The organism is Frigoribacterium sp. UYMn621 (assembly GCF_040549525.1).
Lineage (GTDB): Bacteria > Actinomycetota > Actinomycetes > Actinomycetales > Microbacteriaceae > Lacisediminihabitans.
Genome location: NZ_JBEPTM010000001.1, coordinates 55,281 through 110,114 on the forward strand (window position 1 = coordinate 55,281; position 54,834 = coordinate 110,114).

The following is a 54,834-nucleotide window of genomic DNA, read 5'->3' on the forward strand; positions in this document are numbered from 1 at the left end:
TTCCCGGCGGCCGACGCCGCAGCGCGCATCGCCGAGTACGACGGCGTGCTGCTCTCTCCGGGGCCGGGCACGCCCGCGGCGGCGGGGGTGTCCATCCCCATCGTGACGGCAGCTCTGTCGTCGGGCCTTCCGCTGCTCGGGGTGTGCCTCGGGCACCAGGCCATCGCCGAGGCCCTCGGCGCCACGGTGACCCACGCCGAGGAGCTCATGCACGGGAAGACCTCGCTGATCACCCATGACGACAGCGACTTCTATCGGCGCGTTCCCCAGCCCTTCCGGGCGACCCGGTACCACTCGCTGGCGGTCGTGGACTCGACGGTGCCCGACGAGCTCGTTGTGACCTCGCGGACCGAGGGCGGCGTGATCATGGGCGCCCGGCACGAATCCGCGCCGATCTTCGGCGTGCAGTTCCACCCCGAGTCGGTGCTCACCGAGGGCGGCTACGCCATGATCGCCAACTGGTTGGCCGTCACCGGTCTCGAGACGGCGCCTGAGACGGCTCGAGGACTGACTCCGCTGGTCAACCTCGGCTGATCACTCACACCGCTCGGGCTTAACCGCTGCAGTAGGTGAGGGTGATCGTCGAGCGTTGCGGCTGGTCGCCGGTGAGGGACTGCGCCTTCACCTTGTTCCCGGTGCAGGTGGAATCGGCCACGGGATTGATGGTGAGTTGAAGCACGCCGAGCTGGGTGTTCGCGTCCCCGATGTCCGCCCCGACCACGGAGGGGATCGTCACGAGGCCGGTGGAGATGAAGAGGTTGACGACGTCACCCTCGCGCGCGGGGCTGCTTGCCGCCGGGTCGCTGCGGATGACGGTGCCGGAGGTGATCGTCGCGGAGTTCTCGGGGGTGTTGGTACCCATCGCGAGTTTCCTGGCCTCGAGCGCCGCCTTCGCCGCCTCGACGGTGAGATTGCTGAGGCTCGGAATGGAGGTGGGGGTCTTGCCCGATGACACCGTGACCAGCACGGTGCCGTCCTTGGAGACCTTTTGGCCCGCATTCGGATCGGTGCTGATGATGTGGCCGCTCTCGACGGTGGAACTCGACTGGTCGAGCTTGGTCGTCTTGAGCCCCGCCTCCTTCAGCTTCGCGGCACCCTGGTCGTAGAGCTGCCCCGTGACATCCGGCACCTTCACCGAGAGGTTGTCCCCGATGGTGGCGGGCGGAAGGTTCACGACCCAGAAGACGACAGCGATGAGGATGACCGCGAGTACGGTGATCCCCACCCAGATCCAGGCGACGGGAGGCCGGTTCTGCGTGCGGGCGCCACGCTCGTCGTTGGGCGCGACCAGCTGTCGAAGTGCGGCCTCAGAGCCGGCTGTCGCGGCAGGGTTCACCCCGAAGAGGGTGGAGTTGAAGTCACTGACCGGCGGCTTGCGGGGCGGAATCCCGCCCGCGCTCGCATCCTCGAGATCCTGGCGGAACTCGGCAGCGGTCTGGAACCGCTGGAACTTGTCTTTCGCGAGGGCGTGGAGCACCACGGAATCGAGGGACGGGGACACCCGCGGGTTGATGGTGCTCGGCGCGACAGCCGCCTCGCTGATGTGCTGGTAGGCCACAGCCGCGGCACGATCCCCCCGGAACGGCGGCCGGCCGGTGAGGAGCTCGAAGAGCACAACACCGGTGGAGTACAGGTCGGTGCGGGCATCCACGGTCTCACCGCGGGCCTGCTCCGGCGAGAAGTACTGCGCGGTACCGAGCACCGCGCTGGTGTCGGCGACGGTGGCGGAGTTGTCGGAGACGGCACGGGCGATGCCGAAGTCCATCACCTTGACCTGGCCGTTCTGGGTCACCATGACGTTGCCGGGCTTGATGTCGCGGTGCACGAGCAGTGCGCGATGGCTGTACTCGAGGGCGGTGAGGATGCCAGAGACGATGCGCACCGCCTCTTTGGGTTCGAGCGGACCGTCTGCCACGATGTCTTTGAGCAGCCGCCCGTCGACGAACTCCATGACGATGTAGGGCACCTGGCTCTCGAGGCCGTTCGGCTCGCGAACGGTCTCCTCTCCGGCATCGAAGACACGCACGATCGTGGGATGCGCCATGCGGGCGGCCTTCTGCGCCTCCTCGCGGAAGAGCACGCGGAAACGCGGATCCGTCGCCAGGGCCGGCTTGAGCAACTTGATGGCGACTCGACGGCCGAGCCGGATGTCCGTGCCGACGTGAACATCCGACATCCCCCCACGGCCAATGAGCGCACCGACCTCATAGCGGCCGGCGAGAAGCCGAGTGCCTTCAGTCACGAATGATCTCCTGGGGATGCGGGGGCAGGACCTTGCCAGTGTAATGCGTGGCGGTTTGGCGCCCGGTGGTTAGGGTGCCGGTGTGGAAGCGATCGAGGTCTCGGTCAGGGTCGGGGAGGAGGGCGAGGTTCCGCCGGAACAGTTGGCCACGTAGGTCATCGTGTTCTTAGTGGTTGGGACGGTTGCTAACGTCCAGGTGAGAGTGGTTGTGGTCGGGTCGACTGTGCTCGGTGAGGTCGACTTGGTAGCTGGCTTATCGATCGTCGACGGTGCGTTGAAAGAGAATGTGTAGTTCAAGAAGGTCGATCCAGTCGGACATCCCGAGTAAGGCGGAATCTGCACCGTCACAGTGTTGTCCGGGTTGACGGCGCTGGCCTTGAGCGGGTCCGGTTGAGAGGGCGCGGCCGGCACCGCCCCGTAGAACCGCACGGTGATCGTGTCGTTCTTACGCACATTGCCGGTGGGGTTCACGAAGTAGGCGGTGCCCACCTTGGAGGCGTCCGGTGCAGGGGTGGCATCCGGCACCATGTTGGCTCCGAGGCCGAGGGCGTCGAGTTCCGCCTGCACGGCGGCGAGCTTCTCCCCGATGAATTTGGTCGGGCCGATGTTGATGATGTCACTCGTCGGTGTCGGGGAGGGTTTCGTGGCGCTGGGTGACGGCGGCGGGGAGGTGATGCTCGGCGACGTGGATGGCGCCGGCGAGGGATTGCCCAGCAGCGTGATCAGTGCCCCGATGAGCACGATGAGCAGGATCGCCACGAGCGCGATCAGCGGCCAGGTCCAGGGGCTGCGCGTCTTGGTGGGCACCGGTGTGGTCGGCGGCCCCGACTCGACGGAGCTGGCCGTGGTGAGCAGTCGCGTCGCCTGGGTCGCGGGGTTCTCGCGCAGGAGGGCGGGGAGCGTGCCCGCCCCAAGGATTCCGGGCACCGCGGATGCCGCAGCCGCGACATCCCCGCGGCGGAGCGCCTGGGCGGCGCGAGCCAGGTGAGCCGCGGATGCGGGACGGTCGGCCGGGTTCTTGGCGATGCAGGCATAGACGAGATTGCGCACGGGCTCCGAGACCGTCACCGGGAGTTCCGGTGGGGCCTCGTTGATCTGCGCCATGGCGATGGCGACCTGAGACTCGCCGGTGAAGGGGCGCTTTCCGGCAAGGGCCTCGTACGCGACGATGCCGAGCGAGTAGATGTCGGTGGTCGGCGATGCCGGGTGGCCGCTGGCCTGTTCCGGTGACAGGTACTGCACAGTGCCCATCACCTGGCCGGTGGCGGTGAGCGGCACCTGGTCGGCGATGCGGGCGATCCCGAAGTCCGTGATCTTGACGCGGCCATCCGGGGTGATCAGCAGGTTGCCCGGCTTGATGTCGCGGTGCACGAGGCCGGCCGAGTGGGCCGCGTGCAGCGCGGATGCCGTCTGGGCAACGATGTCGAGCACGCGGTCGGTGGAGAGCACGCGTTCGCGTTCGAGGATGGTGGACAGGGCTTCGCCCGGCACCAGTTCCATCACGAGGTAGGCGCTGCCCTCCTCCTCGCCGTAGTCGAAGACGTTGGCGATTCCCTCGTGGTTGACGAGGGCGGCGTGCCGGGCCTCGGCGCGGAAGCGCTCGAGGAAGCCGGGATCACCGAGGTATTCGTCCTTGAGGATCTTGATGGCGACGGTGCGCCCGATCACCAGGTCGGTCGCCTGCCAGACCTCGCCCATGCCGCCGATGGCGACCCGGCTGGAGAGTTGGTACCGTCCTCCGAAAGTGAGGCCACTCGTGGGTCTCATTTGCCAAGCACCGCCTCTATTACCTTTTTCGCGATTGGGGCCGCGACTGCATTGCCGAAGCTCGTTCCGTTCTCCACGACGACAGCCACAGCAACTTTCGGGTTGTCTGCGGGCGCGAAGCCGGTGAACCAGAGGGTGTATGGCTTACCGTCGCCGTTTTGAGCTGTACCGGTTTTGCCTGCCACATCGACTCCACTAATTCTTGCATTACTGGCAGCCCCGTTGCTCACGTTGTTGATCATCAGCTGCGTCATGGTGGCACTCGTGGCCGGGGTGATCGGCTGGCTGAAGACCTTCTGCTGGAAGGGCTGGATCGGGGTGAGGTCCGGTGCCGTGATCTCCTTGATCAGGGTCGGCTGCATGAGCGAACCACCGTTGGCGATGGCGGCCGACGTCATGGCCACCTGCAGCGGGGTGACGCGGTCTTCGAACTGACCGAAGGCCGAGAGCTCCACCTGGGCGGTGTTGCCGATGTCATAGATGCTCGGCGTCACGCGCATCGGGATCGAGAGCTTCTGTCCGAAGCCATAGGCGGTGGCGTATTTCTTGAGCACATCGCCACCGAGCGCGGCTCCCAGCTGGGCCATCGGGATGTTGCAGCTGAGACGAAGCGCATCGGCGATCGAGACGGTCGCCCCTCCACCGCAGCTGCCGCCCTCGGCATTGTTGATGTTCGTCGAGGTGCCGGTCAGGGTGAGGGTGTTGGGGTTCGGAAAGGTGTCTTCCGGTTTGTACTTGCCGCTGTCGATCGCCGCGGAGGTCGTGATCAGCTTGAACACGGACCCGGGGTAATACAGGTCACCGGCGATCGCCCGGTTGATGAGCGGTCTCGCGGGGTCTGCGAGCAGGGTCTTGTAGGCACTGATCACATCGGTGGAGTTGTGGGAGGCCAGCACGTTCGGGTCGAAAGCGGCCTTCGAGACCATGGCCAGGATGGCCCCGGTGCGTGGATCGAGCGCGACCACGGATCCGGCGTTGTTGCCGAGGGCATCCCAGGCCGCCTGCTGCACCTTGGGATCGATGGTCAGGGAGACTGAAGCACCCTTGGGGGTCTGGCCGGTGAGGATCGAATTGACCTTGGTGAGGAACTGGTCGTTCGCGGTGCCGCTGAGGTAATTGTTGAGGGCGCCCTCGACGCCGGTGTTGCCCTGGTTGAGGGTGAAGTATCCGGTGACCGCGGAATAGAGCTGCGGATCGCTGTAGACGCGCTGGAACTTGTACTTGTCGGCGACCGGCTTTGACACGGCGATCGCCTGGCCATCGACGAGGATCGGGCCGCGCTCGGCCGAATAACTGTCGTTGAGGGTGCGCACATTACGCGGGTCGGCGTTGAGCGAGTCCACCTGGAACACGGTGATGATCGTGGTGGACGTGAACAACGCCAGGAACATGAGCATCACCGCGATGGTCACGCGTTTGACCTGCCGATTCATCACTCCACCACCAATTGCGGTTGATTGCGCACGCTGTCGGAAAGCCTCAACAGCAGGGCGGCGATGATCCAGTTGGCCACGAGAGATGATCCGCCCGCCGCGAGGAACGGGGTGGTGAGACCGGTGAGCGGGATCACCCGTGTCACTCCTCCGAGGACGATGAACACCTGGAGCGCGATGACGAAGGAGAGGCCGACGCCGAGCAGGCGACCGAAGTCATCCTGTCCGGCAAAGCCGATGCGGAATCCTCGGGAGACGAAGAGGAGGTACAGGGCGAGGATGGCGAACAGGCCCGCCAGCCCGAGCTCCTCACCGAGGCTGGCGATGATGTAGTCGCTTTCGGCGAGGGGCACGATCCCGGGGCTCCCCTGCCCCCAGCCGGTGCCGATCAGGCCGCCGTGGGCGAGACCGAAGATGCCCTGCACGAGCTGGTAGCTTCCGCCCGGCGCATCGTAGATCTTCGGGTTGAAGGCATCCAGCCAGGAGCTGAATCGCCCGCCGACATAAGTGAGCAGCCTGCTGGCGATGAGCGCGCCCCCGACGAACAGCGCGAGACCGAGGATGACCCAGCTGAGCCGTCCTGTCGCAACGTAGATCATCACGAGGAACAGGCCGAAGAACAACAGGGCGGTGCCGAGGTCGCGCTGGAATACCAGAACGGCCATCGCGGCGAGCCAGATCACGAGGATCGGGCCGAGATCGCGCACCCGTGGAAAGCGCATGCCGAGAAACTTGCGCCCGACGAGGGAGAGGCTGTCGCGGGCTGTCACCAGGTAGCCGGCGAAGAAGATGGCCAGGGCTATCTTGGCTAGTTCTCCGGGCTGGAAGTTGAAACTGCCGAAGCGGATCCAGAGCCGGGCGCCGTTGATCGTCTGGCCGATTCCCGGCAGCATCGGCATCAGCAGCAGCACGATCCCGACGAACATGGCGATATAGCGGTAGCGCTGCAGCACCCGGTGATTGCGGATGATGATCAGCACGGCCAGCGCCAACAGCATGGCCAGTGCCGTCCAGGCGATCTGGCGCACGCCGGCCGCCTCCCAGCCGGACTGGTTCTTGCCGATATCCAGCCGGTAGATCTCCGCGATACCGAGCCCGTTGAGCAGGGTGATCACGGGGAGGATGAAGGGATCAGCCTGTGCAGCGACGAATCGCAGCGCCACATGGATGATGAGGGTGATCACGCCGAGGCCCGCCGCCAGTGCGAGAACCGGGCCCCGCAGCACGCCGAGGGTCCCGAGTTCGACCAGGGCGATCGACGAGCCGACGACGGCGAACGCGAAGAGCAGAAGGGCGAGTTCGAGGTTGCGGAGCTTCGCCGGGACGCGCAGCTTCAGGCGGATCGTGTTGGTGAAGGTCGACAGCGCCCCGGTATCCGTCGCCGCGGGCGCGGGCATCCCGATCTGGGTGGTGCCTTCGGCGCTGGTCATGACAGTGCTCTACTTGCTGGCATTTGTCAGTCGTTTGATGATCGCCTTCGCGTCGGCGAGATCGGAGGCGCTGATGGTGTCGACGACAGTCTTTCGGGTGTAGCTCGGCAGGTCGTCGAGCCGCACGCTGGTCTCGGTGTAGATGCTGTGCAGGGTGATCGGCCCGAGATCCTGCTGGATGCCGCGGTAGATGGCCACGGTCTGGCCGTCGGCGCCCACGTAGTACAGCGACTGCGACCAGCGATAGCCGACGAAGAGAGCGCTGGCGAGCAGAGCGACGATCACGATGATCCCCACGAGCCAGGTGATGCGCCGACGGCGGGCGCGTCGACGGTCTTCGAGGATCAGCTCGTCGAGATACTCATCGGATTCCGGTTCGAAGTGACTGTCTTCGTGCGCCTGCGTCGACTTGAGCGGATGCAGCAACAGGGTGGGCAGACGAAGCGGGCGACGCCCCGACTCGCCCTCGAAGGTGAGGGGGGAGGCGGCGGATCCGACGATCATGACCGGTGACGACGCCGATTCGCCGGTCTCGTCGATGTCGACGATCACGACCGTGACATTGTCGGGCGCACCCTGGTCGAGGCTCTCCTTCACCAGGCGGTCCGCGGCGTCCCGCACCACGGCCTGGGCCGTGAGGGTGTGCTCGATCTTGTCGTCGGAGACGTAACTCGAGAGGCCGTCGGAGCAGAGCATCCAGCGGTCCCCGGGCAGCACATCGAACACCGTGGTGTCGATCTCGGGGGTGGCATCCACGTCGCCGAGCACGCGCATGAGCACGGACCGGCGGGGGTGGACGGCAGCCTCTTCCGGCGTGATGCGCCCGCTGTCGACGAGACGCTGCACGAAGGTGTGGTCGGCGGTGATCTGCTTGAGCGTTCCATCCCGCAGGAGATAGATGCGGGAGTCGCCGATGTGAGCGATGGCCACCTGAGAGCCTGATCGCAGGATGGCGCTCACCGTCGTGCCCATTCCGGTGAGTTCCGGATGCTCGAACACGGTCTCGGCGAGCATGCTGTTCGCCGCGCTGAGTGCCGACTGCAGGGCGAACTCCGCATCGGCGGCCGAGGCGTACTGCCGGTCGGCCTCCATCACGCGTTTGAGCGCGATCGCGGAAGCGACGTCACCGCCGGCGTGGCCACCCATACCGTCGGCGACGACGAAGAGATGCGTGCCGGCATAGCCGGAGTCCTGGTTGTTCGCCCGGATCTTTCCGACGTGCGAAACGGCCGTGCTCTTGCCCGATGTGGCCATTCACCTACCGCCGAAGTTCGAAACTGGTCGTGCCGATCCGAACCGGAGTGTTGAGCGGTACCGGTGTGGGAAGTGTGACCCGAGTGCCGTTGAGGAACGTGCCGTTGGTCGAGTCTAGGTCCTGGATCACCCAGTCCTCGCTCCAGAGCATGAGGCGCGCGTGATGCGTGGACGTGTAGTCGTCGCGGATGACGAGACCGCTCTCGCTCGATCGGCCGATGGTCAGAGGCTCCTTCGGCAGGCTGAGCTCGAGGCCCTCCTTCGGACCAGAGGTGATGACCAGCCGGGTGGCGACGAGTGACGAGTTGCCGTTGCTCGCCTGCACGTCGAAGGCCTCGGTGGCATCCGAGGCGGTGCCAGCGCTCCAGGCGGGAGCGGGCGCCACCGGCGGCGCGACGGCGGAAGCGACGAATGGCTGGCTTGCCGCGGAAGCTGCGGAGGCGACATCCGCGGGCAATCGGCGCACCCGCTGTCCGAACAGGTCGGTGCGCAACGCGTAGACGACGGCGAAAACGAAGGCCCAGAGGATGATCAAGAACCCGAATCGCAGAAGAAGAAGGGTCAGCTCACTCATCGCCGACCGCCGACATCGTCGTCGCCGGCACGGAGATCGGAGAACTGGTCAGCCGACGCTGATTGGGCGAGCACCCGGAACACGATACGGGTTCTTCCGATGTTGATGACGGAATCGGGGGCGAGCGGCGCTTTGTGCACCGGCGCGCCGTTGAGCTGCGAGCCGTTGGTGGATCCCAGGTCGTTGACCTCGGCGCGGGTGCCATCCCAGAGGATCTCGACGTGCTTGCGAGAGATGCCGGTGTCATCCACGGTGATGTCGGCGTCATGGCCACGCCCGATGATCGTGCGGCTCTTCACGATGGGGTAGCGCTTGCCCGCGACATCCAGCACCGGCGTCCAAGCGACGGTGCCCTTGACGCTCACCGAGTCGATGCCGAGCACGCCCTGTGTCAGCGTGCTGTCTTCGGCGAGCGTGATGCTGATGCCGCCCGAGAACTGGTAGTGCTGGGCCGCGGCGTGCTGCTGAACGAGTCGGCTGAGTTCGTCGACGAGCGTGGGTCCGATGGCGGTCATCTTGGCGTAGTCGGCGCTGGAGAGGCGAACCGTGAACCGATTCGGCACCAGGATGCGGTCACGCGCGACGACCGCGGCCTTGGTATCGAGCTCGCGGCGGAGCGCGGAGGTGATCTCGACCGGTTGCAGGCCGGACTTGAAGGTCTTGGCAAACGCCCCGTTGACGGCGCGCTCCAAACCCTTCTCGAAGCTGTCCAGCAGGCCCAACGTTCTCCCTCGTCACGGTGCGAGCATGTAGGTCGATGTTAGCCGCACGGCCTGTGCCGCGCCTTCCACCGCCCTGCTCATCCGGCTCGCGCCCGCTGTGGTAATGTCGCTAAGTCTGCGCGAGTGGCGAAATTGGCAGACGCGCACGGTTCAGGTCCGTGTGCCCGTGAGGGCATGGGGGTTCAAGTCCCCCCTCGCGCACAACGCGGCGAAAGGCCATCGGATATCCGGTGGCCTTTCGTCGTTTCCCCGGGTCGTTTGCCGTCGCGCTTCGCGACCGTGGGGCTGTCGAAGCCGGGAGGGTTCGCTCAGCCGTGGTGTCGGATCCGCTCCAGCACGGAGCGGACAACACTGCGGAGGCGAAAGGTCAGGGTATCCGTGCGGCGGGGAAGAGGCTCGCCGTCTCGAAGGAGCGCCCCAAGCTGTTCGTCGACCCTCGCCGTGCGGTGAGCGAGGTCGCTCGCCGTCGTGTCGCGAGTGGGAAGTTGGAGCTGCGCCTCGGCGCGGATGCCGGCCTGCAGCTCTCGCCCTCGCTCGAGTTCGGTATTGAACTCGGCCCCGAACAGAAGCGCGACATTGACGAGGAACAACCAGACGAAGAAGATGATGACCCCGGCAAGAGTTCCGAAGGTGCGGTTGTAGCTGGCGAAGTTCGCCAGGTAGAACGCAAAGCCTCCCGATGCGGCGCCGAGCAGGCTGATGGCGAGAATCGCCCCCGGACTCAGCCAGCGGAATCGTGGCTGGTGGATGTTCGGCGTCGTCGCGTAGAGCACCGTCACGATCGTGATGACCGCTGCGACCAGTACCGGCCATTTCGCGATGTCCCACACTGTGACAGCGGTGTTGCCCACGCCCAGCGCGCCCCCGAGAGCGCGCAGAATCGGTCCGGATGCCGCCACGATGATCGCGATGATCAGGATCAGGATGACGAGCAGAACGGTGACGGCGAGTTGAGCCGGCTTGCGCTTCCAATAGGGGCGCCCCTCGGGCACCTCGTAGATGCGATTCATCGCCCGGCTGAAGGCACTCACATAGGCGGAGGCGGACCACAACGATGCGATGACGCCGGCAATCAGGGCGAAGCTGGCCGTAGAGGTGGTGGCGACGTCGGTGAGAGGCGTGCGCAGCACATCGACGACGGGACCCGGCGCAACCTGGTTGAGCAGGAACAGCAGGCGATCGACAGTGCCCGGTCCGTCTCCGAAGACCCCGATCAGGGAGACGGTCGCCAGAGCCGCGGGGAACACCGAGAGCACAGAGAAGAAAGTGAGCCCCGCGGCCGCATCGATGCCGCCATCCTGCACGAATTCGTGGAGGGTGCGACGCGCCAGATAGGCCCAGGTCTGCTTCCGGAGCTGGGTGGGCCACGACGCTTTCACCGCATCATCCGGGGGCGGCGGATTTGTGGTCATGACTCACGCTATCCCGCGTGAGCGCCGACGGGATATTCGGGCGCTCTCTCTACCCCCGCAAGGCATCTGGCCCAGCTGAGCGACAATTCCGGCGTCCGGTAGGTTTCCAGCATGCGCGGTGATATCCAGTGAGGGTTTCCGGGGCGACCGGCGCCGCGATCGTGATCGCCGCAGCACTCCTTCCGCTCCTCAGCGGATGCTCGGCCGCACCGGCGCCGAAGCTCTCGGTAGCGCTGTTTCAGAACCGCGCCGACTACGCGACCCGCAGCCTGCAGGTCGAGATCACCAATCGCGGAGCAACGGATGTGGTCATCACCGCTGCCACCTTCACCTCCGCCTACTTCGAGGGAACCGGCACCGCCGGGCATCTGCCCTACACCCTTGTCGCCGGCATGACCACGGACTTCCCGGCGACCGTCCCGCCGCCGGTCTGCGAGGGACCGGACACCACGCCGACCGCCACGATCCACGTCACTCCCGAGGGTGGTTCCCCCCTCGTCGTCACGAGCACACCGAAGGTGCCGTTCAACTCCCTCGGCGCCCTGCACGCGCAGGACTGTGGGCAGCAGGCCTTCGAGAAGGTCGCGAGCATCACCCCGGCGCCGCACCTGCGGTTCGAGACTCGGGATGGCTCGGAGCTCGCCCTCCTCGACGTCACCTTCGCCCCGACGGGGTCCCCCGGCACTGTGACACTCGTGTCCACCACCGGCACGACGCTGCTGATCCCCACGGAGGGTGAGGTGCGTCCGCTGGGAATCACCTTCAGTGCGGCGAGTGCCCCGACGGTGCTCACCTTCGACTTCGTGCCGTCCCGGTGCGGAACCCACGTGATCTCCGAAGACAAGATCGGCACGCTCATCCCGTTCCACGCCGTCGCGGGAAAGTTCGAGGACGCCTACTTCCGGGTCGCGGTCTCCCCCGTGGTCAAGGCGGAGTTCTACGACTGGGTGGGCCGCTACTGCGGGCAGTAGCCCTCAGCGCCCACCCTCGAGATTGCGGTTGCGCTGGGCCACTCCGGCGACACCATAGGGATAGTCGTCGGCACGGGGTGCGCTCGCCGCGGTGAGGCTGTCGAGCTGCTCCGGTGAGAGTTTCAGGTCGACGGCGCCCATGTTGTCGGTGAGTTGGGCGACGGTGCGAGCCCCGAGGATCACCGAGGTCACCGCGGGCTGGGCTCCGAGCCACGCGAGCGCGACCTGCGAGGAGCTCGCGCCGTGGGCATCCGCAATCGACTTCACCGTGTCGATGATCGTCCAGGTCTGCTCGCGGGCGTTGCGCTGCTTCCAGGCCTCCATGCCGCGCTCGGGGTTCTCCCCGAGGCGCGTTGCGCCGGTGGGCGCCTGGTCGCGCACGTACTTGCCGCTCAGCCAGCCGCCGCCGAGGGGCGACCACGGCAGCAGTCCGATGCCCGCGTCGAGGGCCGCCGGCACTACCTCGTGTTCGATGTCACGCACCAGAAGGCTGTATTGCGGTTGCAGGGTGACGGGCGGCGCCCAACCATGGGCCTTCGCCACGTGCACGGCCTTGGTCAGCTGCCAGCCGAGGTAGTTGGAGAAGCCGTAGTAGGCGATCTTGCCCTGCCCGATCGCGTCGTTCAGAAATCCGAGGGTCTCCTCGATCGGGGTGAAGGCGTCCCACGCGTGCATCTGGTAGAGGTCGATCTGATCCACGCCCAGACGGCGGAGGGATGCGTCGAGCGCGCGCCCGAGGTGACGGCGGCTGAGTCCGAGGTCGTTGGGCCCGGTCCCCATCGGGAAGCGTCCCTTGGTGGCGATCACCACCTGCTCACGCTCGGTGGGGTGCGAGGCGAGCCAGCTGCCGATGATCTTCTCCGAGGTGCCGGAGCTGTAGACATCCGCGGTGTCGATGAATGTTCCGCCGGACTCGAGGAAGGAATCGAGAATGAGGTGGGATGTTTTCTCGTCGGCCTCCGCGCCGAAGGTCATGGTTCCGAGGGCCTGCGCTGACACGACTGTGCCGCTGTTTCCGAGTGTGCGAAATTCCATACTTTCGACGGTAGTCCCGATCTGGTGGTGCGCTACCCCGTCTGCAGAGCGCGGCCCGATCCCGTAGATTTCTTCTTAGGTTTCGTTAGCCCGATGTGGTGCACGATGTGGTGCACGGGCCGGCCGCGAACACAGATCGAGGAGCACTCATGAGCGAGTACGTCGTCACCAATCCCGCCACCGGAGCACAGGGAGCCGTCTTCCCGCCGGCGACCGATGCCGAGTTGGATGCCGCCCTCGGTTCCGCCGACACGGCGCACCGCACCTGGTCGCGCACGAGCACCCTTGCCGAGCGCACGGCTCTCGTGCAGAGGGTCGCCGAACTCCATGTCGAGCGTCGGGAGGCGCTCGCCGAGATCATCGTGCGCGAGATGGGCAAGCCGCTCGACCAGGCTCTCGGCGAGGTCGATTTCAGCGGAGCGATCTACTCCTACTACGCCGAGAACGGCGAGAAGTTCCTCGCCGACGAGCAGATCGATCTTCTCGACGGTGAGGGCAGCGCGTTCGTGCGCCGGTCATCCCTCGGCGCGCTTCTCGGCATCATGCCGTGGAACTTCCCCTACTACCAGGTGGCCCGCTTCGCCGGCCCGAACCTGGTGCTCGGCAACACCATCCTGCTGAAGCACGCGGGGCAGTGCCCGGAATCGGCGGCCGCCATCGAGCAGATCTTCCACGACGCCGGGTTCCCCGAGGGCGCTTACGTCAACATCTACGCGTCCAATGAGCAGATCGCCGAGCTGATCGCGGATCCGCGCCTCGTCGGGGTCTCCCTCACCGGTTCGGAGCGCGCCGGGGCGGCTGTCGCCGAGGTGGCAGGCCGCAACCTGAAGAAGGTCGTCCTCGAGCTCGGCGGGTCGGACCCGTTCATCCTGCTCAGCACCGACGACATGGATGCAACGGTCGATGCTGCCGTCTCCGGCCGCATCGATAACAACGGTCAGGCCTGCAACGCGGCCAAGCGGTTCGTCGTGCTCGGCGACCTGTACGAGGACTTCCTCGCCCGCTTCACCGCGAAGCTCACCCAGCCCACTCCGTCGGACCCGATGGCGGATGGCACGGTGCTCGGCCCGCTGTCGTCCGCGCTCGCCGCAGACCGCCTCGACGAGCAGGTCGAGCGGGCGATCGCCCAGGGCGCGACCGTCGTCGCTCGGGGCGAGCGCAGCGGCACCTACTTCCCGTCGGTGGTGCTCACCGGCGTCACGGCGCAGATGGACGCCCACCACGAGGAGTTCTTCGGCCCGGTCGCCATCGTCTACAGCGTGCCGGATGAGGCCGCGGCCGTCACTCTGGCGAATGACACCCCGTTCGGGCTCGGTTCGTACCTCTTCTCAACGGACTCCGAGCAGGTGCTGCGCGTCGCCGACCAGATCGAGGCCGGCATGGTCTTCGTCAACGGCGTGGGGCTCGACAGCCCGGAACTGCCCTTCGGAGGCATCAAGCGCAGCGGGTTCGGCCGCGAGCTCGGGCGCTTCGGCATCGAAGAGTTCGTGAACCGCAAGATGATCCGCATCCTCAAGTAGCGACCGAGGAGACGCCACCGGGGCCGCAGCACCTCCCCGGCGAGGGCCGGTCTCGGGTGCGGTCGCGCCCGATCCTAAGGCGAGAAGTGTCGCCAGTGCCCCTCGGATACGACACCGACGGAATCATCGACGACCGTTATCGCGGTCTGGTCATCGATCGCAGAGCACGAGCGACCCATCCCTGCGGCCCATTTTTCCGCCGCTGCCATCGAGTTGCCCGGCAGTTCACCCGTGGTCAGATGCGGGCAGATCGAGAAGTCGACAACCCCCAGGGTGGTGTCGTCTCCGTTTGGTGGTTGCCAGCCGACAAACTCTGTGCCGATGCGTGGAGTCATCACCATGCTGCCGGCGCTGAGCCCCACCCAAACCATCCTGCTCAACGACGGGAGCATCTCGGCCAGCCCCGACTGCCGCATCCAGTGAGACAGGTAGAGGGCGTCACCGCCGGCAACGAGAAGGCCATCCGTCTCGCGAACCAGCGGCTTCCAGCGGCTTTCGTCAAGGCTCGGCGGGGCCGTCAGCTCGAGCACCCCGACGGACTTCCAGCCGAGGTCGACCAGGTGATTCTCGGACCTGCCGGAGATGAACTCCCATGCCGTGACTCCAGGCCCCACCCAGGGGTGACCGTATTGGGCCGTCGGGATGCAGCATCTGCAACGGATCCGGCATTCGCCCCTGTGTTCACCGCGCAGGAGTGCCCGATCTCCGTCAGCCTAGGGTTTCGGGCGCCAGACATCCATGGCGCTCACGACCGGCTGCGGGTCGGGCCGCCCTGGTGATCTCCCGCGGCATCCGACCCGGGGATCGCGGGAGGGACCACGGATGCCCCGGCTCCGAAACAGCACCGCCCCTTTTCCTGCGCCTGGCGGGTTTCTCGGCATAGTGTGAGGACATGAGAGGTGCTCGCCCGGGTGACGCGGAGAACGAGGGATCCCGCGCGACTCTGCTGGCCGCGGCGGACAACGCCAGACTGCGGCGGCGGATGGCCGCACGCCTCACCCTCCTGATGGGTGTCGTTCTCGTTGGTGGTTCGCTTTTGCTCTGGCCTCGAGGCCTGTTCGGGCTCGGGAACACCGAGCCAGAGGGTTCCGTCCTCCTGATCGTGTCAGGGTCGGCACTCCTGCTTCTCGGCATCGGCGGCATCGCGTGGTCCACTCGCAGGCTCTCGCGACTGCAGAGCAGCTACAGCTCGACCGGTAAACCAGACTCGGGATTCGTGTTCCAGCCCGATAGCGGGGTTCCCCAGATCGGTCAGGGGCACGGGGGACCGATGGATGCCAGCGCGGCGCTGTTCGCCAATCCGCACAAGGTCAATAACGGCCGTCGGTAGGCAGCGGAGACACTGGGCGGGACGGTGGCCGAGGTCCCCTTCGGCCTCCCGACGAAACGGGGACATCGGGGAATTCCGCTCGATGTTTACCGTTGTCTTGGAGAGACCTCGCGACGGTGATCGGAAAGCTCCGGTCGCGGTGATCCGCGGGGAACCCAAGGAAAGAAGTCTGCTGATGGAACGCACCAACCTGGACCTCACCGACCGCAACGGAATCATCACGGGCGCAGGCCAAGGAATCGGACGCGCTCTCGCGCTCGAATTCGGTCGACGCGGGGGCCATCTGCTTCTCGTCGGCAGGCAGGAGCAGACGCTCGCAGAAACGGCGCGGATGGTGGCCACCGAGGGCGGAACCGCCGACATCCTGGTCGAAGACCTCACCCGGGAGGGTGCCGTGGATCGCGTCGCGGAGGCGGTCGCGTCGTGGAGCGTCGTCGATCTGCTCGTCAACAATGCGGGGAATGTGCGTGCCGGAAGGCTCGAACTGACCAGTGATGCGGACGTTCATTCGATGATCGACCTGAACCTCACCACCCCGATTCTCCTGACCAAGGCATTGCTTCCCGCACTTCGACGCTCCGGCGCGGACCGTGGCAGCATCCTGCTCAATATCGCCAGCGGCATTGCGCTCGTCGGCATGCCGTTCTACTCCGTCTATGCGGCCACCAAGGCCGGAATCGCGCAGTTCGGCGAATCACTTCGGCGGGAGGTGTTCGGCAGCGGCCTGCATGTCGCCACCGTCTATCCCGGCGCAACCGACACGGCGATGATGACCTCGCAGAGCGCCGGAGCAGAACTCGGCTGGGAGCGTCGCTCCCTCGAGGACGTCATCACGGATGTCATCGCGGCACTGGAGGCCGGCGAGCACGAGATCAACACCGCGCCGGAGAGTCGCCGGGCGATGCAACAGCTCAACCTCACCGATCCCCTGGCCGTCGATGCCTCGATCGCCCCGAACCTCGACGCGCTCGAGCTCGCCGTGCGAGACCACCGCAGCATCTGAACTCGGGTGTAACGAGACGACCCACCCGCGTCAAGGCATACCCGAAATCGTGTTTCGGGATGATGATGAATTGGTGACGCACGAACTGATGACACCCGAAAGTACTCTCAAACGCATCATGTGGACGGGCACCGCGTGGTTCGCCGTCGCGGTCGGTGCGTCGGCCGTGACCCTGGGATTGCTGCTGGGCAGCGGATGGCGCCCCGCGGTGCTGGCCCCAGGTCTGTCGGTGTTGTGGTGGGTCGGGGCCGCGGTCGTCGCACTGTCCATCGGAATGATCGGGTGGTCTGGATGCCCGGTGCTGGAGGTGGATGTTCCGACCGCCGGTCGGAACAAGAGCCGCACCATGCAACTCGGAACCATGATGTTCATCGTCGGTGGGACGGCGGCGATGCTCGCCGTGCTGCTCGGGCCCGCTCGGTAGGCGGGGCGGGGCGGGGCCAGTCGCCGGGGATGGCCATTGACAGAGCACTTGTTTTTTGCAAGTGTTGCCTCACCCCGAAGACGGGACCCAGCGAGGGAGACCATGATGCCCACGATGTTCGTCAACCTGCCGGTGACCGACCTGGAGCGCGCGAAGGCGTTCTACACCGCGATCGGATTCACCATCAACCCGCTCTTCACCGATCACAACGCGGCCTGCGTCGTCGTCGAGGAGGACCACAGCTACATCATGATCCACGTGCGCGAGTACTTCCAGACCTTCACCGACCTCGCGATCGGTGATCCGGCGGTGAGCCCCACGGCATCCGTCGCGATCTTCGTCGACAGCCGGGAGGCAGTCGATACGGCCGTCACGGACGGACTCGCTGCGGGCGGATCGGAACCCCGCCCGGCCTCGGACTACGGCTTCATGTACCAGCGGGGGGTAAACGATCCCGACGGGAATTCCATCGACTTCGGGTGGATGGATCCGGTCGCCGCCGCACAAGGCCCCGAGGCCGCCCTCGGCCAGCAGGGCTGAGGGCATGGCCGCGCGTGACTACGGGCAATACGGCGGCATTACCCAAGCGTTGGAGCTCGTGGGCGAACGCTGGGCGCTGCTCATCGTTCGCGACCTGCTTGTCGGGCCGCGCCGGTATGGCGAGCTCGCTGCGGGGCTCCCGCGCATCCCGAGCAACATCCTCGCGGCGCGACTCAAGGAGCTGCAGGCGGCCGGCATCCTGCGCCGGGTGCCCCACTCCCGAGTCATCGTCTATGAGCTCACGCCGTACGGCCACGAGTTGGAGCCCGTCGTGCTCGCTCTCGGCGCCTGGGGTTACAAGACCCTGGGTGATCCGCGGGAGGAGCAGATCATCACCCCCGATTCGATGACGATGGATCTGCGCACCGCCTTCCGATCCGAGGTGGCGGCGGACCTGCCGTCGACCGCCTACTCGGCGCGACTCGGTGCTGCGGAGTTGCTGATCCGGGTGCGCGGATCCGCCCTCGACGTGAGCCGCGGGGACGGGGTAGCCGACCTCGCCTTCTGCGCCGGACCGGACATCCGTCGGCTCATCTCCGGTGAGCTGAGCCCGCATCGCGCGATCCAGACGGGTGTGGTCGAGGTGCTGCGCGGCCGAGGGGAGCTGCTCGACCGCTTTGCGACCACGTTCCATCTGGCCGCCTGAGCCCGAGGGTCACCGCCTGCCGGTCACACTCGCTGCTGGCCTGAGCGACGCTGCACCCCGGCCAGGACTGCCGGGTCCGCTCGGAAGTCGATGCGCGTGACCTGCCCGCTATCGATGCTGAAGTCGAAGACGACCTTCGGTTCGCCGAGATGGATCCAGGCCGCCGCCGCTCGCTCCGCGACATAGACGGGAAAGGCGGCCTTCGCCGCGCCCGTGAAGAACGTCGCGACCGGCTCTCTCCCCTCGATGTGTTCGGGGGTTCCCAGCGCTATCGCCGCGGGATCGCCGCGCACAATGACGTCCGGGGCGAGGAGCTCGAGCAAGCGGGCGAATTCGCCGTTCCGGGCCGCGGCCAGGAAGGCGTCCACCACCTGCCAGTCGGCGTGCCCGTCCGGGCGCTCCACCGGGGTCGTCGACAGCGACAGCTTGCTGCGCGCCCGGGAGGCCAGCTTGCGGGAGGCCGCCGGAGTCTGCCCCAGGATCTCCGCGATCGTGGCGAAGGGAAATCCGAAATTGTCGTGCAGCACGAAGGCGACGCGCTCGGAGGGAGTCAGCCGATCGAGAAGCACCTGCAGCGCAACCCCGACGGTCTCGGCGAGAGCCATCTGCTCTGACGCGTCGAGTGTGGTCTCGGCGGCCTCGACCAGCGCTTCGGGCCGCGGCACTCGGGCGCGCAGTCGATCCAGACACAGGCGGGTCGTCACCGTCGTCAACCACCCCGCGAGGTTGTCGATGTCGCCGTCGGCCGCATTCATCCGCAGCCACGCGGTCTGCACGACATCCTCCGCTTCGTGGGGATCACCGAGCACCCGCCCGGCGACCCTCAGCAACCGGGGTCGATGGTGCTCGAACTCGTCGGTCTGGTCCACGATGGTCCCCATCCTCATCGGTCTGCGGCAGGGTCGAGGCTCAACCTAGTCCTCTGGCAGGGCGGCGAACGCCTTCTTGGTGCCGGAATACCAGTCCATCGACTGCTTCGGATGCTTCCAGCGATTCTTCATGGCCTCGCGCGCCTGCTCATGGGTGCGGTCGCCATCCATCACCGCCTGCTTGAGATGGCGGTCCTGGTCTGTGATGACCTGGTCGGCGGTCTCTGCGCTCAGCTGATGATCACACGGGCCGCCCAGCTGGCGACAGGTCATGGTTTTCATCGGTGTAGTTCCCATTCGTTCGTTTGCGCGGGGTTGCGGAGTGCAGCCCCTACCTAGATGACGATTCGGGAGGGCGAAGTGTGACCGGAGGGCGGATTCGGGCACGCCGAGTCGCGCGGCCTCTGGTCAGAGGGTCGTGGCAGCCTCCGCGAGCTTCCCCCGGAATCCGGATCGGCCGTAGCCGATGATGAAGTACCCGAGCGGTGACAACAGCCACAACAGGAGCACGCTGAACGTCGCTCTGCGACCGGTCGACCCGGCGCAGGTGGGGCGAGCTAGCATCGCTTCATGCGCAGCATGTCGGCCGAGGGCTCCACCACCGTGGGAGGAGAGCGCGTGCTGATCCTCTCCGCCGGGGTGGGATCGGGGCACAACAGCGCGGCGGCGGCAGTGCAACAGGCGTGCCTCGCACGCGACGATGTCGCCGAAGTGCGGGTGCTCGACGTGCTGCAGGAAAGCAGCGTGCTATATCGCGACCTGTTGGGGAAGGGCTACTTCGTTCTCGTGGAGAACCTGCCGTGGCTGGTCGAGTGGGCCTACGACATCAGCGATCCGCCGTTCCGTCGGCGCGGCCCGATCGACCCCTGGACCCGGGCGAACGCACTTCCGGTGGTCGCTGCTATCAAGAAGTTCCGACCGACCGCGATCGTCAGCACCCACTTCTTGCCGGCCCAGTTGCTGGCCTCGTTGCTGCTCCGCGGCACGATCGATGCGAAGACCGCCATCGTCACGACGGATTACGACTTCCAGGGCCTGTGGCTGACGAGTGCCTTCCATGCGCTCTTCGTCGCGAGGGAGGAGGGGAGGGTGCAGCTCACCTCCCTCGGCCTGCCCCCCGACCGCGTCGCCGTCACCGGCATCCCGATCGCGGCTCAACCGCAACCGGTGCCGGAACGCGACCCCGAGGCATCGCCGATGCTGCTGATCTCCGCTGGTGCGGCCGGCGGCGACTACGCCGTCGCGGTGGTGCGGCAGACACTGCACATCCGTTCCCCGTTCACAGCAACGATCGTGTGTGGACGAAACGATGGGCTGCGGCAGCGCATCGAGCAGCTCGTCGCGCCAGCCGGCGACCGCTACCGCGTGCTCGGATACACGGCGGAGATGCCGCAGCTGTTGAGCCGCGCCGACCTGTTCGTTGGCAAACCGGGCGGGCTGTCGGCATCGGAGTGCATGGCCGCCGGGCTTCCCATGGTGCTCGTGAACCCCATCCCGGGGCAGGAGGTCCGCAACGGGGACTACCTGATGGAGCAGGGGGCAGCGGTGCGCTGCAATTCCACCGCCACCATCGGTTGGAAGATCGATGAGCTGCTGCGAGAGCCGGGGCGGCTCGAGCGGATGCAGGCGGCGGCGCGGCGGATCGGCCGTCCCGACGCGGCCACCGAGGTGCTGAGCGGCCTGCTCTCCGGGCCATCCCGTCCCTTGATCGTGACGCGCGCCGCGCAGAAGACGATCCTCGCCGCGAGCGAGCAGCGTCAGATCGCCAGCGACCTGACGGGACCGACCTCCCTGGTGCGCCTGATCGACCGGGCCACCGACAGCACGGTCTCGCTGATGCAGGCCGAGGAGCTCGTCGACCTGCAGAAGCGGTACGCCGACCCCGCGGGAAACCTGGTGCTTCGGCGCGACGATACCCGAGTGTCGTTCCGATGGGAGGCTCGGCGGTTGCTCCGCAGCGTGCTGCGCCACGACGATTCACTCGCGGTGCGCGTGGAAGGGCTCGCGGCGGTTACTCCCGCCCGTGCCGAGGGCACGCCGGCCGGTTGATGCCGGCGCCGCCCCGGTCATCCGGTCTCGGCGGCGTCCTGAACGGCGGCTCGGCGCAGCGGGCGTGCGCCCTCCCAGCCGCCCGGGCTGTGCTGGGCGGCGAGAACGGCCCAGTCGCCGGGGCGGGCCGACCACCGGTGAGTCTCCGGATCGCGTTGCAGCGTCGGTCCGGCATCCAGCTCGACGCTCACCGTCGTCTCCGCACCCGGCGGCAGCGTGACCTTCTGGAAACCCAGCAACTGAGCGACGGGCCTGCGAAGTGAGACGTCCGCGGCATAGATCTGCACGACGGTCGACCCAGCGCGGTCGCCGGTGTTGGTGACGAGCACCTGCGCCGTTCCTCCCGTGTCGTCGAAGCTGTGGTCGAGAAGCCGATGTTCGATCGTCGTGTAGCCCAAGCCGAAGCCGAGCGGGAAGCCGGCGGCATGACCCTCCTCGTCGAGCAGGCGCTGACCCCACCGGTCGTCATAGACGACGGACTTCGCCGCGCTGTCGAAGGCCGGGAGGTGCGCGAGATCCGTCGGCACGACGAACGGCAGGCGCCCGCCCGGCTCCAGGGTGCCGGTCAGCACACTCGCGAGGGCGTGCCCCCCTTCCATCCCGCCGTACCAGGCGAGGAGGAGCGCCGGCACGCGATCCTGCCAGGTCGCGGTGAGGATCGCACTTCCCCCGATCAGCACGACGATGGTGCGGGGGTTGGCGGCGACGACATCGCGGATGAGGCGGATGTCGTTCGGCCGAAGATCGAGCGAACTGCGATCGCCCCCTCTCACGAAGTGGGACGCCAGGTGCGCGAGACCTATGAAGAGCCGACGGAGGGGGCCTGAGCCGAAGGCCCGACCGAGCACGCCCACATCCACGCCGCCGGTGACGACGGACTCTCCCTCGTCGTGCTGGTCGAGACCGACGACGAGGACGACCGTCTCCGCAGCCGCGGCCACCGCTGCGGCGGAGAGTGAGTCCGTGCCGGAGTCGGTGGTGATCTTCACCCCCGGAAGCGCCTCCCGCAGGCCCCGCAGCGGGGAGACCGTCGTGGGAGGGCGCACGCGGGACGAGCCATGATCGCCGAGGTTCGCCTCTGCTGCCAGTCGGCCGATCACGGCGAGATTGCGGATGCCGGGATCCAGGGGCAGCAGTGGTGCCGTTCCCGCCGCCTCGTTCTTGAGCAGCACGATCGACTCCGCGGCGACCCGGTAGGCGAGGTCCCGGTGGGCCGGGGAGGCGATGAGGGCGGCACTGGGCTCCGCCATCTCGCGGGTCGCGGCATGCAACACCGTGGTGCGCAGGATGCGGCGTGCGGACTGCTGGACGGTCGCGCGGGACAGGGCACCCGATCGCAGCGCCACCGGAAGGGCACGGGCGCGCAGCAGCCGCAATGGCATCTCCACGTCCATCCCCGCTTCCAGGCTGGCGACCGCATCATGGGTGCCGAACACCCAGTCGCTCGTCACGAACCCCGGGAATCCCCACTCGTGCCGTAGGACACCGGTGAGCAGGGCACCGTTGACGTCCATGTATTCGCCCCGCACCCGGTTGTAGGCACTCATCACCGAGTCGGCTCCGGCATCCAGCACCGCCTTGAAGTGCGGCAGGTACACCTCGTGAAGGGCGTGGTCGTCGACCGACACGTCGACCTCGAAGCGCTCGTTCTCCATCGAGTTGAGCGCGAAGTGCTTCACGCACGCCATCACGTTCACGCGGAGACCCCGGGTCATCGCGGATCCCATCCGGCCGGTGAGCACCGGATCCTCTCCGTAACACTCCTGCGCCCGGCCCCACGCGGGGTGACGGAGGAGGTTGACGCACACGGAGGCGGCATAGTTCGCGCCCCGTGCCCGGGTCTCCAGGCCGATCGCGAGGCCGACTCGCTCCTCGAGCTCCGGATCCCAGGTCGCGGCCCGCGCCATTGTCACGGGGAAGGCCGTGGAGGCGCCGATCACAACGCCGCGCGCGCCGTCACTGAAACGGATGCCCGGGATGCCGAGCCGCGGCACCGCACCGGCAACGAACGGTCGGCGGCCGAGCAGCACCGGGATGAAGGGCAACAGCCGGCGCGGGGAGTCCCCGTCGAGCAGCCCGAGCACTTCTCTCACCGTCATCCGGTCGATCAGTCGGTCCGCGGCATCATCCGGGTCGAGCTCGCCCGCCCTCACCGCTCGGACGGCATCGCCGTACGCGGTGCGCTCAGCCCTCACCGGTTCCATCCATCGGTCGCCGACGCTGCACTACTTCCGCGAACTCTCCCGATGCCCCGCGACCATCCCATGATTCGATTCTTCACCCTGCGACCGAGCTCCACACACACGGCGACAAGGGCATTGCGTTGCGCGCGCTCGTGGTGCCGGGCTCGCGGGTGCGCTAATCGAGGCAGAACTCGTTGCCCTCCGGGTCGCGCATCGTGATGAATCCGGATTCCCCCGTCGCGCTGTCCGGCTCCACCCGATAGGCGCGAGTCGCACCGAGCGCTGCGAGGCGATCGGCCTCGATCTCGAGGGTGATCATGCGTTCGTCGCCCTCGAGCCCCGGTGCCGCGCGAATATCGAGGTGTACCCGATTCTTGGCGACCTTTGCCTCGGGAACGCGTTGGAAGAACACCCGGGGGCGGGATCCCTCGGCCGCAACGATCGCCGAGCGCGAGTTCCACTGCTCGGGCGGAACGCCGAATGCGGCGAGGGCCGCCTCCCACGACTCGAACCCGGGCGGCGGCGGTTGCACCTCGTACCCGAGCGCTTCGGCCCAGAAGAGCGCCAACGCGCCGGGATCAGCGCAATCAAAGGTGATCTGCACGTCCTTCATCATCACCCCAGCCTGCCAGAGGGCTCCGACAACCGTCTGGTGAGGGTGCCCGCTCCCGCTCCCTCGAGCCATCCGGCTCGCCTCCCCTTGACATTCAATCGTTTAGTTGAATAATTGACCCTGTGACCCCCACTGTGACTCAGACTTTCGCCGCCATCGGTGATCCGATCAGATCGACGATCGTCGACCGGTTGGCGAGCTCGGATGCGACGGTCGGCGAACTCGTCGCGCTCTTCGAGATCTCCTTCCAGGCCGTCTCGCAGCATCTCGATGTGCTCGAACGCGCCGGCTTGCTCACGCGTCGGCGGGAGGGACGCACACGGAGGGTCCAACTGGTTCTCGAGCCGCTCGAGGAGGCGCTCACGTGGATGGAATCACGACGAGACCGCCTCGAGCAGCGCTATGCGCGCCTCGATGACCTGCTCGACACACTGAGCGATTCGACCGAAACCCCAGAGGAGAGACCATGAACACGCACGACATCCGCCAGCCGGGACTCACTGCCCACTCGCGAATTGGCGAGCAGAGCATCTTTCACCGCCGGGAGTTCGCGGCATCGGCCGAGAAGGTGCAGCGTGCCCACACCGAGGCGGATCTGTTCTCTCGGTGGATGGGGCCCCGCGGCACGACCGTGCGCATCGAGCGTTTCGATGCGACCTCGGGGGGTGCGTTCCGCTACGTCGTGGAGTCCGCATCGGGCAGTTGGGCATTTCGAGGCTCGTACCATCTCGTCACTCCGGGTCTCATCGTGCACACCTGGGAGTATGAGGGCGAGCCCGGCGCAACCCTCGAGACGCTGCGCTTCGTCACGCTCGGAGACGATTCCAGCGCACTGGAGGTGACCTCCACCTACACGTCGAAGGAAGCGTGCGACGCGATGCTCGCGTCTGGAATGGATTCCGGAATGGACGAGGACTTCGAACGCCTGGATGCCGTGCTGGAGCACGCCCCGGCCTGAGGCGTTATCAGCGGAACGCCGGGATCCCGGTGATGTGGTTACCGATCACGAGGGTGTGCACTTCGTCCGTGCCCTCGTAGGTGCGCACGCTCTCGAGGTTGTTGGCATGGCGGAGCGGCGAGTAGTCGAGGGTGATGCCGTTGCCGCCGAGCATGGCACGGGCATCCCGCGCGATCTGGATGGCCTCGCGGCAGTTGTTGAGCTTGCCGATCGAGATCTGGTGCGGCTGCAGCGTTCCGGCATCCTTCAGGCGACCGAGCTGAAGCGCCAGCAGGGTTCCCTTGTTGATCTCGAGGGCCATGTTCACGAGCTTCTCCTGCGTGAGCTGGTAGCCGGCGAGTGGTTTGCCGAACTGGAGCCGCTGCTTCGAGTAGTCGAGAGCGGCGAGGTAGCTGTCGCGGGCCGCGCCCATGACCCCCCAGATGATGCCGTACCGGGCCTCGTTGAGGCACTCGAAGGGACCGCGCAGTCCCTTCGCCTTCGGCAGCATGGCCGAGGCGGGAATGCGCACCTCCGCGAGTTCGATCTCGCACTGGATGGAGGCCCGCATCGACAGTTTCTGGGGGATGACGGTCGCGGTGAACCCGGTCGTGCCGGTGGGAACGAGGAAGCCCCGGATGCCGTCATCCGTCATCGCCCAGATCACGGCGATGTCGGCGATCGAGGCGAGACCGATCCAGCGTTTGGTGCCGTTGATCACCCAGTCGTCCCCGTCGCGCCGGGCGAACGTCGTCATGCTGCCGGGGTCTGAGCCCGCAGTTGGTTCGGTGAGCCCGAAGCATCCGATGGCCGTGCCCGCTGCCAGGCGCGGCAGCCATTCCTGCTTCTGCTCCTCAGAGCCGTGCCTGTGGATCGCTGTCATCGCGAGCGATCCTTGAACGCTCACAAAGGTGCGAAGGCCAGAGTCGCCGGCCTCCAGTTCGAGGGCTGCGATGCCGTACTCGACCGCTGAGCGGCCCGGGCAGCCGTAGCCGCTGAGATGCATGCCCAGCAGGCCGAGCTCCGCGAGGCGCGGGATGATCTCGGTGGGGAACACCGCGGCGTCGTACCAGCCGGCGATGTGTGGCTTGATCTCCGCGTCGACGAAGGCTCGCACCGTGCTGCGCAACTCGAGTTCCGAGTCGCTGAGCAGCGAGTCGACGTCGATGAGGTCGGAGGTCTCGGGCACGGGGGTTCCTTCGGTCGGGGTCATTCGCACGGTACCAGTCGCCCATTCAGGCGACGGGGCAGGTTCCACGGATTCTGCGGCTGCAGCATGAGCGGAAGCTGGATGGATGTCGCGTTCTGCAGGCTCACCGGGCGCACGAACCGGGCGAGACCGGCGGCGCCGACGCTCGTCGCATCCGGGCGGGAGGTCGCGGGCCAGGGTCCGCCGTGCTGTTGCGACCAGGTCGTGGCCACTCCGGTTGGCCAGGCGTTGACGGCCACGCGCCCCACCCGCTGGGCGAGCTGCGCGATGGCGGACACGGCATCCTCATCACCATCTGCGCCGCTGAACACCGAGCCGGCGAGCGAGGGCTGGAGGCGATCGAGGGCGGCGAGGGCGTCGGCTACGGTGTCGTATTCAGCGACGAGGGCGACCGGGCCGAAGCACTCGTCGAGCAGTCGGGAGCCGGGCGCGAGCTCGTCGAGGGATACGGAGATCACTCGCGGAGTGACCTCGTAACCGGCGGGCTGCGGTTCTGGAGTGGTGTGGGGGTCGAGCTCGGCGAGACCGCGGCGGTAGGCGGCGGCGATTCCGGCGGTGAGGAGAGGCGCCGCGGCGACTCGGGCGACGGATGCGGAGATCGATTCGACGAAGCCGTGACCGGCCGGCACGAGGATGAGGCCGGGCTTGGTACAGAACTGCCCGGCGCCCAGTGTGAAGGAGTCGACGAACCCCTGGGCTATCGCGTCGCGGTCGGTGGCAGCCGCGGGAGTGACGAACACCGGGTTGACCGTGCCCATTTCCGCGAAGACGGGGATGCCGCGACGAGCGCCGCGCTCGACGAGCGCCATGCCCGCCTGCTGGCTGCCGGTGAACGCCACCGCGCGAACGAGGGGGGAGTCGACGAGCTGAAGGCCCGAGTCGAAGCCGACCACGACGTCGAAGCTGCCCTCGGGGGCGCCGGCGGCGGCCAGCGCATCCCGCACCATCTGGCCGAGGCGCACACTGAGCCGCGGATGAGCGGGGTGCGCCTTCACCACCACCGGGCAGCCCGCCGCCAGGGCGCTCGCCACATCGTGCCCGAAGATGCCGAAACCGAAGGGGAAGTTGCTTGCGCCGAAGACGCCGACCACGCCGACGGGCACGTTCCCGCGCACGATCGTGGATTCGCCATCGAGCTCGTCGCGGCTCACGGCGAGGTAGCTTCCCTCGCGGGCCACCGAGCCGTAGAACCGGGCGCTCGCGGCCATGCGTGCCAGTTCGCCCTCGAGGCGGGCGAGCCCGAGCCCGGTCTCGGACCGGGCGAGGTCGACGAGTTCAGCGGAGGCCGCGAGCACAGCGGCGGCGGCGGCGGCGAGCCAGCCCTCGCGGGTCGCCGGACTGAGGTTCGCCAGCGCGGGGGCCGCGCCGTTCGCGCGGTGCAGGATGCGGGAGACGTCCTCTGGTGTCGAGTGCGGTACCGCGCCGGTGCGCTCGCCGGTGTGGGGGTCGAAGCTGGCGTCCTCCGCGGTCGCCGCCGGCGTCATGCCGCGGCGCCCTGCTCTTCGATGGCGGCGGTGAGCACCCTCAGGCCGTCCTCGAGCAGTTCGGTGCCGATGACCAGAGGGGGGAGCAGGCGGATGACGTTGCCGAAGGTGCCGCAGACCAGCACGAGCACTCCCGCGGCATGACAGGCGGCGGCGACCGCCTTGGCGACATCCGGGCGGGGCGCGAGGGTGCCGGGGTCGGCGAATTCCACGGCGAGCATCGCACCACGGCCCCGCACTTCGGCCACGACGGGCACGGAGTCGAGGAGTGGTTCGAGGTGGGAACGCGAGATGCTCTCGATGGCAGCCGCGTTGGCGAGGAGCGATCCGTCCGCGAAGGCCTCGAAGACCCCGAGCGCGGCAGCGCAGGCGAGCGGGTTGCCGGCATAGGTGCCGCCGAGGCCGCCGCTGGGCACCGCGTTCAAGAGCTCCGTTCGACCCGTCACTGCCGAGAGCGGAAGACCGCCACCGAGAGCCTTCGCGGTGATGATCAGGTCGGCGACGACGCCCTCGCTCTCACTGGCGAAGAGGGTGCCGGTGCGGCCCATGCCGGCCTGGATCTCGTCCATGACGAAGACGATGCCGTGGGCATCCGCGATCGCCCGCAACCCGGCAAGGAAACCCTCGGCCGGAACGAGGAAGCCGCCCTCGCCCTGGATCGGTTCGATGACCATGGCGGCGAAGGTCTCTGGCCCGTTTTCGGCGAGGATCGCCTCGACGGCGGCGAGCGCTTCGGCTGCGGCGTTCTCGGCACCGCTCGGCCAGCGGAGGGGTGCCGCATTCGGCGCGCGGAAGATCTGCTCGGGAAAGGGCCCGAAGCCCTGCTTGTACGGCTTCTCCTTCGCCGTCATCGCCATGGTGAGAAGGGAGCGACCGTGGTACGCCTCGTCGAAGACCAGCACGTTCGGGCGACCCGTTGAGGTTCGCGCGATCTTGATGGCGTTTTCCACGGCCTCCGCGCCGGTGGAGAACAGGGCGGTGCGCTTGTCGAAGGTTCCGGGCGTGTGCTCATTCAGCCAGCGACAGACCTCGGTGAATCCCTCGTACTCGGTGACCATGAAACAGGTATGGGTGAAGCGATCGAGCTGCGCGGCGACCTGCGCCTGAACGAAGTGGTTCGTCGCTCCGACACTCGTGACGGCGATCCCCGAGGCGAAGTCGATGATGCGGTTGCCGTCGACATCCTGCAGGATGCCGCCCTCGGCGCGGTCGATGAAGACCGGCAGGGCGGTGCCGAACGCACTCGTCACCTGGCCGTCGCGTTGCTCCTGCAACTCCCGGGATCGCGGCCCGGGAATCGAGTGGGCGATGTGACGGGACTGGGGCACGGACGGGAGAGGAGTGGCCATGGGGCCACGATATTCCTGTGAGGAAGACCCGTCATTGGATGAATCGACTAAGTTCCGAACTGATTTAGATAAACTGGCCACGAGTTCGGAGGGTTCGCACATGGTCACACTGGAGCAGTTGTGCGAGCGGCTCGGCGGCGACCTCCGACCCGCCGCCCCCGGGCCGATCGGACGCCAGCAGCTCACGGGCGTGCACATCTCGGAGCTGGCCGATCCCACTCCCTATCTCGAGGGCGGTGAGCTGCTGCTCACCACGGGGATCCCGCTGCATGGCGGTGCCCAGGCGATTCGCGACTACGTTGAGCGGCTCGCCGCAAAGGGTGTCGCCGCTCTCGCCCTCGGCCTGGGAGCGGGCACCGACCGGGTGGATCCCGAGCTCGTCGCGGCCTGCGCAGAGGCATCCTTTGATCTGCTGCTCGTGCCGGAGGCGGTGCCATTCCTGCACATCTCTCGCGGATTCTGGCAGCTGGTCGGCAGGTCTGAGCAGGCGGACCTGGCCTCGCGCCTTGGGCTTCAGACGGCCCTGGCGCGGGCGGCAACCCGGAACGATGCCGTCGAAGGCATCGTCACCGTGCTCGCCAGGGGGCTGGGGGGTTGGGCGGCCTATCTGCCGGCCGACGGCGGCGTCGAGACGATCTGGCCGGCGACGGCCGCCGAGGTCGTGCCGCAACTGCGCGTCGAATCCGCTCGCTTCGATCTCGTCGGCACCTATTCGGCCGCCACTTTTCCGGTGAACGGCACGGATGTCGTCGAGCACTCGATCACCGTCGGTCCGCGCACCGTCGGCTTCCTGGCCGTCGGGGCGGGGCGCGGCCTGCGCAAAGCCGACCGTCAGCTGATTCTCACGTCGTGCATGCTGCTCTCCCTCACCGCCCAGCGCGCGCAGGATTCGTCCCGGGTGGGCGTGGCGCTCGGGCGCAGCGTCGCCACGCTCATCCTCGCCGGCCACGTGGATGCGGCGCGACTTGTCGCCGAGCAGGCCGGGCTCGCACCGATCGGCGAATTCGCGAGACTGCTCGCGGTGCGGTCAGAGGTGCCCCTGGACGCTCGGGAGCTCGATGCGACGATCGGGTCGCTCGGCCTGCCGGAGTCCACGCTGCGTGCGGAGATCGGAGGGCTGGCGATCGTCATTCTTCCGGAGGGTCCGGATCACGAGGCCGGCCCGGTCGCGGCCGGTGTCGCCGCCTCACTCAGCTCGTCACTGCCGCTCAGCTCTGTCGGCGTCAGAGTCACCGCGGTGCTGTCCGCCTGCCGTGCGGCCGCTTTCGGCACGCTGGTCGGTGCCACCGGATCCCCCGAGACACGGGGCGATGCCTGGGTTGAGCTGCTCGCGCGGCAGCCGCGCGGTGACCTGCGCCGCACGGTGCGGAGCTATCTCGCCCACCGGGGGCAGTGGGAGGCCGCGGCGCGCGAGCTCGGCATCCACCGCAATTCCGTGCGTCACCGGATCGCCGTGGCGACGGATCTGCTCGGGGTGGATCTCGCCGATCCCGACGTCGCCGCCACCCTGTGGATCGCCCTTCGCGGTGAGGCGCTCAGCTCACGGGCTCGGTGAGCCAGTCGCGAACCGCGGCATCCTGCTCGCCCAGGAGCGGAGGGGCGGCAGTGCGGTGGGGGAGCGGCGGGGTCCAGGTGATCGGGTGGCGCACCTGCGTCGCGACGGTGGCCCCGGATGCGTCGACGACCTCGATGGTCGGCTCGAGCCCGAGGGACGACGCGAGTTCGAGACCGTCCGCGATCGTGCCGACGCGCCCCGCCGGCACTCCGACCTCGGTCAGACGGCGCTGCCACTCCGCGGCTCCCGTGGTGTGAAGCCGCTCTTCGAGCAGCGGCACCAGCGCTGCGCGATTCGCGACCCGAAGCGCGTTCGTGAGAAAGCGCGGATCCCCGGCCAGCGATGCCGCGCCGAGCACCTCGGCGAGACGGCGGAACTGGCCGTCGTTGCCGCAGGCGACGGCGATGGGGCCATCCCCGCAGTCGAGAGTCTCGTAGGGAGCGATGGACGGATGAGTGTTGCCGAGGCGCACCGGGATCACTCCCGCGCCGAGATAGGCCTGGGCCTGATTGGCCAGTGACCCCTGCAGGCTCGACAGCAGGTTCAGTTCGAGGAGGGCGCCGAGGCCGGTCGACTGGCGGCGAAAGAGTGCCGCGAGGATGCCCGCGACGGCATCCTTCGCCGTCAGGACGTCGACCAGGGCGACCCCGGCCTTCACCGCTTCGCCATCCGCCTCCCCGGTGATGCTCATGAGGCCACCGAGCGCCTGCACCACGAAGTCGTAGCCGAGCAGGTCACGGCCGCCGGTGCTGCCGAAGCCCGTGATCGAGGCGTACACGATCCCCGGGTTCGATTTCCGCACCGTGTGGTAGTCGAGGCCCAGCCTCTCCATTCCGCCGGGTTTGAAGTTCTCGACCACCACGTCGGCGCGGTCGATCAACTCCCGGGCGAGCTCGAGGTCCCGAGAATCGGTGAGCTCGAGACAGACCGACTCCTTGTTGCGATTGACGCTCTCGAAATAGGTGGAGCCGGTGGCGGAGAACGGGGGGCCCCACGACCGGGTGTCATCGCCGACATCCGGTCGCTCCACTTTGATGACCCGGGCACCGAGGTCGGCGAGGGTCATGGTGGCGAGCGGCCCGGCGAGAACGCGCGAGAAGTCGGCGACGAGGATTCCGGCGAGGGGCGCCTCGGGTGTTGGCATGGTCATCGGTGCGAGGTTACTCGCGCCGTGCAACAGCGGCCTCACGGCCGTAGAGGAAGAGAGCCCACAGGCCGAGCGCAAAGGACACAAGAGCGCCTGCTCCCGCATACCAATTCGCGCCGACGACCGCGAAGAAAGCCAGAAAGAGTGTGACCAGGAGTGCGAGCGCACCCAGCACGAGCCAGCGATCCCGGCGGTCGGTGAAGGGGTGCAGGGGCTCGATCGGATCCACCGGGGCGCGCTGCCACACGACGATGAGGAAGGTGGCGAGCGGGCCGATGAACAGCGACACCAGGAACCAGGTGAGCCGCGACCGATTCTTCTGTTCGGCGAGGCCGGCATTCACGAGGGCGAGGACGACCCATCCGCCGTTGACAGTCCATGAGCTTTGGTCCATGAAGCGACACTAGCGCCTGGGTTCCGGCCGCGGGTCAGGGCTTGCGGTTGCCCCCACCGCCATTGCCATTTCCGTTTCCCGCACCGAATCCGTTGCCGGGACCGCTGCCGGTGCCGTTGCCGGTGCCCGTCGTGGGCGGGGACGAGGGAGCGGGGCTCGGCGTCGGTGCGCGATACGTGTAGCTGCGCAGCAGCGTTCCCGTCGGTTCCATGAATGCGCCGCCCTTGCCGTAGACAGCACTCGCATTGAGCGCGGCCAGAATCGGCTTCATCACATAGGTGCGCAGATTGGATGCCAGGATCCCGCCGATCGAGATGCGCCGCATGTTCTGGCTGCCCTCGATGTTGCCGATCCACAGCGCGGTCGTCGTCTGGGTGCTGGAGGCGACCATGTAGCTGTGCAGCGCCTCGGCGGTTCCGGTCTTGCCGAAGAGCGGTGTGCCATCGCGCGGATTCGCGATCGAACCGGTGCCCCCGGGCTGCAACGGACCCTGCAGGTCGTAGGCCGCAGCGGCGGCCACCTCGGGGGTCAGCACCTGGCTACAGCTCTGCGCCTGGCCAGGCAGCTCCGTGCCATCCGGACCCACGATCTTGTCCACGGCGATCGGCTGGCAGAGCTTGCCGCCGCTCGCCACGGTCGCGTAGGCGTTGGCCATCGTGAGCGGCGACGGAGTGTTGGTGCCGAGAATGGATGCCGGCACGTGGGCGAGTTCGGAATTGTCGGCGTTGTGCACGCCCATCGATACCGCCACATCGCGGATGTCGCAGAGGTCGAGTTTCGATGCCATGTTGATGAATGCCGCATTGACCGAGCCCTTCGTGGCGCTCAGTACACTCATCTGGCCCTCGCTCCTGCCGCTGTCGTTCTTCGGTGTGTAGCTCTCGGGAAGATAGGCGTAGCCGCCGTCGCATCTGGCCGGGAACGACTTGGACCGGGCGGGATAGGTCTGGATGTTGGCGTTGACCGTGTCCTGGATGCCGTGCCCGTTCTGCAGCCAGTCGATGAGGGTGAAGAGTTTCCACGTGGATCCGACGGGGAAGCCGGATGATCCGCCGTACTCCTTGTCGGTATTGAAGTTGATCGCGGTGGTCTGGTTCGGGTCGCCTTGACCGGTGTCGTCGAATCCCTTGTTCTGCGCCATGATCAGGATTCGGCCGGTGCCCACCTGCACCGTGGATACCGCGCTTCCCAATCTGAAGCGGGTCTCGCTCGCGGGTGTGCGCAGGGCGAGATCCCTTTCGGCATTCTCCTGTTGGTCGAGGTCGATGGTGGTGTAGACGGCGTTTCCGCCGCGACGCCAGGCTTCGCGTCGGTCGTCGGCGGATTCGCCGAGGCCGGGGAGGTTCTTCACGTTCTTGATCACATAGTCACAGAACGCCTTGGCGGCCGAGGCGTAGGTGCATCCGTTCTTGGGCGAACTGATCTTCACCGTCGTCGCATCCACCGGCGTCGCGATCGCCTCGGCGTACTGCGCCGGGGTGATCATCTTCTCGCTGAGCATGGTGCCGAGGATGACGTCGCGACGGGACGTGTTGCGCTCCCAGTTCGCTTGCGAACCCGGGTTGCGCAGGGGCGGCTGCTGTACGACGGCGATGAGACTGGCGGCCTGAGCGAGAGTGAGGTTCGCGGCGGTCGTGGAGTAGTACTGTTCCGCCGCCGCCTCGATGCCGTAGGTGTTGCCACCGAACCCGGCGATGTTGAGGTAAGCGAGCAGGATCTGGTGCTTCGTGTAGTTCTTCTCGAGGCCGATGGCGAGCTTGGCCTCCTTGAGCTTGCGATCGAGGGTGTTCGCCTGAGCCTTCGCCTTGGCGGCTTCGAGCTTCTTCGGGTCGGTGTAGCTGGCGACCGCATCCTGGATCGCCAGCTGCTTCACGAGCTGCTGCTCGATGCTCGATGCTCCCTGCAGGTCTTTGCCGGTGAGGTTGTTGACCGCGGCCCGCGCGATTCCCGCAACGTCGACGCCGCCGTGCGAATAGAACCGCACGTCTTCGGCTGCGACCAGGGCGTCCTTCGCGAAGGGGGACACCGCATCCCACGCCACTTCCTGGCGATTCTGGTCGTAGACCTGGGCGAAGGGCACCTGTTCCCCGCCGCGGAGACCGTAGAGGATATTGCGCTGGGACTGGTTGCCGATCTTGACGTAATCCGGCAGATTCTCGAACAGGCCGACGGCGTTGTTCGTGACCCGGCTTGTCGCGACGATCGCCGGTGCTGTGAGCGCGACGACGAGCACGGCGGCGAGCGCGCTGAAACCCAGGAGTCCGAGGATCGAGCGCAACAGGCCGGTGGGCTTCGGTTCAGACACGATCGCCCTCTCGATTCTGCGGTCGGGGGGACGTTCACAATACCCCGGCATCCTGAACGAAAGCCGGTCAGCTGAGCGGCTCTCCGATGCCCGCATCGGGGAACCGGCCGCGGGCCGCCCGCGACGCCGAGAGCACCGCGCCGATGCTCGCCGCGATGACGAGGCCGATCGCGAGGAAAGCCACCCCGGTGAAGGTCTGGCCGAGGATCAGGAAACCCGCGGTCGTCGCGATCGCGGGGGAGAGGCTCATCAGGATCGAGAAGGTCGCCGATGGCAGACGGCGCAGTGCCACGAGTTCGAGCGTGTACGGGATGGTCGAGGACAGCAGCGCGACGGCCGCCCCGAGCAGCAGGATGCCCGGCTGGAAGATCACCGGCCCGGCTGTCGCGATGCCGAACGGCACCGTCACGATGGCGCCGACGGTCATCGCGATGGCGAGTCCGTCGAGGCGGGGGAACCGCGCTCCCGTGCGGGCGGAGAGCAGGATGTATGCCGCCCACATGGCGGCCGCGCCGAACGCGAAGGCGACGCCCACCGGATCCAGGTCGCCGAAGCTGCCCCGGCTGAGGATCACGACACCGGCGAAGGCGAGCACCGCCCACAGCCAGCTCGAGGCCCGGCGGCTCATCACCACAGAGAGAACGAGCGGTCCGAGCACCTCGATGGTGATGGTGGCACCGAGGGGCACCCGGGCGAGTGCCTCGTAGAAGAGGGCGTTCATCAGGGCGAGCGCGAGGCCGAAGGCGATGACGGTGAGCCAGTGATTCCGACCGTGACCACGCAGTCGCGGGCGCGCGATGGCGAGCAGCACCATCGCCGAGAACGCGAGCCGCAGAGAGACCATCCCGATCGCTCCCACCGAGGGGAAGAGCAGCACCGCGAATGAGGCCCCGACCTCCTGGCAGATGAGTCCGGCGACCACGAGTCCCACGGCGCCGAAGGGGCGCGCGGCGGCACGGGCGGCGGTGGTGGTCATGCTCCAACGGTAGGGCCGATCAGCGACTTCGGTTCACTGTCAAGCCCTTCCCCGCCACAGCCGAACTGGCACCCAACAGTGTTAGCGTCACCGAATGGCCCGAATAGTCGCCGTCGCCCCCGCGTTGCCGGGCAACGTGTACGCGCAGTCCGCGATCACGGACACGATCGCGCCCATGGTGACATCGGATCCGAAGAAGCAGGCCGTCCTTCGCCGGCTCCACGCCGGCAGCCATGTGGACACGCGTCACCTGGTGATGCCGATCGAGCGCTACCGGGACAGCAGCACCTTCACCCAGACCAACGACATGTTCATCGAGGTCGCGGCCGACCTGGCAGAAGAGGCGCTGCGGAATGCGCTCGCGGCGGCGGGGCTCGAGGCCGCCGACGTCGACTACCTCATGTTCACCTCCGTCACCGGCATCTCCGCCCCCTCGATCGACGCGATCCTCGTCGCCCGTCTCGGCCTCCGCTCCGACCTCAAGCGAGTGCCGATGTACGGGCTCGGCTGCGTGGCCGGGGCGGCAGGCATCGCGCGCGTCACCGACTACCTTGCCGGGCATCCGGACGGTGTCGCGGTGCTCGTCGCCGTCGAACTCTGTTCGCTCACCTTCCAGCGCGATGACGACTCCACGGCCAATCTCGTGGCGACCGGGCTGTTCGGCGACGGAGCGGCAGCGGTCGTCATGGTCGGAGACGATCGAGCGAAGCGGATGCCCGTGACCGGGCCCGACGTGGTGGACACCCGCAGCGCGCTCTACCCCGACACCGAGTCCGTGATCGGATTCACCGCGAGTGAGACCGGCTTCCGCATCATCCTCACCGCCCAGGTGTCCGACGTGATCGAGGCGAACTTCGGCCGGGACGTCACCGGTTTTCTCGGTGACAACGACCTGGACATCGACGACATCGAGACCTGGATCGCCCATCCCGGAGGTCCCCGGGTGCTCGAGCAGTTCCAGTCGTCGCTCGGCCTGCCGGATGGGGTATTCGACAACAGCTGGCGGTCGCTGGCTGCGGTCGGCAACCTCTCTTCCGTCTCCGTGCTGCACATCCTGGCCGAGGAACTCGCCGGCGACCACAGTCCCGGATCCCACGGGGCGCTGTTCGCCCTCGGCCCGGGAGTCAGCGCCGAGCTGGTGCTGCTGCGGTGGCCATCGTGAGTGGGCCGGCATGATCTGGTTCACCGTGCTGATTCTCGCCACCGGTGCCGAACGCATCGTCGAGGTCGTGCTCTCCAACCGGCATGCGGCGTGGGCCTTCGAGCGCGGAGGCCGTGAATACGGCCAGCGACACTACCCCTTCATGGTCGTGCTGCACACTGGCATGCTGCTCGCCTGTCTCGCCGAGGTGTTCTTCGCCGATCGTCCCTTCCTGCCCCTGCTCGGCTGGCCGATGCTGGCGATTGCGCTCGCCTGCCAGGGCCTGCGTTACTGGTGCATCGGCACGCTCGGCCGGCAGTGGAATGCGCGGGTGATCGTGGTTCCGGGGCTCGGGCGGGTCACCGGCGGACCGTACCGATTCCTCACCCACCCCAACTACGTTGTCGTGATTGCCGAGGGGATCGCGCTGCCGCTCGTGCACACCGCCTGGGTGACCGCGCTGGTGTTCACCGTGCTGAACGCGATCCTGCTCTTCGGATTCCGCATCCCCACAGAAGAGCGGGCACTCACGGCACTGGACGCGGTGGCATGACCGTGGATGCGGACGTGCTCGTGGTGGGCGGCGGGCCGGTGGGGCTCGCGACCGCGATCGAGGCACGTCTGCGCGGGCTCACCGTGACTCTCGTCGAACCGCGCGGGGGCGCGATCGACAAGGCCTGCGGAGAGGGTCTGATGCCCGGGGCGCTGCCCGCGCTCGCGCGACTCGGCGTCGATCCGCCGGGGTTCGCGTTGCGGGGCGTGAGCTACCGCAGCGCCACCTCCCGTGGTGCGGAGCGGCGGGTTGATCACCTCTTCTCCTCCGGCGACGGACGCGGCGTGCGTCGCACCGCCCTGCACGGCGCCCTCACCGAGCGGGCGAGGTCCCTCGGGGTGGTCGTGGTGGCAGGCAAGGTGGATGCCCTCGAGCAGGACGCGCACTCGGTGACGGCTGCCGGCATCCGGGCCCGCTATCTCGTGGCGGCGGACGGCCTGCACTCCACGGTGCGGCGGCTCACCGGTCTCGAGCGACCGGTCGCCGCCCGCGGTCGGCGCTACGGCGTGCGCCGTCACTACCACGTGGAGCCACAGTCCGAGCTGATCGAGGTGTACTGGACGCCGACCGTCGAGGCCTACGTCACGCCGGTGGGCGGCGGAGTGGTGGGAATCGCGATGCTCGGTCGCAAGGGCATCGACTTCGATGCCGCCCTGGCCGGCATCCGCCCGCTCGCCGCTCTCGTCGCTGGCGCCGAACCGGCGACCGAGCTTCGCGGAGCTGGGCCGTTCCGACAGAGCACGACACGGAGGTCCCACGGCCGAGTACTCCTCGTGGGTGATGCCTCCGGATACGTCGACGCGATCACGGGAGAGGGCATCCGGGTGGGACTCGCCCAGGCGGAGGTCGCGATCGCGAGCATCGCCCGCGATGATCCGAGGGGCTACGAGCGGGACTGGATGCGGCGCACCCGGGACTTCCGCATGCTCACCGCCGGGTTGGTGGCGGCGGCGAACTCGCCGCTGCGGGGCGCGATCGTTCCCGCGGCATCCGCCCTCCCGCGCGTCTTCGGCGCGGTGGTGGATCGGCTCGCGCGGTAGCAATCGGGGCGGACCCGTCGACGATCGGCTCACCGGCGGGAAACCGGGCGTTCACGGACCATGCGGGCCGGCGCGCCGACCCGGAATGACCGCATTCGCCCGGAATTACGTGGCAGCCCCGCCGGCGGGGCCGTGCGGTGGGCTGCCTTGGTCAGCCGACGTCGACCACGTGGATGGTGACCCCCGCCGCGGCGATGCGCTCCAGTTCATCCGGGTCCGCGGTCGAGTCGGTGACGAGCTCGTGGATCTGTTCCAGCGCAGCCACCTTGGCCAGGGTGACGCGGCCCACTTTGGAGCCGTCGGCGACGACGAGCACCCGCTCGGCGTGCAGCACCATCGCGAGGTTGGTCTTGGCCTCTGTCTCGTCGTGGGTGGTGGCGCCGGCGATCGCGCTGATGCCGTCGGTGCCGAGAATCGCCGTGCCGACGTTGATCGCGTTGAAGGTGTTCTCCGCGAGCGAGCCGACGAGTTCGAAGGAATTGGAGCGGATGAGACCCCCGGTCATCAGTACCTTGAGATTCGGGCGAGAGGCGAACTCCATCGCGGTGGTGAGGGAATTCGTCACGATCGTGAGCTCCGAGCGGTTGGCCAGCGCCTTCGCGACTTCCGCCGTGGTCGATCCCCCGCTCAGGGCGATGGCGTAGCGACCGCTCGGGATGAGCTGAGCGGCCTTGCGCGCGATGAGCTGTTTGGCCTGGCGGAACTGCGAATCCTTCAGCCGAACCGGGAGCTCGGACTGGCTGGCGACCGCGCGGGCACCGCCGTGGGTGCGCGAGAGCAGGCCCTGCGCTTCGAGGTCGGCGAGGTCGCGACGGATGGTGGCGGCCGAGGCGTGGAGCGCATCCGAGAACTCCGCAAGGGAGACGCTCGATCGCTGGGCGAGCAGCTCCAGGATCGACACCATTCGCTGGGAGCGTTTGGACGACGCGGCGCGAGGCACGAGGAATCCCGCTGCGGTGATCGTCATCGTCGACTCCTTCGATTGCGTACTTAGACAAGTCAATCAGTAATTCTGCACAGTTTGACCAAAATAAGGGGCTGACCTTGCGCGATTTGATCATACAAGTCGATGATCGCTCTATGACAACGGTTACCTTCATCGGGGCGGGGAGCGTGGTGTTCACCCGCCAGCTCGTGGCCGATCTTCTCGGCTTCGTCGAACTCCACGACATCTCGATCGTGCTCCACGACGTGGATGCCACCCGCCTCGCGGTGGCAGAGGGCACGGCTCGGCAGGTGAACGAGCGGCTGGGGGCATCGGCGACCATCACCAGCACGCTGGATCGCCGGGCGGCGCTCGAGGGTGCCGACTTCGTGATCAACACGATCCAGGTCGGGGGCATCGACGCCACACGCAAGGACCTCGAGATCCCCGCGCGCTACGGGCTCAACCAGACCATCGGTGACACCACTGGCGTAGGCGGAGTGTTCCGCGCCCTTCGCACCTTTCCGGTGCTCAGCGACCTCACCGCGGACATCCGCCGCTACTGCCCGGATGCCTGGCTGCTCAATTACACCAACCCGATGGCGATGAATATCTGGTGGGCCTCCGTGGTCGCTCCCGAGGTCAAGGCCGTCGGCCTCTGCCACAGCGTCTACTGGACCGTTCACGACCTCGGCGAACTGATCGGCGTTCCCATCGAAGAGACGCACTACCGCGCTGCCGGCGTGAATCATCAGGCCTGGTTGCTCGAATGGACCAGGGATGGCGAGGACCTCTACCCGCTGTTGCGAGAGAAGATCCGGTCGGATCGCGAACTCGACCGGCGTGTGCGCGTCGAGATCTTCCGCCGGCTGGGCTTCTATCCCACCGAGACGAGCGAGCACTCCTCCGAATACCTCCCCTGGTTCCTGCGCTCGCCGCAGCAGATCGAGCGCTATCGCCTGCAGCCGCTGGAATACATCGGCATCAGCGAGGAGAACGTCGCGGAGTTCGAGCAGGCGCAGCGTTCTCTCGCCGACGGCACGCCCCTCGTGCTGGAGCAGAACGCGGCGGAGTACGCGCCGCAGGTGATCCACTCGATGGTCACGGGCACATCGAGGGTGATCCATGCGAACGTCGTCAACACCGGCCTGATCGACAACCTGCCGCAGGGCGCCGTGGTCGAGGTGCCCGCAACGGTGGATGCCTCGGGCCTCAGCCCCCACGCGGTCGGAAGCCTGCCGGTGCAGTGCGCGGCGCTCAACCGCCCCTACCTGTCGGTGGCCGAGCTCACGATCGAGGCCGCGCGCACCGGCGACCCGATGCTCGTGCGTCAGGCCGTGCTGATGGACCCGAACGCCAACTCCACCCTCACCCCCGAGCAGATCTGGGGGTTGTGCAACGACCTGGTGACGGCTCACGGGGACCTCCTACCGGAGCCGCTCCGAGAGATCATCCCCGCGGACGCGCTGTGACTCTGGCACCCACCGCCACTCTCATCGATGCGGCGGTCGCGCGAGGAGGCGCTGTGCCGAGCTTCAACGTGATCTCGCTCGAGCACGCGGAGGCGATCGTCGCGGGGGCCGATCTGGCCGGCGTCGGGGTGCTGCTGCAGCTGAGCGAGAACGCGGTGAAATACCACGGGGGCATGCGGCCGATTTTGGCGGCCTGCCGCGAGCTCGCGACCTCTGCGCGGTCGCCCATCGGCATCCACCTCGATCACTTCGAGGCGGCGCCGCTCATCGACGAAGCGTTCGCCCTCGGGTCGGCCTTCGGCCTCGGATCGCTCATGGTCGATGCGTCGACCGAGCCCTACGAACGCAATGTGACCCTCACGGCATCCGCCTCGGCGCGCGGTCGTTCGGCGGGTCTCTGGATCGAGGCGGAGCTCGGGGAGGTCGGTGGCAAGGACGGCGCCCACGCGCCCGGCGTGCGCACGGATCCGTCGGAGGCGGCACGATTCGTGGAGGCAACGGGCGTCGACGGCCTCGCCGTGGCGGTCGGAAGCTCCCACGCCATGACCGAGCAGACCGCGTCCCTCGACCTCGACCTGATCGCCCGGCTCGCCTCGATCGTGCAGGTGCCGCTGGTGCTGCACGGCTCGTCCGGGGTACCGGATGCCGTGCTGCGCCAGGCCGTCGCCGCGGGCATCCGCAAGGTGAATGTCGGCACCGGGCTGAACCTCGCCTTCACCGCCGAGGTGCGCGCCGTGCTCGATGCCGCGCCCGCGCTGACCGACCCGCGACGCTACCTCGCGCCGGCCAGGGATCGGGTGAGCGACCTCGTGGCGCACCTCTGTGAGGTCATCGCGGGCGGCTGAACTCCCCCGGGAGCAGCGCGTAGGTGCGGGCGTGCGCGATCCGCGCCTGCGACGTCATGTATCCGACCAGGAGAAGCGGCGCCGTCACCCTCGTGATCTCGCTCAGCACGGTCTGGCCGCCGACGAGGGAAGCAGTCGTGGTGGTGACCAGCGAGCACCCGGGAGCGGCCTGCACCGTGCCGACCATCGAGGTGGCCGAGCTGCGGAGCATCCGCGCGGGGAAACGGATCGAGTAACGGAACGGACCGAGACGTGGTCGCTCGTGCACTCGCCACTGCGTCCAGGGGCCCTCCGTGTCCACACCGGCGGCAACTACCACGGCAGACTCGAGATAGGGGTGCAGTCCGCGATGCTGCGTGAGGTCCATCAGAAAGTCGATCACCTCAGCGGGCGCGGCCGCGATGGTTGTCGTCAGCTCGAAGCTCCGCCTTGTCACGAGATCATTATGGTGGTGCCGACCGCTCACTCCCGCGGTCAGCGCCGTCGCTGACCGACGTGCCACTTTGCCGTTACAACCCGAGCACCCGCCGGGCGTTGTCGCGATAGATCGCCTCTAACTGCGCCGGCGCGAGGTGGAGGGCGGAGATCGTCCACCGACCCTGCGGCGGGACCGGCGACTCCGGCGCGTACTCGAAGGACTCGTCATCGGTCTCGAGGAATCGGAAGTGCAGCGCATACTGATCGCCGGTGATGGGGTAGATGTCGGTGCCGAAGAGCACCCGTTCCGGGTAGCGCTCGATCAATTCGCGGAAACGGCGAGGCTGGCGTCCGAGTTCCGCCAGCCGCCCGGCGATGTCGATCGCGAAGTGGGGGGCCGCGGCTAGCAGCGACTCGACACGGTCGAGGTCTTCGGCCGCGCAGCCGCCATGCGCACCGATGTAGCGCGTGCCCGGCGTCGCGATGACGAGCGTTGCGAGCGCGTCGAGGAGGCGGTCGAAGGAGGGATGCCGGCTCGTGTCGCCGAACCACCAGTCCTTCTCCTGCATCAGCTCGTCGAGGCGCTCGTTGTGTTCGTCGAGCGGCTCGAAGAAGGCCTTGGGGTCGGCAACATGGATCAGCACCGGAAGCCCGAGTTCGCCCGCGTGAGCGAGGAGGCGCACCACGCGCTCGTCATCCGGCAGCACGAGGTTGCCGGCGGAATCGCGCACGGTGAGGCCGAGGTTCTTCCAGACCTTGAGCCCGCGCGCGCCGCGTTCCGCGCTGTCGTCGAGGGACTCGCGCAGCATCCGCTCACCGTCCGAGTCGGCGAGGAGCGTCCAGTCGAGCTGGCAGAACGTGAGGAAGCGGTCCGGGTGCGCCCGGTCATAGCGATCGAGGTTGGCGTCGAGTTCGTCGCCCCACATCCCGTCGAGATTGACGATCGTCGCGACGTTGTGGTCGTCCATCACGGTGAGCAGCGCGCCGACGTCCTCGATCATCCATTCGCCGTCGCTCAGCCAGCGTCCCAGGTGATTGTGGATGTCGATGGCGGGAACACGGGCGCGCGGCACCGCCGTCACCCGGGCGGACAGCTGGGATCGCGGTGTCCACGCTCTGAGCGGCAGGTCGGCGAGTGCGGTCCAGTCGGGAGTCTCCATCGCCACATTGTGCCAAGCCCCGTGCCCGAGCACCGCGCGCTGAGGTCAAGCGCTCAGCCAAAGTGAGCGACTGAGTGTTTTTTCTTGTCATATGAACACTTCTGGTCACACCATGGGAGGAATCAGCCGACGACAGCAGAAAACAGGGCAACACATGAGCATCACCACCGAGGAGATCGAGAGCCAGCCGGCCGTCTGGGCCCAGGCCCTGCTCGAGCAGGACCGTTCGGCATTCGGGCTCCCCGGCGAGCGGGTGCTGTTCCTCGGGTGCGGCACCTCCGCCTTCGTCGCGGAATCCCTCGCCTCGCTGCGTGAACGCGCCGGACTCGGTGAGACCGATGCCGCGTATGCCTCGGAGTGGAAGCCCGGTCGTCACTACGACCGCGTCGTCGCGATCACTCGGTCGGGCAACACCAGCGAGGTGCTCAGCGCAATGGCCTGCGTCGATCCCGGCACTCTCCGCAGCGCCATCACGGGGGTGCGGGACGAAGCCGTGCACGATCTCGTCGACAACTCGCTCGTGCTCGACTTCGCCGACGAGAAATCCGTCGTGCAGACCCGCTTCCCCACCTCGACGCTGATCCTCGCCTGCCAGGCCTACGGCTACGACGTCGCCGGGCTCCCGGATGCCGCGGCCGCGGCCCTCGCCGCCCCGCTCCCGTACGACGTGGCCGAGTTCGACCACTTCGTGTATCTCGGCTCCGGCTGGACCTACGGGCTCGCGCAGGAGGCCGCGCTCAAGGTGCGCGAAGCGGCGCAGGCGTGGTCGGAGTCGTATCCGCTGCTCGACTACCGCCACGGGCCGATCGCGGTCGCGCATCCGGGATCGCTGGTCTGGATCTTCGGAGAGGTGCAGCCCGACCTCATCGCCGACATCGCCGCGACCGGGGCGACGGTGCACGCCGACGACCTCGACCCGCTCGTGCAACTGATGCAGGCCCAGCGCCTGGCCGTCGCGCTCGCCGAGAGTCGTGGCCTCAACCCCGATACCCCGCGCCACCTCAGCCGGTCCGTCATCCTCAGCTAGACACGGCTTCGCAACCGCCCGTCGAACACTTTTGAATGGAGATCATCGATGCTCACCAAATTCACCAGATCCACGTCCGGCGCTCGGCGCGCGGTCGCGAGCGGCCTCGCCATCGTCGCGACCGTCGCCCTCCTGGCCGGTTGCGCCGGGGGCTCGTCCGGTTCGGCGACGCTCGACAAGAAGGCGAACGTCTCGCTCACGATGTGGACGGGCCAGGATGCCGGTGCGGAGAAGCTGATCGAGAAGCTCGCCGCCACATTCGAGAAGCTGCACCCGAATGTGTCGCTGACGGTCTCGCCGGGCGCCTCCTCCACCGAGGACCTCTTGCAGAAGCTCTCCGCGAGCTTCGCCGGCGGCAACTACCCCGACCTCTCCTACGCGTTCGGGTCCTGGTCCAGCCAGCTCGAGTCATCGGGTCGCACCCTCGACATCACGAAGAAGGTCGCCGACCCGAGCGTCAAGTGGTCCGAGTTCTCGGAGGCGGCCCAGCAGACCGCGCGGCCGACCGGCGCCAAGACCATCGGATTCCCGGCGGTCGTCGACAACATCTCGTTGCTCTATAACAAGACCGTGTTCGACAACGCCGGAGTGGCCTATCCCACGGACAACTGGACCTGGGACGACTTCCGCGCGGCCGCGAAGAAGATCTCAGACCCGGCGAAGAAGGTCTATGGCTACGGCTATTCCGTGTCGGGAAGTGAAGACACCACCTGGCAGCTCTGGCCGCACCTGTGGCAGAACGGCGGCTCGATCCTGTCCGAAGACGGAACGAAGTCGGCATTCGACAGCGAGGCGGGAAGGAAGTCGCTGACTCTCCTGCGCGACATGGCCGTGGACGACAAGAGCGTCTATCTCGACCAGACGGACACGAAGTACGGCCAGCTCTTCACCAGCAACGCGATCGGAATGATCACTTCCGGCCCCTGGCAGCTCTATGACCTCGGAGTCGCGGGAACCAAGTACGGTGTGACCGTGCTCCCGGGCACCGACGGCAAGCACACCACGGTGTCGGGCCCGGATATCTGGGCGCTGTTCGACCACAAGGACGCCAATCGTGCCTACTGGTCGTACGAGTGGACCAAGTTCCTCACCGACCCGGCCCAGGACGAACTGTTCAACGTGGCCATCGGCAACCTCCCGCTGCGCTCGAGTGAGGTGGACAGCGCGGCCTTCAAGAAGAAGGTCGAAGAGAACCCCGGCCTCGAGGTGATGGCCGCCAACTCGGTGAATGCCACCGTCGCCCGCCCCACCGTCGCCGGATACGTCGGACTCTCCGCGGCACTCGGCGATGCGGTGTCGCAGGTGCTGCAGGGCAAGGGCACCGTCGACAGTGCGCTGAAGACGGCCGCGGCGAAGGCAGACACAGCGCTGAAGGACAAGTGATGACCCCGGTCGCAGTCGAGCCGGAGGTGCGGGCGGAGCGCCGGCGCGCCCCGGCCGCGGCCCCGGCGCAGCGGAGCACGGCCAAGCGCCGACGTCGGCTGCGGGAGGGTCTCGAGGGCTGGGGCTTCGTCGTACCGGCTCTGGTGATCGTGCTCGGACTGTCGATCTTCCCCGCGATCTGGGCGTTCTTCCTCTCGCTGCAGAAGTGGAACGGGTTCAGCCCGGCAGAGAACGTCGGCCTCGGCAACTACCAGCAGATGGTCACCGACAGCGAGCTGCACGACGCCTTCTTTCATACGGTGCTCTATGTGCTCTTGTTCGTGCCCACCTCGATCGGGCTCGGCCTGTTCCTCGCTGTCGCCCTGAACCGTCGCATTCGCTTTATCGGCCTCTACCGAACCGCGATCTTCGTTCCGTTCGTCGCCTCGGCCGCCGTCACGGGCATCCTCACCACCTATCTGTTCAACCCGCAGTTCGGCCTGGTCAACAACGTCCTTCGGGTGCTCGGCCTTCCGCAACAGGGGTGGCTGGAGGATCCGTCACAGGCGATGGTGGTGATCACGATCATGTCGCTCTGGGGCCAGGCGGCGTTCACGACGGTGATCTACCTCGCCGCCCTTCAGGACACTCCGGCGGAGCTCCTCGAGGCGGCCCGGATCGACGGCGCCAATAGGTGGGAGGCGTTCTGGGCGGTGGTGTGGCCTCAGCTCATGCCGGTGACGATCTTCGCCACGATCTGGCAGCTGATCGGCGCCATCCAGCTGTTCGACCTCGTCTACACGACCACAAGGGGCGGCCCGCTCAATGCCACCCAGACCATCGTCTACTACCTCTGGCAGACGGCCTTCCAGAAGCTCCAGTTCGGCTACGGGTCGGCCGTGGCCTACGGGCTCTTCGCGCTCACGCTGATCATCACGATCGGTGTCGTCGTCTACTCCCGCCGATCCAAGACCGAGGGCTTCTGATGACCGCGATCCAGGCCCGGATGCCACCGCGCACCCGTCGACGACGTCGCTTCAGTGGCTGGCACCTGTTCCTCGCGCCGGTCGCGCTGCTGTTCGCGGTCCCCTTCGTGCAGATGTTCCTCACCTCGGTGAGCCCCGCCGCCGAGATCAACAGGTTCCCCCCGCGGTTCTTCCCCTCCACAATCACCTTCGACGGCTACGCGAAGCTGTTCGACCAGTCGCAGATCTTCCTCTGGCTCGGCAACACGGTGATCGTCTCCGCATCGGCGATCGTCTCCCACCTCGTGCTGTGTTCACTCGCCGGCTACGGATTCGCCCGCCTCAAGTTTCCCGGGCGCAATGTCGGCTTTCTGGCCGTGCTGGCGACGATCATGATCCCCACCCAGCTGCTCATGATCCCGACCTACATCGTCTTCTCGCGCATCGGGCTGATCGACACCCTCGGCGCCGCCATCGTGCCGTGGCTCGCGTCTGCGTTCGGCATCTTCCTGATGCGCCAGTTCTTCCTCTCCCTCCCCGCCGAGCTCGAGGAGGCCGCGCTGATCGACGGGTGCACCCGGCTCCAGGTGTTCTTCCGCATCATCCTTCCGCTCGCGCGACCGGCGCTCGCGACCCTCGCGATCTTCACGCTGTTGAGTTCCTGGAACGACCTGGTCTGGCCGTTGATCGCGATCAACGACGCCCACGCCTTCACGCTGCAGCTCGGACTGGCGAATTTCCAGGGAACCCGCCGCACCGATTGGTCGCTGCTGATGGCGGGTAATGTCATCGCCACGCTGCCGCTGATTTTGTTCTTCCTCTTCGCCCAGAAGCAGTTCGTCGCGACGATGACCTTCAGCGGACTGAAAGGATGAGGGCGACGACCGAGGAGGCCACAATGCGTGTTCTCGTGGTGGGTGACGCCAATGTGGACCTCGTGCTGCGCGGCGACGTGGTCCCACGCTTCGGCCAGGCCGAGCAGTTGCTGGACTCCGCCGATCTCACCCTGGGCAGTTCGGCCGGGATCGTGGCGCACGGTCTCGCCCGTCTCGGTGTGCCGACTGCCCTCGCGGCCATCGTCGGCGACGACGAATTCGGTCGGCTGACGCGACGCTGGCTCGTCGACGCGGGGGTGGATGTCTCGCCGGTCGGCGTGCACCCGAAGCTGCCCACCGGGCTCTCGGTGATCCTCTCCGCTCCGACCGACCGGTCGATCCTCACTCTGCTCGGCTCCATTCCCACCCTCACCGGCGATGCCGTGCTCGCCGCGACATCCGGCGTCTCGCACGTGCACTTCGCTTCGTACTTCCTGCTTCCCGGGCTCGCCGCCGAACTGCCGGCGGTGCTGCGCGCACTGCGCGCGCTCGGAGTCACCACGAGCCTCGACACCAACTGGGATCCGGCCGAGGAGTGGGCTGGCCTCGCCGCTGTCCTGCCGCTCATCGACATCCTGCTGCCCAACCTCGAGGAGTTGCGCGCCATCTCCAGCGCGGTCGGGGTGACCGGCGACTGCGACGAAGACCTGGCCCGCGGGCTCTCCGCGCTCGGGCCGCGCGTGGTCGCGAAGGCGGGCCGGGAGGGCGGATGGTCCGTGGCCGCCGATTCCCCGGTGGTGCGGTCTCCCGGTCTGGTGCTCGACGCGGTGGACACCACCGGCGCCGGCGACAGCTTCGACGCGGGGTACCTCGCGGCCGTGGCATCCGGGGTCGCCTCGGAGGCCGAACGGTTGCGCTGGGCGACAGTGGCGGGGTCCCTCTCCACGCGAGCTGCGGGAGGCACGCCGGCGCAGGCGACCATGCCCGAGCTCGCCGCGCACCTCGAATGATCACGTTCGTCGCCCTCAGTCCCTCGGTAGACGTCACCTATCTCGTCGACGAGTTCACGGAGGGCGGCACCTTCCGGCCGACGACGGTGCTGCGGGTCGCGGGCGGCAAGGCGCTGAACGCGGCGCGCGCGGCATTGGTGGTGGGGGCATCCGTGCGCGCGGTTGCGATCCTGGGGGGCACGAGCGGGGACTTCATCCGGAAGCGGCTCGCGGTTGCCGGGGTGCCGCTCGAGGCTGTCGATGCCGTGGCGGAGACCCGCAGCTGCGTGTCGATCGCCTCGGCGGCGAGTGGGCAGCTGACCGAGCTGTACGAGCATCCGTCCGCCATCAGCACCGCCGAGCTCACGGAGCTCCGGCGACTGCTCGGCCACCCCGAGGAGGCCGGCTGGTGGGCGATCTCCGGCGGCCTGCCGTCGTCGGTTCCGGTCGGTGAGCTCGCGGGTCTCGTGCGTCTCGGCCACTCGCTCGGGCAGCGCGTGGCGATCGACACCCATGGCGCCGCGCTCGCCGCGGCCCTCGATGCGGGCCCCGATCTCGTGAAGGTGAACCGGCGGGAGGCGGCGGAGCTGTTGGGGCTCGATGCAGCGACGGATGCGTTCGACCTCGCGCTCCGCATCCGCTCGGCGACCGGCGGTCGGGTGGTGATCACCGACGGAGCGGAAGGGTCCGTCGCGGTCGACGGATCTTCGCGCTGGCGCACCACGTGGACCGGCGCCAGCGGACGCTTCCCGGTCGGCAGCGGGGACAGCTATCTCGGCGGGCTGCTCGCGGGCCTCGACCGGGGAGATCCCTTCGATGCCGCGCTGCGCCTCGCCGCGGGGGCCGCGACCGCGAACGCCCTCGTTGCCGGCGCTGGAGTATTCGCGGCCGAGGACGCGACGCGGATCGCGTCGGAGGTCGTGGTGGCGGCGGGCTGAGTCCCGGGGAGCTGCACGCCACCCACCCCGGGCGAATGCGGTCATTCCGGGTCGGCATGCCAGCCCGGACTGACCGCAGTCGCCCGGAGTACGAACGGGCGCCGGGGCGGGCGGGCGGGCGCGAGCTACGCGCCCGCGCTCGATGCCAGCCGGTCGAACAGCGCGTCGAGCTCGGGATCGACGATCTGCTGCTCGGGATGCGCGTCGTACCAGCCCATGATCTCGCGGGCGCCCTCGGCGAATCCGATCGTGGGGTTGAACGCGGGAACCAGCGACCTCACGAGACTGTTGTCGAAGATCATCGAGTGGCTGCGGTCACCGAGGTGACCCGCTCCCATGTCGGAGTCGGCGGCGGCGATCGCGTCCGAGGTCACGTGCACGATGTTCGCTACCACCCCCGCCGCATCCGCCATCAGGTGAGTGATCTGGGTCCAGCTGAGAAGCTCGTCCGAGGTGATGTGGATGGCGCCGCCGATCGTGTGCGGATTGCCGAGCAGGCCGACGAATCCGACGGCGAAGTCACGGGCGTGCGTGAGGGCCCAGAGGGAGGATCCGTGATCGTGCAGCACGACGGGCGCGCCGCGGCGCATGCGGTCGATCGCCGTCCAGCCCCCGTTGAGCGGCAGGCTCGTGCGGTCGTAGGTGTGCGAGGGGCGCACGATGGTGGCCGGGAATCGGTTCTGCCGATACTCCGCGACGAGCAGGTCTTCGCAGGCGATCTTGTCGCGGGAATACTGCCAGTGGGGGTTGCGCAGGGGAGTCGACTCAACGATCGGCAGCCGCGCCGGCGGCTTCTGGTAGGCGGATGCCGAGGAGATGAACACATACTGGCCCACCCGCCCGGAGAAGAGTTCGATGTCCTGCGCCACGTGCCCGGGGGTGAAAGCCACCATGTCGACGACGACATCGAATTCGCGACCGGCGAGGGCATCCGTCACCGAGGCGGGATCCCGCACATCGGCGACGAGCTCCTCCGCGCCGACCGGGACGGGGCGCAGCGTCGACTGGCCCCGGTTGAGAAGGGTCACCTCGTGGCCTTCTTCGAGGGCGCGGGCGCTCGCCGCGGAGCTGATCGTGCCGGTGCCGCCGATGAACAGGATCGAGAGAGGTGTCATGCCTCTACGGTTGCCGCTGCGATGAGCTTCGTCAAGTCATCGCGGATGCGTTCGAGCTCGGTGACGGGCATCCCGAGTCGCTCAACGATCTGCGGCGGGACCGCCTCGGCTCGCGCGCGAAGGGCGGCACCATCCTCCGTCAGCCGAACGTCGAGGGCGCGCTCATCTGTGGCGCTGCGGGCGCGGGTGACCAGCCCCGCCGCCTCGAGTCGCTTGAGAAGGGGGGAGAGCGTCGCGGGCTCGAGCAACAGGGTGGCGCTGATGTCGCTGACCGTGCGCGGGCTGCGTTGCCACAGCGCGAGCATCACGAGGTACTGCGGGTGGGTCAGGCCGAGGGGCTGAAGTACGGGTCGGTAGAGCGCAATGACGCTGCGGGAGGCGGCGGCGAGGGCGAAACAGACCTGGCGATCGAGGGCGAGCGGATCCATATTCCCAGCTTAGCGAGTACACTATTAGTTAGTGCACTAAGGAGTCGACTGATGGTTGCCAAACGCCCGTGGTGGGATCGCCTGAACCGACGGCTGCTGCCGTACATCGGGCCGCCTCCGCTCGGTCCGTACAACGAAGAACCGCTGCCTCCCACGCAAGCGAAGGCCTGCCCGGTCTGCGGGAACCCGATGGCGGATCACGCCGTCGAGCGGCGCGCGGATCGCCCGACACAACTGCACTGCCCCGCCTGACGCCGTTGCACTGCCCCGCCTGACGTCGCCAACGCTCCCGCGGGCCTGTGGGTGTCTTGGGAGCGGGGAGCTTCAGCCGAGCAACAACGTGCCCAGTTCCTGTGCCGTCGCGGCGACACCGATCGTGCCGATCTGCTCGGCCACGGCGCCATACCCCCATTCGACGAAGACCGTGGGGACTCCGTGCTCGGCCGCCCCGTGCACATCGTGCTCGCGGTCGCCCACCATCACGGGGCGCGAGATGTCCGCACCGAGTGCCGCGAGCCGCCGCAGGGCTTCGGCGACGACATCCGCCTTCCTGCTGCGCACCTCGTCTTCGGAGGCGCCGGTGATCACGGTGAAATAGCGGGCGAGCCCGTAGAAGTCGAGTGCCGTAGTGGCCGGCAGCTCGGGTTTGGAGGTCGCGAGGGACATCGGGATGCCGCTCTGGTGGATGCGTTTCAGCAGTGTCGGCACGCCCGGATACACCGAACTGTTGAAGACCCCGGTCTGCAGGTAGTGCGGTCGGTACACGTCGAGGGCGTGATGGGCTTCGGCCACCGTCATTGCGGCCAGATCACGGAACGAGTCGAGGATGGGCGGCCCGACATAGGCGAGGAGTTCCGCCGGGCTCGGCACGGGTCGGCCGAGTCGCTCGAAGGTCCAGGCGAGGCTCGCGGTGATGCCGGGAGCCGAATCGATGATGGTGCCGTCGAGGTCGAAGAGGAAGCAACTCCAAGGTGTGGTCACCGTCGTAAGCCTAGGAGTTGACCGAGGTGCGCCGGCACCGTTGTCAGAACAACCGGTGGTCGCTGTCGTCGAGGCCGCGCATCGCGTCGTAGTCGAGCAGGAGACAGCGGATGCCGCGGTCCTCGGCCAGCATGCGTGCCTGTGGCTTGATCTCCTGGGCGGCGAAGATGCCGCTCACCGGGGCGAGGTGCGGGTCGCGGTTCATGAGCTCGAGGTAGCGCGTGAGCTGCTCGACGCCATCGATGTCCCCGCGGCGCTTGATCTCGATCGCGACCGAGCGTCCCGCATCGTCCTGTGCGAGGATGTCGACCGGGCCGATCGCCGTCATGTACTCGCGGCGCACCAGGCGCCAGCCATCACCGGCGAGCTCGATCTGCTCGGCCAGGAGCTTCTGCAGGTGGGCCTCGACGCCGTCCTTCTGCAGGCCGGGGTCGATGCCGAGCTCATGGGCGCTGTCATGAAGGATCTCGTGGATCGAGATCACGAGAAGGTCGGCGGTCTTCGCCTGGGTGACCTTCCAGATCTCGACTACGCCGGCATCCGCCTGGTCGGGATCCGGTTCGATGGCGGTCACCGAGCACGGCGGGCTCATCCAATTGAGCGGTTTGTAGCTCAGCGAGTCCGAGTGCACGAGCACGCTGCCGTCTGCCTTGAGCAGGATGAGCCGCGTGGCAAGAGGCAGGTGCGCACTGAGACGCCCCGCGTAGTCGACGGAACACCGGGCAATGACGAGACGCACCCGACGATCTTAGTTGGACTGGCCTAGCCGGAGGTCGTGCCGGCGATGCGGTGCAACACCACGCGGAGCTCCGCGGCCGAGAGGGCCATCCACGGCCCGCCGGGGTTGATCACGAGGCCGCCATAGGGGGCCTGGATGGCGTCGTGGATGATCTCCGCCGCCGGTCGGGTGGCGAAGGAGTCCGCGACGTTGCGGGCGCTCACCTCCGGGCCGGAGGTGAAGGCGAGCAGCACCGGGTTGCCGTCGGGGTCCACGGAGTCGCGAATGCGCACGGGCGTGCCATCCGACACTCCGGAAGCGGGGACGGAGTCCGTGTCGACCGCGAGCAGGAGCGGGCCATTCTCGGCGAGGGCGTCGAGAACCGCGGCCTTGCTTGCTGCGGGGTCCGCTATCTCGAGAGCCTGCTTCACGGCGTCGTTGCGATCCCCGCGCAGGGCGAACGCCGCATCGCGGTTCGAAATCGCGCAGGTCGGACCCGCGGGATCGATGTAGAGCCAGCCGTAGCGCTCGGTCGAGGCCAGTTGCAATGCCCCGGCGGACGGCTGCACGAGAGCCTGCACCTCGGACAGGTCATCGGAATGCATCCGGTTGATCTGCTGCTGGGAGGTGAAGGCGAAGAGGGCCGGGCGGCCGTCGGGACCGGTGCCGCCGGCGAATTGCAGGGTGGCACCGGCCGGAAAACTGTAGCTGCCGTCCGCCTCGACAGTGGGACGGTCGGACCCGGTCGAATCGAGGAGCAGGCGGCCCTGGAGGCATGCACGCACCACATCCAGGTAGGTGGACTGCTCTGGGGTCGTTGCGAACGCCTCGACGGCCGCCCTAAGGGAGGCGTTGTCGACGGGTGCCGAATCGGAGATCGAGGGCGTCATGCTTCGACCCTAGTTCGACTGCGCCTTCGCGGGCAAAGGCTCCCGAGCGGCTCCCGACGCGAAGCCGGCGATGGCCACGAGTACCAGCACCACGAGAAGAGCGTGCAGCAGTCCGACATGCTGCCCGAGGAATCCGATGACCGGGGGGCCGACGAGGAACGCGAAGTATCCGATGGTCGCGACGGCACTCACCCGCGCGGCAGCGGTCTTCGGATCGTCGGCGGCGGCAGACATCCCCACCGGGAAGCCGAGGGATGCCCCGAGGCCCCAGAACACGACTCCGATGATGGAGATCCAGACCACGGGAACGAAGATCACCATGACCAGTCCGATGGCGGCCAGGACCGCCGATCCGCGCAGCACGGGCACGCGACCGAAGCGGTCGAGCAGGCTGACCCCGGCGAGGCGGCCGACCGTCATGGATGCCACGAAGATGCCGAGCACGAGCGCGCCGGTGGCCTTCGTCGTGTCATGTCCCTCGACCATTGCGAGGGCGAGCCAATCGTTTGCGGAACCTTCGGTGAAGGCCATGCCGAGCACGATCAGTCCGATGACCAGGGTGCGCGGATCCCGCCAGATGCTCAGTCGACCGCGCCAGGTCTTCGAGTGGTCGTCGTGGGCGACTGCCTCCTCGGCGATGATGTGCTCCGACTGCAGGAAACGCACCGAGACGAGGGCGCCCCCGGCGAAGATCACCGCGATGACCAGGAGGTGCACTGCAATGGGGAGATGGATGGCCTCGGCCCCGGCACCGAGGGCCGCGCCGATCACCGTGCCGAAGCTGAAGAAGGCGTGGAACACCGGCATGACGGAGCGCCCGAGCACCCGCTCGTTCACCGCTCCCTGCAGGTTCATCGCGACGTCGCAGATGGAGAACATCGAGCCGAAGATGATCAGACCGATCATGACGACCGCATAGCTCGGTCCGATGGTCACGCCGAAACCCGCGACGGCGAACCCGACGGCGCCGACGGTGAGCACCACCGCGATGGTGCGCCGGGCACCGATGCGCGCAATGACGTGGCTCGATGCCAGCAGCCCGACGATCGAGCCGGCCGCGATGCCGAAGATCAGGATTCCCATCGACGAGGTGGAGACCTGCAGGGCCTCCTTGACCGCGGGGATCCGCGACGCCCAACTCGCCATGGAGAGACCGCACAGGCCGAAGATGGCGAACAGCGCGTTGCGCCAGGCAAGCACCTGCGGGCGTGAGAGTCCCGCGGCGGTGGTCGAGAGAGGCGTGGCCATGGAGCCCTAAGGGAGAGAGGGTATCGAATCGATTCGATCGAACCGATTCGATTACGCTAACAAACCATGGATGACACGGCAACACCCGCACGGGCGCGGCCCACTCTCGCTTCGGTCGCCGCTCTCGCGGGAGTGTCGCCGTCCACGGCCTCCCTCGCCTTCAGCGGCTCAGGGCCCGTGTCTGCCGCCACTCGCGAGCGCGTGCTCGCCGCGGCCGCCGAGCTCGACTACGCCGGCCCCGATCCTCGGGCTCAATCGCTGCGTCGCGGGCGCTCCGGCATCATCGGGGTCGTCATCGAAGATCGCCTGCGCGATGCCTTCCGCGATCCCATGAACGTCGCGATGCTCGATGGCCTGGCGGATGAGACCGGGTCCCTCGGGGCCGGGCTGCTGCTGATCACCGAGAACGGCGAGGGTGCCGCGAGCATCCG

The 54,834-nt window shown here is 67.6% G+C and carries 56 protein-coding genes and 1 tRNA gene (2 of these 57 running past the window's edge); 26 read left to right on the forward strand and 31 right to left on the reverse strand.

Annotation, left to right across the window (positions count from 1 at the left end):
• Positions 1-534, forward strand: the 3' portion of a protein-coding gene (locus tag ABIB54_RS00310) for an anthranilate synthase component II (protein ID WP_354573535.1). 105 nt of this gene lie to the left of the window's left edge; 534 of the gene's 639 nt are visible here — the last part of the coding sequence; its start codon lies off the left edge, out of view; it ends in the stop codon at positions 532-534.
• Between the two features lie 19 nt (positions 535-553).
• Here ABIB54_RS00310 and pknB read toward each other — a convergent pair whose 3' ends face one another.
• From pknB to ABIB54_RS00345, 7 genes are all read right to left on the reverse strand, one after another.
• Entirely contained in the window at positions 554-2,242 is a 1,689-nt protein-coding gene (gene pknB, locus ABIB54_RS00315; protein ID WP_354573536.1) for a Stk1 family PASTA domain-containing Ser/Thr kinase, read from the reverse strand.
• Between the two features lie 69 nt (positions 2,243-2,311).
• Entirely contained in the window at positions 2,312-4,009 is a 1,698-nt protein-coding gene (locus ABIB54_RS00320; protein WP_354573537.1) for a serine/threonine-protein kinase, read from the reverse strand.
• Complete coding sequence (locus ABIB54_RS00325; protein ID WP_354573538.1) at positions 4,006-5,442, reverse strand: peptidoglycan D,D-transpeptidase FtsI family protein; 1,437 nt, start codon at positions 5,440-5,442, stop codon at positions 4,006-4,008. The genes ABIB54_RS00320 and ABIB54_RS00325 overlap by 4 nt, the downstream gene beginning before the upstream one ends.
• The gene (locus ABIB54_RS00330; RefSeq protein WP_354574223.1) at positions 5,442-6,839 is read right to left on the reverse strand and encodes an FtsW/RodA/SpoVE family cell cycle protein; all 1,398 of its coding nucleotides are present in this window, start codon (positions 6,837-6,839) and stop codon (positions 5,442-5,444) included. The genes ABIB54_RS00325 and ABIB54_RS00330 overlap by 1 nt, the downstream gene beginning before the upstream one ends.
• Positions 6,840-6,881: 42 nt before the next feature.
• Positions 6,882-8,126, reverse strand: coding sequence for a Stp1/IreP family PP2C-type Ser/Thr phosphatase (locus tag ABIB54_RS00335; protein ID WP_354573539.1), 1,245 nt, complete (start codon positions 8,124-8,126; stop codon positions 6,882-6,884).
• Between the two features lie 4 nt (positions 8,127-8,130).
• Positions 8,131-8,700 carry an FHA domain-containing protein FhaB/FipA gene (locus ABIB54_RS00340; protein WP_354573540.1) on the reverse strand — a complete coding sequence of 190 codons (570 nt, stop codon included), beginning with the start codon at positions 8,698-8,700 and terminating at the stop codon, positions 8,131-8,133.
• Positions 8,697-9,422, reverse strand: a complete 726-nt coding sequence (locus ABIB54_RS00345) for an FHA domain-containing protein (RefSeq protein ID WP_354573541.1) — start codon at positions 9,420-9,422, stop codon at positions 8,697-8,699. The genes ABIB54_RS00340 and ABIB54_RS00345 overlap by 4 nt, the downstream gene beginning before the upstream one ends.
• 117 nt (positions 9,423-9,539) lie before the next feature.
• Here ABIB54_RS00345 and ABIB54_RS00350 point away from each other — a divergent pair.
• Positions 9,540-9,623, forward strand: a tRNA-Leu gene (locus tag ABIB54_RS00350).
• Between the two features lie 107 nt (positions 9,624-9,730).
• Here the strand turns inward: ABIB54_RS00350 and ABIB54_RS00355 are convergent.
• Complete coding sequence (locus ABIB54_RS00355; protein WP_354573542.1) at positions 9,731-10,834, reverse strand: YihY/virulence factor BrkB family protein; 1,104 nt, start codon at positions 10,832-10,834, stop codon at positions 9,731-9,733.
• Between the two features lie 128 nt (positions 10,835-10,962).
• On the opposite strand from ABIB54_RS00355, the gene ABIB54_RS00360 reads away from it, so the two are divergent.
• Positions 10,963-11,805, forward strand: a complete 843-nt coding sequence (locus ABIB54_RS00360) for a hypothetical protein (protein ID WP_354573543.1) — start codon at positions 10,963-10,965, stop codon at positions 11,803-11,805.
• Positions 11,806-11,808: 3 nt separating this feature from the next.
• Here the strand turns inward: ABIB54_RS00360 and ABIB54_RS00365 are convergent, their stop codons facing one another.
• Positions 11,809-12,840, reverse strand: coding sequence for an aldo/keto reductase (locus tag ABIB54_RS00365; RefSeq protein WP_354573544.1), 1,032 nt, complete (start codon positions 12,838-12,840; stop codon positions 11,809-11,811).
• A gap of 149 nt (positions 12,841-12,989) precedes the next feature.
• On the opposite strand from ABIB54_RS00365, the gene ABIB54_RS00370 reads away from it, so the two are divergent.
• Entirely contained in the window at positions 12,990-14,360 is a 1,371-nt protein-coding gene (locus ABIB54_RS00370; RefSeq protein ID WP_354573545.1) for an NAD-dependent succinate-semialdehyde dehydrogenase, read from the forward strand.
• Positions 14,361-14,434: 74 nt separating this feature from the next.
• Here ABIB54_RS00370 and ABIB54_RS00375 read toward each other — a convergent pair whose 3' ends face one another.
• The gene (locus ABIB54_RS00375) at positions 14,435-14,974 is read right to left on the reverse strand and encodes a Type 1 glutamine amidotransferase-like domain-containing protein (RefSeq protein ID WP_354573546.1); all 540 of its coding nucleotides are present in this window, start codon (positions 14,972-14,974) and stop codon (positions 14,435-14,437) included.
• Between the two features lie 278 nt (positions 14,975-15,252).
• Here ABIB54_RS00375 and ABIB54_RS00380 point away from each other — a divergent pair, with 278 nt between their 5' ends.
• From ABIB54_RS00380 to ABIB54_RS00400, 5 genes are all read left to right on the forward strand, one after another.
• Positions 15,253-15,690: a hypothetical protein gene (locus ABIB54_RS00380; RefSeq protein WP_354573547.1), complete on the forward strand. Its 438-nt coding sequence runs from the start codon at positions 15,253-15,255 to the stop codon at positions 15,688-15,690.
• Between the two features lie 175 nt (positions 15,691-15,865).
• Complete coding sequence (locus tag ABIB54_RS00385; RefSeq protein ID WP_354573548.1) at positions 15,866-16,693, forward strand: SDR family NAD(P)-dependent oxidoreductase; 828 nt, start codon at positions 15,866-15,868, stop codon at positions 16,691-16,693.
• A 73-nt stretch (positions 16,694-16,766) separates the two neighbouring features.
• Complete coding sequence (locus tag ABIB54_RS00390) at positions 16,767-17,117, forward strand: hypothetical protein (RefSeq protein WP_354573549.1); 351 nt, start codon at positions 16,767-16,769, stop codon at positions 17,115-17,117.
• Between the two features lie 105 nt (positions 17,118-17,222).
• Positions 17,223-17,657: a VOC family protein gene (locus tag ABIB54_RS00395; RefSeq protein ID WP_354573550.1), complete on the forward strand. Its 435-nt coding sequence runs from the start codon at positions 17,223-17,225 to the stop codon at positions 17,655-17,657.
• A gap of 4 nt (positions 17,658-17,661) precedes the next feature.
• Positions 17,662-18,303, forward strand: coding sequence for a winged helix-turn-helix transcriptional regulator (locus ABIB54_RS00400; protein WP_354573551.1), 642 nt, complete (start codon positions 17,662-17,664; stop codon positions 18,301-18,303).
• A gap of 23 nt (positions 18,304-18,326) precedes the next feature.
• Here the strand turns inward: ABIB54_RS00400 and ABIB54_RS00405 are convergent, their stop codons facing one another.
• The 3 genes from ABIB54_RS00405 to ABIB54_RS00415 all read right to left on the reverse strand — a co-directional run bounded on the left by ABIB54_RS00405 (position 18,327) and on the right by ABIB54_RS00415 (position 19,736).
• Positions 18,327-19,172 carry a sigma-70 family RNA polymerase sigma factor gene (locus ABIB54_RS00405; protein WP_354573552.1) on the reverse strand — a complete coding sequence of 282 codons (846 nt, stop codon included), beginning with the start codon at positions 19,170-19,172 and terminating at the stop codon, positions 18,327-18,329.
• 45 nt (positions 19,173-19,217) lie between these two features.
• Positions 19,218-19,454 carry a hypothetical protein gene (locus ABIB54_RS00410; protein WP_354573553.1) on the reverse strand — a complete coding sequence of 79 codons (237 nt, stop codon included), beginning with the start codon at positions 19,452-19,454 and terminating at the stop codon, positions 19,218-19,220.
• Between the two features lie 126 nt (positions 19,455-19,580).
• Complete coding sequence (locus ABIB54_RS00415; protein ID WP_354573554.1) at positions 19,581-19,736, reverse strand: hypothetical protein; 156 nt, start codon at positions 19,734-19,736, stop codon at positions 19,581-19,583.
• Positions 19,737-19,742: 6 nt separating this feature from the next.
• On the opposite strand from ABIB54_RS00415, the gene ABIB54_RS00420 reads away from it, so the two are divergent.
• Entirely contained in the window at positions 19,743-21,221 is a 1,479-nt protein-coding gene (locus ABIB54_RS00420; RefSeq protein ID WP_502917023.1) for an MGDG synthase family glycosyltransferase, read from the forward strand.
• 17 nt (positions 21,222-21,238) lie between these two features.
• On the opposite strand, the gene ABIB54_RS00425 is transcribed toward ABIB54_RS00420, so the two are convergent.
• Entirely contained in the window at positions 21,239-23,425 is a 2,187-nt protein-coding gene (locus ABIB54_RS00425) for a beta-glucosidase (protein ID WP_354573555.1), read from the reverse strand.
• Positions 23,426-23,579: 154 nt separating this feature from the next.
• The gene (locus ABIB54_RS00430) at positions 23,580-24,020 is read right to left on the reverse strand and encodes a VOC family protein (protein WP_354573556.1); all 441 of its coding nucleotides are present in this window, start codon (positions 24,018-24,020) and stop codon (positions 23,580-23,582) included.
• Between the two features lie 119 nt (positions 24,021-24,139).
• Here ABIB54_RS00430 and ABIB54_RS00435 point away from each other — a divergent pair, with 119 nt between their 5' ends.
• Together ABIB54_RS00435 and ABIB54_RS00440 are read left to right on the forward strand one after the other, a co-directional pair.
• Positions 24,140-24,487 carry an ArsR/SmtB family transcription factor gene (locus ABIB54_RS00435; RefSeq protein WP_354573557.1) on the forward strand — a complete coding sequence of 116 codons (348 nt, stop codon included), beginning with the start codon at positions 24,140-24,142 and terminating at the stop codon, positions 24,485-24,487.
• Complete coding sequence (locus ABIB54_RS00440) at positions 24,484-24,975, forward strand: SRPBCC domain-containing protein (protein ID WP_354573558.1); 492 nt, start codon at positions 24,484-24,486, stop codon at positions 24,973-24,975. The genes ABIB54_RS00435 and ABIB54_RS00440 overlap by 4 nt, the downstream gene beginning before the upstream one ends.
• A 7-nt stretch (positions 24,976-24,982) precedes the next feature.
• Here the strand turns inward: ABIB54_RS00440 and ABIB54_RS00445 are convergent, their stop codons facing one another.
• From ABIB54_RS00445 to ABIB54_RS00455, 3 genes are read right to left on the reverse strand one after another with little or no spacing between them, the layout of a single operon-like run.
• Positions 24,983-26,167, reverse strand: a complete 1,185-nt coding sequence (locus ABIB54_RS00445) for an acyl-CoA dehydrogenase family protein (protein ID WP_354573559.1) — start codon at positions 26,165-26,167, stop codon at positions 24,983-24,985.
• A complete protein-coding gene (locus ABIB54_RS00450) occupies positions 26,164-27,648 on the reverse strand; it encodes an aldehyde dehydrogenase family protein (protein WP_354573560.1) in 1,485 nt (494 codons plus the stop codon). The genes ABIB54_RS00445 and ABIB54_RS00450 overlap by 4 nt, the downstream gene beginning before the upstream one ends.
• On the reverse strand, positions 27,645-28,997 hold the full coding sequence (locus ABIB54_RS00455; RefSeq protein WP_354573561.1) for an aminotransferase class III-fold pyridoxal phosphate-dependent enzyme: 1,353 nt from the start codon (positions 28,995-28,997) through the stop codon (positions 27,645-27,647). Before ABIB54_RS00455 ends, ABIB54_RS00450 begins: the two co-directional genes overlap by 4 nt.
• Before the next feature lie 100 nt (positions 28,998-29,097).
• Between ABIB54_RS00455 and ABIB54_RS00460 the strand changes: the two genes are divergently transcribed.
• Positions 29,098-30,552, forward strand: coding sequence for a PucR family transcriptional regulator ligand-binding domain-containing protein (locus tag ABIB54_RS00460; protein ID WP_354573562.1), 1,455 nt, complete (start codon positions 29,098-29,100; stop codon positions 30,550-30,552).
• Here the strand turns inward: ABIB54_RS00460 and ABIB54_RS00465 are convergent.
• The 4 genes from ABIB54_RS00465 to ABIB54_RS00480 all read right to left on the reverse strand — a co-directional run bounded on the left by ABIB54_RS00465 (position 30,533) and on the right by ABIB54_RS00480 (position 35,374).
• Complete coding sequence (locus ABIB54_RS00465) at positions 30,533-31,702, reverse strand: CaiB/BaiF CoA transferase family protein (protein ID WP_354573563.1); 1,170 nt, start codon at positions 31,700-31,702, stop codon at positions 30,533-30,535. The genes ABIB54_RS00460 and ABIB54_RS00465 overlap by 20 nt on opposite strands.
• Positions 31,703-31,712: 10 nt before the next feature.
• Entirely contained in the window at positions 31,713-32,093 is a 381-nt protein-coding gene (locus ABIB54_RS00470; protein ID WP_354573564.1) for a hypothetical protein, read from the reverse strand.
• Between the two features lie 34 nt (positions 32,094-32,127).
• Positions 32,128-34,398 (reverse strand): transglycosylase domain-containing protein, encoded by a 2,271-nt coding sequence (locus ABIB54_RS00475; RefSeq protein ID WP_354573565.1) that lies wholly within the window; start codon positions 34,396-34,398, stop codon positions 32,128-32,130.
• A gap of 67 nt (positions 34,399-34,465) precedes the next feature.
• A complete protein-coding gene (locus ABIB54_RS00480; RefSeq protein ID WP_354573566.1) occupies positions 34,466-35,374 on the reverse strand; it encodes an EamA family transporter in 909 nt (302 codons plus the stop codon).
• A 94-nt stretch (positions 35,375-35,468) separates the two neighbouring features.
• Here ABIB54_RS00480 and ABIB54_RS00485 point away from each other — a divergent pair, with 94 nt between their 5' ends.
• The 3 genes from ABIB54_RS00485 to ABIB54_RS00495 are packed head-to-tail and all read left to right on the forward strand — an operon-like array spanning position 35,469 to position 38,108.
• Positions 35,469-36,536 (forward strand): type III polyketide synthase, encoded by a 1,068-nt coding sequence (locus tag ABIB54_RS00485; RefSeq protein ID WP_354573567.1) that lies wholly within the window; start codon positions 35,469-35,471, stop codon positions 36,534-36,536.
• Between the two features lie 10 nt (positions 36,537-36,546).
• The gene (locus ABIB54_RS00490; protein WP_354573568.1) at positions 36,547-37,068 is read left to right on the forward strand and encodes an isoprenylcysteine carboxyl methyltransferase family protein; all 522 of its coding nucleotides are present in this window, start codon (positions 36,547-36,549) and stop codon (positions 37,066-37,068) included.
• Positions 37,065-38,108: an NAD(P)/FAD-dependent oxidoreductase gene (locus ABIB54_RS00495; protein WP_354573569.1), complete on the forward strand. Its 1,044-nt coding sequence runs from the start codon at positions 37,065-37,067 to the stop codon at positions 38,106-38,108. The genes ABIB54_RS00490 and ABIB54_RS00495 overlap by 4 nt, the downstream gene beginning before the upstream one ends.
• Before the next feature lie 151 nt (positions 38,109-38,259).
• On the opposite strand, the gene ABIB54_RS00500 is transcribed toward ABIB54_RS00495, so the two are convergent.
• Positions 38,260-39,075: a DeoR/GlpR family DNA-binding transcription regulator gene (locus ABIB54_RS00500; RefSeq protein ID WP_354573570.1), complete on the reverse strand. Its 816-nt coding sequence runs from the start codon at positions 39,073-39,075 to the stop codon at positions 38,260-38,262.
• A 113-nt stretch (positions 39,076-39,188) separates the two neighbouring features.
• Here ABIB54_RS00500 and ABIB54_RS00505 point away from each other — a divergent pair, with 113 nt between their 5' ends.
• Positions 39,189-40,505: an alpha-glucosidase/alpha-galactosidase gene (locus ABIB54_RS00505; RefSeq protein WP_354573571.1), complete on the forward strand. Its 1,317-nt coding sequence runs from the start codon at positions 39,189-39,191 to the stop codon at positions 40,503-40,505.
• The gene (locus ABIB54_RS00510; protein ID WP_354573572.1) at positions 40,502-41,350 is read left to right on the forward strand and encodes a class II fructose-bisphosphate aldolase; all 849 of its coding nucleotides are present in this window, start codon (positions 40,502-40,504) and stop codon (positions 41,348-41,350) included. The genes ABIB54_RS00505 and ABIB54_RS00510 overlap by 4 nt, the downstream gene beginning before the upstream one ends.
• Here the strand turns inward: ABIB54_RS00510 and ABIB54_RS00515 are convergent.
• Positions 41,334-41,786 (reverse strand): hypothetical protein, encoded by a 453-nt coding sequence (locus tag ABIB54_RS00515; protein ID WP_354573573.1) that lies wholly within the window; start codon positions 41,784-41,786, stop codon positions 41,334-41,336. The two genes, ABIB54_RS00510 and ABIB54_RS00515, sit on opposite strands and share 17 nt — an antisense overlap.
• 73 nt (positions 41,787-41,859) lie before the next feature.
• The gene (locus tag ABIB54_RS00520) at positions 41,860-42,927 is read right to left on the reverse strand and encodes an amidohydrolase family protein (protein WP_354573574.1); all 1,068 of its coding nucleotides are present in this window, start codon (positions 42,925-42,927) and stop codon (positions 41,860-41,862) included.
• A gap of 154 nt (positions 42,928-43,081) precedes the next feature.
• Between ABIB54_RS00520 and ABIB54_RS00525 the strand changes: the two genes are divergently transcribed.
• Genes ABIB54_RS00525 through ABIB54_RS00550 form a run of 6 tightly spaced genes read left to right on the forward strand, consistent with a single transcriptional unit; the run spans position 43,082 to position 49,023 of the window.
• Positions 43,082-43,954, forward strand: a complete 873-nt coding sequence (locus ABIB54_RS00525) for an SIS domain-containing protein (protein ID WP_354573575.1) — start codon at positions 43,082-43,084, stop codon at positions 43,952-43,954.
• Positions 43,955-44,002: 48 nt separating this feature from the next.
• Positions 44,003-45,337, forward strand: a complete 1,335-nt coding sequence (locus tag ABIB54_RS00530; protein WP_354573576.1) for an extracellular solute-binding protein — start codon at positions 44,003-44,005, stop codon at positions 45,335-45,337.
• Positions 45,337-46,302 (forward strand): carbohydrate ABC transporter permease, encoded by a 966-nt coding sequence (locus tag ABIB54_RS00535; RefSeq protein WP_354573577.1) that lies wholly within the window; start codon positions 45,337-45,339, stop codon positions 46,300-46,302. Before ABIB54_RS00530 ends, ABIB54_RS00535 begins: the two co-directional genes overlap by 1 nt.
• The gene (locus ABIB54_RS00540) at positions 46,302-47,156 is read left to right on the forward strand and encodes a carbohydrate ABC transporter permease (protein ID WP_354573578.1); all 855 of its coding nucleotides are present in this window, start codon (positions 46,302-46,304) and stop codon (positions 47,154-47,156) included. Before ABIB54_RS00535 ends, ABIB54_RS00540 begins: the two co-directional genes overlap by 1 nt.
• Before the next feature lie 23 nt (positions 47,157-47,179).
• Entirely contained in the window at positions 47,180-48,106 is a 927-nt protein-coding gene (locus ABIB54_RS00545) for a carbohydrate kinase family protein (protein ID WP_354573579.1), read from the forward strand.
• Entirely contained in the window at positions 48,103-49,023 is a 921-nt protein-coding gene (locus ABIB54_RS00550; RefSeq protein WP_354573580.1) for a 1-phosphofructokinase family hexose kinase, read from the forward strand. Before ABIB54_RS00545 ends, ABIB54_RS00550 begins: the two co-directional genes overlap by 4 nt.
• 125 nt (positions 49,024-49,148) lie before the next feature.
• Here the strand turns inward: ABIB54_RS00550 and ABIB54_RS00555 are convergent, their stop codons facing one another.
• Positions 49,149-50,138, reverse strand: coding sequence for an SDR family oxidoreductase (locus ABIB54_RS00555; RefSeq protein ID WP_354573581.1), 990 nt, complete (start codon positions 50,136-50,138; stop codon positions 49,149-49,151).
• Positions 50,135-50,566, reverse strand: a complete 432-nt coding sequence (locus tag ABIB54_RS00560; protein WP_354573582.1) for a MarR family winged helix-turn-helix transcriptional regulator — start codon at positions 50,564-50,566, stop codon at positions 50,135-50,137. Before ABIB54_RS00560 ends, ABIB54_RS00555 begins: the two co-directional genes overlap by 4 nt.
• Before the next feature lie 51 nt (positions 50,567-50,617).
• Here ABIB54_RS00560 and ABIB54_RS00565 point away from each other — a divergent pair, with 51 nt between their 5' ends.
• Positions 50,618-50,818 carry a hypothetical protein gene (locus tag ABIB54_RS00565; RefSeq protein ID WP_354573583.1) on the forward strand — a complete coding sequence of 67 codons (201 nt, stop codon included), beginning with the start codon at positions 50,618-50,620 and terminating at the stop codon, positions 50,816-50,818.
• 72 nt (positions 50,819-50,890) lie between these two features.
• Here the strand turns inward: ABIB54_RS00565 and ABIB54_RS00570 are convergent, their stop codons facing one another.
• From ABIB54_RS00570 to ABIB54_RS00585, 4 genes are read right to left on the reverse strand one after another with little or no spacing between them, the layout of a single operon-like run.
• Positions 50,891-51,547: an HAD hydrolase-like protein gene (locus ABIB54_RS00570; protein WP_354573584.1), complete on the reverse strand. Its 657-nt coding sequence runs from the start codon at positions 51,545-51,547 to the stop codon at positions 50,891-50,893.
• A 43-nt stretch (positions 51,548-51,590) separates the two neighbouring features.
• Positions 51,591-52,286, reverse strand: a complete 696-nt coding sequence (gene nucS / locus ABIB54_RS00575) for an endonuclease NucS (RefSeq protein ID WP_354573585.1) — start codon at positions 52,284-52,286, stop codon at positions 51,591-51,593.
• A gap of 23 nt (positions 52,287-52,309) precedes the next feature.
• Positions 52,310-53,155: an SseB family protein gene (locus ABIB54_RS00580; protein ID WP_354573586.1), complete on the reverse strand. Its 846-nt coding sequence runs from the start codon at positions 53,153-53,155 to the stop codon at positions 52,310-52,312.
• A 9-nt stretch (positions 53,156-53,164) separates the two neighbouring features.
• Positions 53,165-54,403 carry an MFS transporter gene (locus ABIB54_RS00585; protein WP_354573587.1) on the reverse strand — a complete coding sequence of 413 codons (1,239 nt, stop codon included), beginning with the start codon at positions 54,401-54,403 and terminating at the stop codon, positions 53,165-53,167.
• A gap of 66 nt (positions 54,404-54,469) precedes the next feature.
• On the opposite strand from ABIB54_RS00585, the gene ABIB54_RS00590 reads away from it, so the two are divergent.
• Positions 54,470-54,834: the 5' portion of a LacI family DNA-binding transcriptional regulator gene (locus ABIB54_RS00590; protein ID WP_354573588.1), read on the forward strand. It continues 703 nt past the right edge of the window; 365 of the gene's 1,068 nt are visible here — the first part of the coding sequence; its start codon is at positions 54,470-54,472; the stop codon falls past the right edge of the window.

Coding starts and splice junctions, on each gene's coding strand:
- ABIB54_RS00320 (WP_354573537.1), bottom strand. CDS start 4,009: ATGAGACCCACGAGTGGCCTCACTTTCGGAGGACGGTACCAACTCTCC.
- ABIB54_RS00325 (WP_354573538.1), bottom strand. CDS start 5,442: ATGAATCGGCAGGTCAAACGCGTGACCATCGCGGTGATGCTCATGTTC.
- ABIB54_RS00330 (WP_354574223.1), bottom strand. CDS start 6,839: ATGCCCGCGCCCGCGGCGACGGATACCGGGGCGCTGTCGACCTTCACC.
- ABIB54_RS00335 (WP_354573539.1), bottom strand. CDS start 8,126: ATGGCCACATCGGGCAAGAGCACGGCCGTTTCGCACGTCGGAAAGATC.
- ABIB54_RS00340 (WP_354573540.1), bottom strand. CDS start 8,700: ATGAGTGAGCTGACCCTTCTTCTTCTGCGATTCGGGTTCTTGATCATC.
- ABIB54_RS00355 (WP_354573542.1), bottom strand. CDS start 10,834: ATGACCACAAATCCGCCGCCCCCGGATGATGCGGTGAAAGCGTCGTGG.
- ABIB54_RS00365 (WP_354573544.1), bottom strand. CDS start 12,840: ATGGAATTTCGCACACTCGGAAACAGCGGCACAGTCGTGTCAGCGCAG.
- ABIB54_RS00370 (WP_354573545.1), top strand. CDS start 12,990: ATGAGCGAGTACGTCGTCACCAATCCCGCCACCGGAGCACAGGGAGCC.
- ABIB54_RS00380 (WP_354573547.1), top strand. CDS start 15,253: ATGAGAGGTGCTCGCCCGGGTGACGCGGAGAACGAGGGATCCCGCGCG.
- ABIB54_RS00385 (WP_354573548.1), top strand. CDS start 15,866: ATGGAACGCACCAACCTGGACCTCACCGACCGCAACGGAATCATCACG.
- ABIB54_RS00395 (WP_354573550.1), top strand. CDS start 17,223: ATGCCCACGATGTTCGTCAACCTGCCGGTGACCGACCTGGAGCGCGCG.
- ABIB54_RS00400 (WP_354573551.1), top strand. CDS start 17,662: ATGGCCGCGCGTGACTACGGGCAATACGGCGGCATTACCCAAGCGTTG.
- ABIB54_RS00410 (WP_354573553.1), bottom strand. CDS start 19,454: ATGAAAACCATGACCTGTCGCCAGCTGGGCGGCCCGTGTGATCATCAG.
- ABIB54_RS00415 (WP_354573554.1), bottom strand. CDS start 19,736: ATGCTAGCTCGCCCCACCTGCGCCGGGTCGACCGGTCGCAGAGCGACG.
- ABIB54_RS00420 (WP_502917023.1), top strand. CDS start 19,743: ATGCGCAGCATGTCGGCCGAGGGCTCCACCACCGTGGGAGGAGAGCGC.
- ABIB54_RS00425 (WP_354573555.1), bottom strand. CDS start 23,425: ATGGAACCGGTGAGGGCTGAGCGCACCGCGTACGGCGATGCCGTCCGA.
- ABIB54_RS00430 (WP_354573556.1), bottom strand. CDS start 24,020: ATGATGAAGGACGTGCAGATCACCTTTGATTGCGCTGATCCCGGCGCG.
- ABIB54_RS00440 (WP_354573558.1), top strand. CDS start 24,484: ATGAACACGCACGACATCCGCCAGCCGGGACTCACTGCCCACTCGCGA.
- ABIB54_RS00445 (WP_354573559.1), bottom strand. CDS start 26,167: ATGACCCCGACCGAAGGAACCCCCGTGCCCGAGACCTCCGACCTCATC.
- ABIB54_RS00450 (WP_354573560.1), bottom strand. CDS start 27,648: ATGACGCCGGCGGCGACCGCGGAGGACGCCAGCTTCGACCCCCACACC.
- ABIB54_RS00455 (WP_354573561.1), bottom strand. CDS start 28,997: ATGGCCACTCCTCTCCCGTCCGTGCCCCAGTCCCGTCACATCGCCCAC.
- ABIB54_RS00460 (WP_354573562.1), top strand. CDS start 29,098: ATGGTCACACTGGAGCAGTTGTGCGAGCGGCTCGGCGGCGACCTCCGA.
- ABIB54_RS00465 (WP_354573563.1), bottom strand. CDS start 31,702: ATGACCATGCCAACACCCGAGGCGCCCCTCGCCGGAATCCTCGTCGCC.
- ABIB54_RS00470 (WP_354573564.1), bottom strand. CDS start 32,093: ATGGACCAAAGCTCATGGACTGTCAACGGCGGATGGGTCGTCCTCGCC.
- ABIB54_RS00480 (WP_354573566.1), bottom strand. CDS start 35,374: ATGACCACCACCGCCGCCCGTGCCGCCGCGCGCCCCTTCGGCGCCGTG.
- ABIB54_RS00485 (WP_354573567.1), top strand. CDS start 35,469: ATGGCCCGAATAGTCGCCGTCGCCCCCGCGTTGCCGGGCAACGTGTAC.
- ABIB54_RS00490 (WP_354573568.1), top strand. CDS start 36,547: ATGATCTGGTTCACCGTGCTGATTCTCGCCACCGGTGCCGAACGCATC.
- ABIB54_RS00495 (WP_354573569.1), top strand. CDS start 37,065: ATGACCGTGGATGCGGACGTGCTCGTGGTGGGCGGCGGGCCGGTGGGG.
- ABIB54_RS00500 (WP_354573570.1), bottom strand. CDS start 39,075: ATGACGATCACCGCAGCGGGATTCCTCGTGCCTCGCGCCGCGTCGTCC.
- ABIB54_RS00505 (WP_354573571.1), top strand. CDS start 39,189: ATGACAACGGTTACCTTCATCGGGGCGGGGAGCGTGGTGTTCACCCGC.
- ABIB54_RS00520 (WP_354573574.1), bottom strand. CDS start 42,927: ATGGAGACTCCCGACTGGACCGCACTCGCCGACCTGCCGCTCAGAGCG.
- ABIB54_RS00525 (WP_354573575.1), top strand. CDS start 43,082: ATGAGCATCACCACCGAGGAGATCGAGAGCCAGCCGGCCGTCTGGGCC.
- ABIB54_RS00530 (WP_354573576.1), top strand. CDS start 44,003: ATGCTCACCAAATTCACCAGATCCACGTCCGGCGCTCGGCGCGCGGTC.
- ABIB54_RS00535 (WP_354573577.1), top strand. CDS start 45,337: ATGACCCCGGTCGCAGTCGAGCCGGAGGTGCGGGCGGAGCGCCGGCGC.
- ABIB54_RS00540 (WP_354573578.1), top strand. CDS start 46,302: ATGACCGCGATCCAGGCCCGGATGCCACCGCGCACCCGTCGACGACGT.
- ABIB54_RS00545 (WP_354573579.1), top strand. CDS start 47,180: ATGCGTGTTCTCGTGGTGGGTGACGCCAATGTGGACCTCGTGCTGCGC.
- ABIB54_RS00550 (WP_354573580.1), top strand. CDS start 48,103: ATGATCACGTTCGTCGCCCTCAGTCCCTCGGTAGACGTCACCTATCTC.
- ABIB54_RS00555 (WP_354573581.1), bottom strand. CDS start 50,138: ATGACACCTCTCTCGATCCTGTTCATCGGCGGCACCGGCACGATCAGC.
- ABIB54_RS00560 (WP_354573582.1), bottom strand. CDS start 50,566: ATGGATCCGCTCGCCCTCGATCGCCAGGTCTGTTTCGCCCTCGCCGCC.
- ABIB54_RS00565 (WP_354573583.1), top strand. CDS start 50,618: ATGGTTGCCAAACGCCCGTGGTGGGATCGCCTGAACCGACGGCTGCTG.
- ABIB54_RS00580 (WP_354573586.1), bottom strand. CDS start 53,155: ATGACGCCCTCGATCTCCGATTCGGCACCCGTCGACAACGCCTCCCTT.
- ABIB54_RS00585 (WP_354573587.1), bottom strand. CDS start 54,403: ATGGCCACGCCTCTCTCGACCACCGCCGCGGGACTCTCACGCCCGCAG.